This is a genomic window from Rhodococcus sp. H29-C3, from assembly GCF_030063405.1.
In the GTDB taxonomy this organism is placed as follows: domain Bacteria; phylum Actinomycetota; class Actinomycetes; order Mycobacteriales; family Mycobacteriaceae; genus Rhodococcoides.
Window position 1 is genome coordinate 402,689 of the sequence record NZ_JASITC010000001.1, and the last position, 56,800, is coordinate 459,488.

The 56,800-nt window shown below is 61.9% G+C and carries 60 protein-coding genes (2 of these 60 cut by a window edge); 26 read left to right on the forward strand and 34 right to left on the reverse strand.

All coding sequences use genetic code 11. From position 1 onward, the window contains the following. Positions 1–35: the 3' end of a prolyl oligopeptidase family serine peptidase gene (locus QMK32_RS01975; protein WP_283472644.1), read on the forward strand. The gene continues 1,996 nt to the left of window position 1, outside the view; the window shows 35 of its 2,031 coding nt (coding positions 1,997–2,031); the start codon falls outside the window, past its left edge; it ends in the stop codon at positions 33–35. 24 nt (positions 36–59) lie between these two features. Here QMK32_RS01975 and QMK32_RS01980 read toward each other — a convergent pair whose 3' ends face one another. Next, entirely contained in the window at positions 60–893 is an 834-nt protein-coding gene (locus QMK32_RS01980; protein ID WP_283472646.1) for an alpha/beta hydrolase family protein, read from the reverse strand. 876 nt (positions 894–1,769) lie between these two features. Here QMK32_RS01980 and QMK32_RS01985 point away from each other — a divergent pair. Then, complete coding sequence (locus tag QMK32_RS01985; protein WP_283472648.1) at positions 1,770–1,970, forward strand: PspC domain-containing protein; 201 nt, start codon at positions 1,770–1,772, stop codon at positions 1,968–1,970. 25 nt (positions 1,971–1,995) lie between these two features. Here QMK32_RS01985 and QMK32_RS01990 read toward each other — a convergent pair whose 3' ends face one another. The 8 genes from QMK32_RS01990 to QMK32_RS02025 form a co-directional block, all read right to left on the reverse strand. After that, entirely contained in the window at positions 1,996–2,745 is a 750-nt protein-coding gene (locus tag QMK32_RS01990) for a PIG-L deacetylase family protein (RefSeq protein WP_283472649.1), read from the reverse strand. Between the two features lie 91 nt (positions 2,746–2,836). Continuing rightward, on the reverse strand, positions 2,837–3,583 hold the full coding sequence (narI, locus tag QMK32_RS01995; protein ID WP_283472651.1) for a respiratory nitrate reductase subunit gamma: 747 nt from the start codon (positions 3,581–3,583) through the stop codon (positions 2,837–2,839). Further along, on the reverse strand, positions 3,580–4,236 hold the full coding sequence (gene narJ, locus QMK32_RS02000) for a nitrate reductase molybdenum cofactor assembly chaperone (RefSeq protein WP_283472652.1): 657 nt from the start codon (positions 4,234–4,236) through the stop codon (positions 3,580–3,582). Before narJ ends, narI begins: the two co-directional genes overlap by 4 nt. Next, positions 4,233–5,888 (reverse strand): nitrate reductase subunit beta, encoded by a 1,656-nt coding sequence (gene narH / locus QMK32_RS02005; RefSeq protein ID WP_283472653.1) that lies wholly within the window; start codon positions 5,886–5,888, stop codon positions 4,233–4,235. Before narH ends, narJ begins: the two co-directional genes overlap by 4 nt. Then, positions 5,888–9,592, reverse strand: coding sequence for a nitrate reductase subunit alpha (locus QMK32_RS02010; RefSeq protein ID WP_283472654.1), 3,705 nt, complete (start codon positions 9,590–9,592; stop codon positions 5,888–5,890). The genes narH and QMK32_RS02010 overlap by 1 nt, the downstream gene beginning before the upstream one ends. Before the next feature lie 49 nt (positions 9,593–9,641). Further along, the gene (locus QMK32_RS02015) at positions 9,642–10,700 is read right to left on the reverse strand and encodes a tellurite resistance/C4-dicarboxylate transporter family protein (protein WP_283472656.1); all 1,059 of its coding nucleotides are present in this window, start codon (positions 10,698–10,700) and stop codon (positions 9,642–9,644) included. A gap of 245 nt (positions 10,701–10,945) precedes the next feature. Then, entirely contained in the window at positions 10,946–11,230 is a 285-nt protein-coding gene (locus QMK32_RS02020) for a putative quinol monooxygenase (RefSeq protein ID WP_283472658.1), read from the reverse strand. A gap of 67 nt (positions 11,231–11,297) precedes the next feature. Then, positions 11,298–12,695 (reverse strand): glucose-6-phosphate dehydrogenase, encoded by a 1,398-nt coding sequence (locus QMK32_RS02025; RefSeq protein ID WP_283472660.1) that lies wholly within the window; start codon positions 12,693–12,695, stop codon positions 11,298–11,300. Between the two features lie 50 nt (positions 12,696–12,745). On the opposite strand from QMK32_RS02025, the gene QMK32_RS02030 reads away from it, so the two are divergent. Beyond that, the gene (locus QMK32_RS02030) at positions 12,746–13,348 is read left to right on the forward strand and encodes a hypothetical protein (protein ID WP_283472662.1); all 603 of its coding nucleotides are present in this window, start codon (positions 12,746–12,748) and stop codon (positions 13,346–13,348) included. Between the two features lie 10 nt (positions 13,349–13,358). Here the strand turns inward: QMK32_RS02030 and QMK32_RS02035 are convergent, their stop codons facing one another. After that, positions 13,359–13,931: an isochorismatase family protein gene (locus QMK32_RS02035; RefSeq protein ID WP_283472664.1), complete on the reverse strand. Its 573-nt coding sequence runs from the start codon at positions 13,929–13,931 to the stop codon at positions 13,359–13,361. Between the two features lie 80 nt (positions 13,932–14,011). Continuing rightward, positions 14,012–14,968 (reverse strand): ROK family protein, encoded by a 957-nt coding sequence (locus tag QMK32_RS02040; RefSeq protein ID WP_283472665.1) that lies wholly within the window; start codon positions 14,966–14,968, stop codon positions 14,012–14,014. 76 nt (positions 14,969–15,044) lie between these two features. Between QMK32_RS02040 and QMK32_RS02045 the strand changes: the two genes are divergently transcribed. Further along, the gene (locus QMK32_RS02045; protein ID WP_283472666.1) at positions 15,045–15,851 is read left to right on the forward strand and encodes an MOSC domain-containing protein; all 807 of its coding nucleotides are present in this window, start codon (positions 15,045–15,047) and stop codon (positions 15,849–15,851) included. Here QMK32_RS02045 and QMK32_RS02050 read toward each other — a convergent pair. The 5 genes from QMK32_RS02050 to QMK32_RS02070 all read right to left on the reverse strand — a co-directional run bounded on the left by QMK32_RS02050 (position 15,811) and on the right by QMK32_RS02070 (position 19,854). Continuing rightward, positions 15,811–16,470 (reverse strand): cytochrome b/b6 domain-containing protein, encoded by a 660-nt coding sequence (locus tag QMK32_RS02050; protein WP_283472667.1) that lies wholly within the window; start codon positions 16,468–16,470, stop codon positions 15,811–15,813. The two genes, QMK32_RS02045 and QMK32_RS02050, sit on opposite strands and share 41 nt — an antisense overlap. Continuing rightward, positions 16,454–17,179: a molybdopterin-dependent oxidoreductase gene (locus QMK32_RS02055; RefSeq protein ID WP_283472670.1), complete on the reverse strand. Its 726-nt coding sequence runs from the start codon at positions 17,177–17,179 to the stop codon at positions 16,454–16,456. Before QMK32_RS02055 ends, QMK32_RS02050 begins: the two co-directional genes overlap by 17 nt. 18 nt (positions 17,180–17,197) lie before the next feature. Then, positions 17,198–18,064: an asparaginase gene (locus QMK32_RS02060; protein ID WP_283472672.1), complete on the reverse strand. Its 867-nt coding sequence runs from the start codon at positions 18,062–18,064 to the stop codon at positions 17,198–17,200. A 55-nt stretch (positions 18,065–18,119) separates the two neighbouring features. Then, the gene (ligD, locus tag QMK32_RS02065) at positions 18,120–19,067 is read right to left on the reverse strand and encodes a non-homologous end-joining DNA ligase (RefSeq protein ID WP_283472674.1); all 948 of its coding nucleotides are present in this window, start codon (positions 19,065–19,067) and stop codon (positions 18,120–18,122) included. A gap of 151 nt (positions 19,068–19,218) precedes the next feature. Beyond that, complete coding sequence (locus QMK32_RS02070) at positions 19,219–19,854, reverse strand: TetR/AcrR family transcriptional regulator (protein ID WP_283472676.1); 636 nt, start codon at positions 19,852–19,854, stop codon at positions 19,219–19,221. Positions 19,855–19,966: 112 nt separating this feature from the next. Between QMK32_RS02070 and QMK32_RS02075 the strand changes: the two genes are divergently transcribed. The 4 genes from QMK32_RS02075 to QMK32_RS02090 all read left to right on the forward strand — a co-directional run bounded on the left by QMK32_RS02075 (position 19,967) and on the right by QMK32_RS02090 (position 24,308). Continuing rightward, on the forward strand, positions 19,967–21,487 hold the full coding sequence (locus tag QMK32_RS02075; protein ID WP_283472678.1) for a flavin-containing monooxygenase: 1,521 nt from the start codon (positions 19,967–19,969) through the stop codon (positions 21,485–21,487). Positions 21,488–21,499: 12 nt separating this feature from the next. Further along, positions 21,500–22,369, forward strand: coding sequence for an alpha/beta fold hydrolase (locus tag QMK32_RS02080; RefSeq protein WP_283472679.1), 870 nt, complete (start codon positions 21,500–21,502; stop codon positions 22,367–22,369). 10 nt (positions 22,370–22,379) lie between these two features. Continuing rightward, positions 22,380–23,333, forward strand: a complete 954-nt coding sequence (locus QMK32_RS02085; protein ID WP_283472681.1) for a 3-hydroxyacyl-CoA dehydrogenase — start codon at positions 22,380–22,382, stop codon at positions 23,331–23,333. 375 nt (positions 23,334–23,708) lie between these two features. Next, on the forward strand, positions 23,709–24,308 hold the full coding sequence (locus tag QMK32_RS02090) for a DUF4203 domain-containing protein (protein WP_283472683.1): 600 nt from the start codon (positions 23,709–23,711) through the stop codon (positions 24,306–24,308). Positions 24,309–24,412: 104 nt separating this feature from the next. On the opposite strand, the gene QMK32_RS02095 is transcribed toward QMK32_RS02090, so the two are convergent. From QMK32_RS02095 to groL, 3 genes are all read right to left on the reverse strand, one after another. Then, positions 24,413–24,553, reverse strand: a complete 141-nt coding sequence (locus tag QMK32_RS02095) for a hypothetical protein (protein WP_283472685.1) — start codon at positions 24,551–24,553, stop codon at positions 24,413–24,415. Then, positions 24,553–26,289 (reverse strand): SulP family inorganic anion transporter, encoded by a 1,737-nt coding sequence (locus tag QMK32_RS02100; protein ID WP_283472687.1) that lies wholly within the window; start codon positions 26,287–26,289, stop codon positions 24,553–24,555. Before QMK32_RS02100 ends, QMK32_RS02095 begins: the two co-directional genes overlap by 1 nt. A gap of 286 nt (positions 26,290–26,575) precedes the next feature. Further along, the gene (gene groL / locus QMK32_RS02105) at positions 26,576–28,201 is read right to left on the reverse strand and encodes a chaperonin GroEL (RefSeq protein WP_084346279.1); all 1,626 of its coding nucleotides are present in this window, start codon (positions 28,199–28,201) and stop codon (positions 26,576–26,578) included. A 372-nt stretch (positions 28,202–28,573) separates the two neighbouring features. On the opposite strand from groL, the gene QMK32_RS02110 reads away from it, so the two are divergent. Further along, on the forward strand, positions 28,574–28,921 hold the full coding sequence (locus QMK32_RS02110) for a DoxX family protein (RefSeq protein WP_283472688.1): 348 nt from the start codon (positions 28,574–28,576) through the stop codon (positions 28,919–28,921). 23 nt (positions 28,922–28,944) lie between these two features. Here QMK32_RS02110 and QMK32_RS02115 read toward each other — a convergent pair whose 3' ends face one another. Then, positions 28,945–29,619: a GOLPH3/VPS74 family protein gene (locus tag QMK32_RS02115; protein ID WP_283472689.1), complete on the reverse strand. Its 675-nt coding sequence runs from the start codon at positions 29,617–29,619 to the stop codon at positions 28,945–28,947. Positions 29,620–30,105: 486 nt separating this feature from the next. On the opposite strand from QMK32_RS02115, the gene QMK32_RS02120 reads away from it, so the two are divergent. The 7 genes from QMK32_RS02120 (at position 30,106) to QMK32_RS02150 (ending at position 36,517) form a co-directional block, all read left to right on the forward strand. Further along, the gene (locus QMK32_RS02120) at positions 30,106–30,915 is read left to right on the forward strand and encodes a DUF1206 domain-containing protein (protein WP_283472690.1); all 810 of its coding nucleotides are present in this window, start codon (positions 30,106–30,108) and stop codon (positions 30,913–30,915) included. 560 nt (positions 30,916–31,475) lie between these two features. Continuing rightward, positions 31,476–31,751 carry an endonuclease domain-containing protein gene (locus QMK32_RS02125; protein ID WP_283473148.1) on the forward strand — a complete coding sequence of 92 codons (276 nt, stop codon included), beginning with the start codon at positions 31,476–31,478 and terminating at the stop codon, positions 31,749–31,751. A gap of 144 nt (positions 31,752–31,895) precedes the next feature. Continuing rightward, on the forward strand, positions 31,896–32,351 hold the full coding sequence (locus QMK32_RS02130; protein WP_283472691.1) for an SRPBCC family protein: 456 nt from the start codon (positions 31,896–31,898) through the stop codon (positions 32,349–32,351). 75 nt (positions 32,352–32,426) lie between these two features. Beyond that, positions 32,427–32,696, forward strand: a complete 270-nt coding sequence (locus QMK32_RS02135; protein WP_136171049.1) for a GlsB/YeaQ/YmgE family stress response membrane protein — start codon at positions 32,427–32,429, stop codon at positions 32,694–32,696. A gap of 100 nt (positions 32,697–32,796) precedes the next feature. Continuing rightward, entirely contained in the window at positions 32,797–33,513 is a 717-nt protein-coding gene (locus QMK32_RS02140) for a phosphatidylserine decarboxylase (RefSeq protein ID WP_283472695.1), read from the forward strand. 11 nt (positions 33,514–33,524) lie between these two features. Beyond that, a complete protein-coding gene (pssA, locus tag QMK32_RS02145; RefSeq protein WP_283472696.1) occupies positions 33,525–34,382 on the forward strand; it encodes a CDP-diacylglycerol--serine O-phosphatidyltransferase in 858 nt (285 codons plus the stop codon). Further along, entirely contained in the window at positions 34,379–36,517 is a 2,139-nt protein-coding gene (locus QMK32_RS02150; protein WP_283472697.1) for an AAA family ATPase, read from the forward strand. The genes pssA and QMK32_RS02150 overlap by 4 nt, the downstream gene beginning before the upstream one ends. 35 nt (positions 36,518–36,552) lie before the next feature. Here the strand turns inward: QMK32_RS02150 and QMK32_RS02155 are convergent, their stop codons facing one another. The 4 genes from QMK32_RS02155 to QMK32_RS02170 form a co-directional block, all read right to left on the reverse strand. After that, positions 36,553–37,305, reverse strand: coding sequence for an isocitrate lyase/PEP mutase family protein (locus QMK32_RS02155; RefSeq protein ID WP_283472698.1), 753 nt, complete (start codon positions 37,303–37,305; stop codon positions 36,553–36,555). A gap of 70 nt (positions 37,306–37,375) precedes the next feature. Then, positions 37,376–37,789 carry an NUDIX hydrolase gene (locus QMK32_RS02160; RefSeq protein ID WP_283472699.1) on the reverse strand — a complete coding sequence of 138 codons (414 nt, stop codon included), beginning with the start codon at positions 37,787–37,789 and terminating at the stop codon, positions 37,376–37,378. Positions 37,790–37,792: 3 nt separating this feature from the next. Then, positions 37,793–38,269 (reverse strand): SRPBCC family protein, encoded by a 477-nt coding sequence (locus tag QMK32_RS02165; RefSeq protein WP_283472700.1) that lies wholly within the window; start codon positions 38,267–38,269, stop codon positions 37,793–37,795. Beyond that, positions 38,262–38,567: an ArsR/SmtB family transcription factor gene (locus tag QMK32_RS02170; RefSeq protein ID WP_084346409.1), complete on the reverse strand. Its 306-nt coding sequence runs from the start codon at positions 38,565–38,567 to the stop codon at positions 38,262–38,264. The genes QMK32_RS02165 and QMK32_RS02170 overlap by 8 nt, the downstream gene beginning before the upstream one ends. Positions 38,568–38,851: 284 nt before the next feature. On the opposite strand from QMK32_RS02170, the gene QMK32_RS02175 reads away from it, so the two are divergent. Genes QMK32_RS02175 through mnhG form a run of 6 tightly spaced genes read left to right on the forward strand, consistent with a single transcriptional unit; the run spans position 38,852 to position 45,188 of the window. Next, positions 38,852–41,695, forward strand: coding sequence for a Na+/H+ antiporter subunit A (locus tag QMK32_RS02175; protein ID WP_283472704.1), 2,844 nt, complete (start codon positions 38,852–38,854; stop codon positions 41,693–41,695). Continuing rightward, the gene (locus QMK32_RS02180; RefSeq protein WP_283472705.1) at positions 41,692–42,327 is read left to right on the forward strand and encodes a Na(+)/H(+) antiporter subunit C; all 636 of its coding nucleotides are present in this window, start codon (positions 41,692–41,694) and stop codon (positions 42,325–42,327) included. Before QMK32_RS02175 ends, QMK32_RS02180 begins: the two co-directional genes overlap by 4 nt. After that, positions 42,324–43,952 carry a Na+/H+ antiporter subunit D gene (locus QMK32_RS02185; protein WP_283472706.1) on the forward strand — a complete coding sequence of 543 codons (1,629 nt, stop codon included), beginning with the start codon at positions 42,324–42,326 and terminating at the stop codon, positions 43,950–43,952. The genes QMK32_RS02180 and QMK32_RS02185 overlap by 4 nt, the downstream gene beginning before the upstream one ends. 5 nt (positions 43,953–43,957) lie before the next feature. Further along, positions 43,958–44,593, forward strand: a complete 636-nt coding sequence (locus QMK32_RS02190) for a Na+/H+ antiporter subunit E (RefSeq protein WP_283473150.1) — start codon at positions 43,958–43,960, stop codon at positions 44,591–44,593. Beyond that, positions 44,590–44,847 (forward strand): monovalent cation/H+ antiporter complex subunit F, encoded by a 258-nt coding sequence (locus QMK32_RS02195; protein ID WP_269304631.1) that lies wholly within the window; start codon positions 44,590–44,592, stop codon positions 44,845–44,847. Before QMK32_RS02190 ends, QMK32_RS02195 begins: the two co-directional genes overlap by 4 nt. Further along, entirely contained in the window at positions 44,844–45,188 is a 345-nt protein-coding gene (gene mnhG, locus QMK32_RS02200) for a monovalent cation/H(+) antiporter subunit G (protein WP_186627709.1), read from the forward strand. The genes QMK32_RS02195 and mnhG overlap by 4 nt, the downstream gene beginning before the upstream one ends. On the opposite strand, the gene QMK32_RS02205 is transcribed toward mnhG, so the two are convergent. The 5 genes from QMK32_RS02205 to napA form a co-directional block, all read right to left on the reverse strand. Further along, positions 45,151–46,488 carry a phosphatase PAP2 family protein gene (locus QMK32_RS02205; RefSeq protein WP_283472707.1) on the reverse strand — a complete coding sequence of 446 codons (1,338 nt, stop codon included), beginning with the start codon at positions 46,486–46,488 and terminating at the stop codon, positions 45,151–45,153. The genes mnhG and QMK32_RS02205 overlap by 38 nt on opposite strands. Before the next feature lie 46 nt (positions 46,489–46,534). Further along, positions 46,535–47,653, reverse strand: a complete 1,119-nt coding sequence (locus QMK32_RS02210) for a glutamate--cysteine ligase (protein WP_283473151.1) — start codon at positions 47,651–47,653, stop codon at positions 46,535–46,537. 156 nt (positions 47,654–47,809) lie between these two features. Further along, on the reverse strand, positions 47,810–48,508 hold the full coding sequence (gene sodC, locus QMK32_RS02215; RefSeq protein ID WP_283472710.1) for a superoxide dismutase[Cu-Zn]: 699 nt from the start codon (positions 48,506–48,508) through the stop codon (positions 47,810–47,812). 84 nt (positions 48,509–48,592) lie between these two features. Further along, positions 48,593–49,126, reverse strand: a complete 534-nt coding sequence (locus QMK32_RS02220; protein WP_283472712.1) for a LytR C-terminal domain-containing protein — start codon at positions 49,124–49,126, stop codon at positions 48,593–48,595. Positions 49,127–49,159: 33 nt separating this feature from the next. Beyond that, the gene (napA, locus tag QMK32_RS02225; protein WP_269305347.1) at positions 49,160–49,489 is read right to left on the reverse strand and encodes a nucleoid-associated protein NapA; all 330 of its coding nucleotides are present in this window, start codon (positions 49,487–49,489) and stop codon (positions 49,160–49,162) included. Between the two features lie 276 nt (positions 49,490–49,765). On the opposite strand from napA, the gene QMK32_RS02230 reads away from it, so the two are divergent. From QMK32_RS02230 to QMK32_RS02240, 3 genes are read left to right on the forward strand one after another with little or no spacing between them, the layout of a single operon-like run. Then, positions 49,766–50,359: a peptide deformylase gene (locus QMK32_RS02230; RefSeq protein ID WP_283472713.1), complete on the forward strand. Its 594-nt coding sequence runs from the start codon at positions 49,766–49,768 to the stop codon at positions 50,357–50,359. A gap of 4 nt (positions 50,360–50,363) precedes the next feature. Then, entirely contained in the window at positions 50,364–51,293 is a 930-nt protein-coding gene (locus QMK32_RS02235) for an N-acetylglutamate synthase, CG3035 family (protein ID WP_502943505.1), read from the forward strand. Positions 51,294–51,344: 51 nt separating this feature from the next. After that, positions 51,345–52,145 carry an exodeoxyribonuclease III gene (locus tag QMK32_RS02240; protein WP_283472715.1) on the forward strand — a complete coding sequence of 267 codons (801 nt, stop codon included), beginning with the start codon at positions 51,345–51,347 and terminating at the stop codon, positions 52,143–52,145. Positions 52,146–52,176: 31 nt separating this feature from the next. Here QMK32_RS02240 and QMK32_RS02245 read toward each other — a convergent pair whose 3' ends face one another. Together QMK32_RS02245 and QMK32_RS02250 are read right to left on the reverse strand one after the other, a co-directional pair. Beyond that, positions 52,177–52,503 (reverse strand): GNAT family N-acetyltransferase, encoded by a 327-nt coding sequence (locus tag QMK32_RS02245; protein WP_283472717.1) that lies wholly within the window; start codon positions 52,501–52,503, stop codon positions 52,177–52,179. Positions 52,504–52,581: 78 nt separating this feature from the next. After that, entirely contained in the window at positions 52,582–52,908 is a 327-nt protein-coding gene (locus tag QMK32_RS02250) for a GNAT family N-acetyltransferase (protein ID WP_269304617.1), read from the reverse strand. A gap of 258 nt (positions 52,909–53,166) precedes the next feature. Between QMK32_RS02250 and thiD the strand changes: the two genes are divergently transcribed. Then, positions 53,167–54,021, forward strand: a complete 855-nt coding sequence (gene thiD / locus QMK32_RS02255) for a bifunctional hydroxymethylpyrimidine kinase/phosphomethylpyrimidine kinase (protein WP_283472719.1) — start codon at positions 53,167–53,169, stop codon at positions 54,019–54,021. Here the strand turns inward: thiD and QMK32_RS02260 are convergent. The 3 genes in view from QMK32_RS02260 to QMK32_RS02270 are tightly spaced (at most 32 nt apart) and all read right to left on the reverse strand, a layout consistent with a single transcriptional unit that may run on beyond the window. Continuing rightward, on the reverse strand, positions 53,983–54,789 hold the full coding sequence (locus tag QMK32_RS02260; protein ID WP_283472721.1) for an adenylate/guanylate cyclase domain-containing protein: 807 nt from the start codon (positions 54,787–54,789) through the stop codon (positions 53,983–53,985). The two genes, thiD and QMK32_RS02260, sit on opposite strands and share 39 nt — an antisense overlap. 32 nt (positions 54,790–54,821) lie before the next feature. Further along, the gene (locus tag QMK32_RS02265) at positions 54,822–56,300 is read right to left on the reverse strand and encodes a M28 family peptidase (protein WP_283472723.1); all 1,479 of its coding nucleotides are present in this window, start codon (positions 56,298–56,300) and stop codon (positions 54,822–54,824) included. A gap of 24 nt (positions 56,301–56,324) precedes the next feature. Continuing rightward, positions 56,325–56,800: the 3' portion of an ABC transporter permease gene (locus QMK32_RS02270; protein WP_283472725.1), read on the reverse strand. The gene runs 322 nt beyond the window's last position; only the last 476 of its 798 coding nucleotides appear in the window; the start codon falls outside the window, past its right edge — the gene reads right to left on this strand; it ends in the stop codon at positions 56,325–56,327.

Below are 56,800 nucleotides of genomic sequence, written 5' to 3' on the forward strand. Positions count from 1 at the left end.
CCTTCCGATTCCTGTGGAAGGCACTGCAGCCGTAGCGTCGACAAATCGACAAGAACTTGTCAGCGATGAATCCACGAGCTCACGAGGTCCGCGACGGCCGTCGGATTTCGAATCCAGCCGTTGTGGCCGAGTGACTCGGCGACGTGCTCGGCGGTGACGTCGGCGTTGCCGAGCTTGTCGACCAGATTCTTCATCGACCCCGGCGGTGCCACCTCGTCCCCTTCGATCGTGATCGTCAGGACCGGTAGCTTCAGTCGGCCCATCCGCTCCTCATAGTTCATGTCGGCGCCGGACGGCTCGATCAGTCCGGTCCGGGCGAATCTGGACCAGTCGTCGATCAGCACACGCGACTGCCGCCCGAAACCACCGACACCGACGCGATCCCCTGGCCAGAAGCCCGCAATGCTGCTCGTCAATGCCATGGCTGCGGCGCCGAACAACAGTGGGACACCGCGCACGGTTCCGAAGCCACGGTGGTACGGCGACCCCGAGGCAACCAAGATCAGCCCGGCCAGTCGACCTCGGATTCGAGCTGCATACATCGACCCGAGTTGGCCGCCCATGCTGTGCCCCAAAAGATAGGGAGTGGCAGCCGGAAACTCCTCGCGCACCACCTCGAAGATGGCAGGAAAGTCCACCGATACCAGTTCCTGATAACCGTATTTGCTGGCGGAACTGGGTTTGGGCACGCTGTCGCCTTGTCCGCGGAGATCACCGACAGCGGCATGGAAACCGCGGGCGACGAGGGCTTCGGCGAATAGGCGGTAGTAGCCGCCCGGAATTCCGAGCCCCGGCATGATCACTATTACCGGGGCATCGTCTGGCCCGTCGGCCGGAAACAGCGATACCGGCACTGTCGAGCCGTCGGGCATTTGAATAGGAACTGTGTGCACCGACCCAGACTAGGGCGTGCGTCCCTGGACAGACCGATGGCTGGCACCCATCAGTTGAGGGTGCCGGCCATCGGTCCAAGAGATTTAAGCGGGAGGAGTTGCTGAGCTACCTGATGCTGCTCCGAGAAGCTTGGCCAGCAAACCGAAAATTCCAGCAAGTTCGGCGGATCCCATATGAAACTCCTTCGGTCGAGGACAAAAACCCAGAGGTTCCGTGACGGTCGTCACAAAATGATCTCTGTGCGGATAGTTGTACCGCACTAGGTCACGTTTCGCACACGAACGAACAAACGTTTCTCCATCACGCTCGCGCAGGTCACAAAACGACTGCTGCACGCGTGCCACCGCAGCCGCCCCCGACTGCGACCACGGCATACACCGTTGAAAAAATCAGGCAGCGCTACCGGATGTCAGTACGCCCACGATCTGGTCCACGATCGACTCGACGAGCCCGTCGAGTACGCCCGAGAAGATGTCGGTGATGAACCCTGCTGCTGAACCCATGGAAACTCCTGTACTTGTCATTCGGAACAGCCGTAGAAAGTACGACCTGATTACGTTCATACCGCACTCGGCAAGGTGGCGCAGCATTCAGGCGTGAAGTCGAATTCTCACGCCCTCATCGGTACCCATGCAACGTTTCTTTTACTCGAGACAGCGCGAAAACCATTCGAAAGAAACGGCTTTGGACGTCGATTCGGTGAGGGGTTTGTTATCGCGCGGTGTCGCACATTCGCATAGCAGACGTCCGAATATCGTAAAAAAATGCGGCGCATGCGAGAGACTCCCGATCCGCACAATTGCATCCGACTTCAGGGTGAAGATGGGTGGACTTCCCGATGTACGAGGGGGCCACCACCCCGCAGACTTGTCGGCATGACTTCCACCAACCCACCCAAAGAATTCGTCCGATCCGACTCTCAGAAGATGGTCACAGGTGTATGCGGCGGCATCGGAGAGTACTTCGGCATCGACGCCAACCTCGTCCGAGTCCTGACGGTGCTCGGCACCGTCGTCTCGGGCGGAACCGTCGCGCTGATCTACCTCGCCGCGTGGATGCTCATGCCGAGCAGATGATCAGTCCTGACTGCCTGCGGGCAGCTCAGGTAACCGCAACCACCTGAAACGCCTCCGCGAGCCGACCTTCGGGCAGCCCTGCCTGAGACGCGGCGGCGCCCGCGAACCCACGCAGCAGTGCGTCGAGCTCGTGGATATGCTCGGTTTGACTGCGATGTGCCCGCAACGCAGCGACCTTACGATCGAACGTTGCCGTGATGTCTACGGCCGTGTTGTTGTGTGGTCCGCCCATGATCCACAGCTGGTGCGCCGACCATGCCTGCAGACCTTCGTCTGCGAGCAGCTCCGGGTGCGCGTACGGGTTTCTGGCATCGGGGTACACGGCGGCGAAGGCGGCCTCGCCTGCCGCCCGGTGATCCGGGTGCGAGGCACCCACTCTTCCCCAATCGAACTCCGGTGATTGGATCAGCACCCGCTGGGGGCGGACCCTCCGGATAGCCCGGCTGAACCGCTTACGCAGCTCCATCGTCGGGTACAACGCACCGTCGGCGAACCGGAGGAACTCCACGTCGTGCACACCGAGCGCAGCCGCGGCGGCCTGCTGCTCGGCCTCGCGCATCGCCGCCATCGCCTCGCGCGGGATGTCCTCGAATCCGCCGGCGTCACCCGAGGTGGCCAGAGAGTAACCAACCGCGATTCCGCGCTCGGTCCAGCGGGCGATCGTGCCGGCCGCACCGAAGTCGACATCGTCGGGATGGGCGGCCATCACCAGGACTCGCTCGATGTCACTGTCGGAGACGGTGTCTGTGCTGGCGGAAAGGGAATCGGGTGTCATCAGTTGGCCAGCATACGGCGCAGGACGTACGGCACATCCCTGTGTGCTGCAAGTACGCCGCTTCTGCGGATTCGCTTATCTACGGATTCGCTTATCTACGTCGAGGAATGGTGTCGACCTTGTCCCAGCCACGACGGCGTTCACGGGAACCTTCGTGCGCATCGCGGCTGCGGTAGATGATGTACGGCCGAAAGATGTATCCCAACGGGGCGGTGAATACGTGCACCAACCGGGTGAAAGGCCATACCGCGAAAAGACTGATGGCGGCGAGCGCATGGAATTGGAAACTGAACGGGGCATGCGCCATCAATTCGGGCTGCGGGTCGAAGAAGAAGATGCCACGGAACCAGACGGACACACCTTCGCGGTAGTTGTAGTCCCCGACGACGCCGGTCCCGGTGTTGACCAGGCCGCCCAGTATCACCAGGGTGAGCATGAGATACATCAGCTTGTCCATCCTGGTCGTCGCCCCCATAACGGCCTTGGTGAAGCGGCGACGATAGAGCAGACCTGTCAGGCCGACGAGGGTGAAGACACCGGCCACGATGCCCACCGTGACCGCCATGAAGTGGTAGATGTTTTCCGAGATTCCGACGGCCTCGGTCCAGCTTTCGGGAATGCCCAGGCCCATTACATGTCCGAGGAATACGGCCAGAATGCCGAAGTGGAACATCGGATTCGCCCAGCGCAGAATGCGGCTTTCGTACATCTGACTCGATCTGGAAGTCCAGCCGAACTTGTCGTAGCGATAGCGCCAGATGTGGCCGAGAACAAAAATGGTCAGGCAGATGTAAGGGAAGATCAACCACAGGAACACATCCCGGACATTGTCCATCATGTACCTCCAGGCATCGGTAACAAATCGGGCGAACCATAGGGATCGAGACCCACCTGCTCGTCTTCCGGCCCCTCGGCGATCAATCGTTCGACAGCTTCGTGATCCTTGCCTTTGAGCGGGGGCAAGGTGGCGCACACTGCCTCCATCGCCCCACTCCACGGCGATTCGATGTCGCGTAGATGCAGGCGGAGCAACTCGAGACCTGCGCGGTTGTCCAATATCATCTTCAGGCCGGCGCGCTGATCGGTCGTAGCCGCGAATTCCAATACGACACAGAGATGATCGGGTAGTTGATCCTCGGCCAGCGTCAGCCCCGCCTTGGTGTAGACCTGCTTGATACGCAGAAGCGCGAGCCCACGTTTTCGAGTCTCTCCGTTCGAGAAGTAGGTCAAGAACAGGCAACCGCGCCTGCGAGTGTCGAAGGTGTCGACGTAGTCGGTCTCGGACTCCGGTAGCGGCCGAGTGCGGAGGTGATCGATCGTTTCCTGCAGTCCCGTACCGAGTTTCGCGGGCAGGGTGGCAGCGACTCGGCCGAGAAGGTCGAGATGAGACATCAGGTGCGCGTCCGGGTAGTCCATCAGCATCGAGGCGGACTGCCAGGTGCGGGTGAGTTCGTCGGTGGAGTATCTGAGCTTGGGAACACGTGGGGTCATGGCCGGCGCTCCGTCTCCGCCGACTCGGACGATCCGCCAGCCTCGGGGAAAAGCCCATCGGGGGTGCCCTGCCCATTCCAGTCCATCAGGTTGATCCGCACACCCGCCGGGCGTCCCGGCCCGGTCGGTGTACCGACGCCTGGATCGGCACCCATGCCGGGGTCGCCACCGAAAGAACCGTCCATCCCGCCCATCCCGGGCCCACCCTCGACGTCGAGGGAACACTCGGTGGCGATGTTCTCGAGTTTGTGGGCGTCTTCGTAGTGGGCCGCCGGTACGACGTAGCGCTCGTCGTACTTTGCGATGGCGAGCAGACGGTACATGTCCATCATTTCTTGCCCGGTCATTCCGACGGACTCCGGGATGGATTCGTCTACCTCCCAACCCATATTGATATCGCGCATGAACGAACGCATCGCGGCAAGCTTGCGGAGCACCTTGTCCACCGGAGCGGTATCCCCTGCCGTGAACAACCCGGCGAGATACTCGATAGGGATCCGCAGTGAGTCGATGGCAGCGAACAGGTTTCCCTTGCGTTCGGCGTCTTCACCGGTCTCGCGGACTGCGTCCACAACCGGAGACAGCGGGGGTATGTACCAGACCATCGGCATCGTTCGAAATTCCGGATGCAACGGAAGTGCGACCTCGTAGTCGTTGATCAACGCCCAGATAGGTGACCGTTGCGCACTTTCGATCCAGTCGTCCGGGATGTCGGCACGCTGCGCCTGCCGAACAACTTCCGGATCGTTCGGATCGAGAAAGACGTTGCGTTGAGCTTGCAACAGGTCGTGTTCGTCGGTCACCGAGGCCGCGTCGAGTACCCGGTCGGCGTCGTACAACATCAGTCCGAGGTAGCGCAGCCGTCCCACACACGTTTCGGAACAGATTGTGGGCTGGCCGATCTCGATACGTGGATAACAGAACGTACACTTTTCGACTTTGCCGGTCTTGTGGTTGAAGTACATCTTCTTGTACGGGCAGCCACTGACGCATTGCCGCCAGCCACGGCAGCGATCCTGATCGACGAGGACGATGCCGTCCTCTACTCGCTTGTATATCGCCCCGGTGGGACACGACGCCACACAGGACGGATTCAGGCAGTGTTCACAAATACGTGGCAGGTAGAACATGAATGCCTGCTCGTACTCGAATTTGATCTTGTTGCCGATCTTCTCGAGTATCGGATCGTTGTGCCCGTGCTCGACCGACCCGGCAAGGTCGTCGTCCCAGTTCGAGGACCAGGTGACTTTCGTATTCTCGCCGGTGAGCAAGGATTTCGGTCTTGCCACAGGCATATGGTCCTGAGCCGGAGCGGTGGTGAGGTTCTCGTAGTCGTAGGTCCACGGCTCGTAATAGTCGTTGATGCCGGGCAGGTTGGGGTTGGCGAAGATGGTGGCGAGATTCTTCAGGCGACCGCCCGCCTTGAGCTTCAGCCGGCCACGCTTGTCGAGTGTCCAGCCACCTTTCCACTTCTCCTGATCTTCGTAGGTCCGCGGATATCCTTGACCGGGCCGCGTCTCCACATTGTTGAACCAGACGTGTTCGGCGCCGGAACGATTGGTCCACACCTGCTTGCACGTGACCGAGCACGTGTGGCACCCGATGCACTTGTCCAGATTCATGACCATCGCCATCTGAGCCATTACTCGCATCAGTACTTCACCTCCTGATTACGACGGCGGATCACGGTGACTTCGTCGCGTTGATTGCCGGTAGGTCCCATGTAGTTGAAGGCGTACGTCTGTTGGGCGTATCCGCCGATCATGTGCGTGGGTTTGATCATGAGCCTGGTGAGCGAGTTGTGATTACCGCCGCGCTGGCCGGTCGTCTCGGAAATCGGTGTGTCGATGAGGCGGTCCTGCGAGTGATACATGAAGACAGTGCCTTCTGGCATCCGATGCGAGATGATGGCACGCGCATCGACCACACCGTTGCGGTTGACCGCTTCGATCCACTCGTTGTCTCGCACACCGATCTTCTCCGCATCCTGCGGGCTCATCCAGATTCCTGGCCCGCCGCGGAACAGCGAGAGCATGAGCAAGTTGTCTTGATATTCGGAATGAATCGACCACTTGTTGTGCGGCGTCAAGTAGCGAACCGAGACGCCGTGATCAGGAGTTGCTCCGATCTCCGGTTCGTCGAAGAGCGCGGTCATGTTCAGCGGAGGCCGGAAGGTGGGCAGCCCTTCGCCCAGCTCGGTCATCCAGTCGTGATCGAGGTAGAAGTGCTGACGACCGGTCAGCGTGTGCCACGGCTTTTCCCGTTCGACATTGATCGTGAACGGCGAGTATCTACGGCCGCCGGTCTCGGATCCGGACCATTCGGGTGAGGTGATCACCGGAACCGGGCCGTGTTGGGTATCGGAGAACGTGATGCGCTTGCCCTCGTTTTCGGAGGCCAGGTCGTGCAGCATTCTGCCGGTACGCTTTTCGAGTGTCTTGAAGCCCTGAGTGGCGAGCCTTCCATTGGTGGTGCCGGACAGGGCCAGGATCATCTCGCAGGCCTGGATGTCACGGAGAATATCGGGACGGCCGTCGGCCGGACCACCGCGCACGACACCGTTCTTCTCTTTGAGATCAGCGATTTCTCGGCTCAGATCGAAGGTGACGCCCTTGGTGGTCGCACCCAATGTGTCCAGCAACGGCCCGACGGCGCGCATCTTGTCACCGATCGCCGTGTAGTCCCGCTCGACTTCGATAATTTTGGGCATCGTGACGCCGGGCTCCGGTTCACATTCTCCGTACTTCCAGTCGCGGACCTTGCCGTGCGGTGCTGCCATCGCATCCGGGGTGTCGTGGGTCAGGGGTGCGGCGACCACATCGGTTTGCGTACCGAGGTGTCGTACCGCGAGCTTGCTGAACACCTGGGAAATCTGTTGCCACGCATCCCAATCGGTACGCGACTGCCACGGCGGGGAGATCGCGGGATTGAACGAGTTGACGAACGGATGCATATCCGTCGTCGAGAGGTCGTGTTTTTCGTACCAGGTTGCGGCCGGCAGCACGATGTCCGACAGCAGCGTCGAACTCGTCATCCGGAAATCGAGGGTCGTCAGAAGGTCGAGCTTGCCGATGGGTGCCTCGTCGTGCCAGCGAACGTCCTGAGGTCGGAAGCGCTGCGCAGTCTCCTGGGCGCTGACGGTGTGGGACGTGCCGAGGAGGTGATTGAGAAAGTACTCGTTTCCTTTGGCCGAGGAACCGAACAGGTTCGACCGCCACAACGACAGAACCCGCGGAAAGTTCTCCGGCGCATCAGGATCCTCGGCTGCGAACTTCAGCCGTCCGGCCTTCAGCTCCTCGACGACATAGTCCTTGGCCGACTGCCCCTTCTGCTTGGCCTGCGCTCCGATCACCAAGGGATTTCGATCGAACGTGGGGTAGGACGGCATCCAGCCCAGACGCGCGGACTGTGCGATCACGTCGGCAGTCGTCTTGCCTGCAAGTTGGCCTTTGCCGGTCTGCGCAGTCAACGTGTCGGCACCGAATTGGTCGTAGCGGAACTGGTCGGTATGCAGGTACCAGTAGGCGGTCTGCACCATGTTTCGAGGCGGTCGTACCCAGTCCAGGGCATTGGCCAACTGGTTGTACCCGGTCAGCGGACGGACCTTTTCCTGGCCGACGTAATGCGCCCAGCCGCCACCGTTCACGCCCTGGCATCCCGTGATCGTCGTCATCGTCAGAAAGGTCCGATAGATGGTGTCGGAATGGAACCAATGATTGGTGCCCGCACCCATCAGAATCATCGACCGGCCCTTGGAGTCCTCGGCGTTCTGGGCGAACTCGCGGCCGATTCGTTCGGCAGCATCCGCCGAGACTCCGGTGATCGCGGCTTGCCATGCCGGAGTGTAGGGGGATTCTGCGTCGTCGTAGCCGCTGGGCCAGCTCCCGGGTAGTCCGGGTCTACCGACGCCGTACTGGGCGAGCATCAGGTCGAAGACAGTGGTGACGAGTCGCCCTGCGACGCGGCGTACCGGTACGCCGCGTCGAATCACGCCGACCTTGCCCTGGCCGGCATCGAAGCGCGGCATATCGATCGGGACGTACTGATCAGCACCGTCGATCAGCGACAGTGTCGGATCGATGTCGCCGAGATCGAGGTTCCACTTGCCCTCACCGGTTTCACCGTAGCGATGGCCCAGCGTGCCAGGAGGCACGACGAGTTGGTTGGTCCTGGCGTCGACCATGACCGTCTTGAACTCGGAGTTCTCCTGCTCACTCGCTATCTCGTCGGTGAGGTCCGATGCGGTCAAGAACTTTCCGGCGGTGTAGGTGACCTCGCCGTCCGGATCGTGTGTTTCGTCGAGAGTGACGAGAAACGGCAGATCCGTGAATTTCTTGACGTAACCGGTGAAATAGGGAGTCTGCCGGTCGACGTAGAACTCTTTGAGGATCACGTGACCCATGGCCATCGCCAGAGCACCATCGGTACCAGGCTCGGCAGGGAGCCACTCGTCGGCGAACTTGGTACTGTCGGCGAAGTCCGGTGAGACGACGATGACCTTCTGTCCGCGGTAGCGGGCTTCGATCATCCAGTGCGCGTCCGGCGTCCGGGTGACCGGCACATTGGTGCCCCAGATGATCAGGTAGCTCGAATCCCACCAGTCTCCGGATTCGGGGACGTCCGTTTGGTCCCCGAACATCTGGGGGGAAGCGACCGGCATGTCCGCGTACCAATCGTAGAAGCTCAGCATCGATCCCCCGATGAGATTCACGAAGCGGGCACCGGAAGCGTGCGAGACCATCGACATCGCGGGAATGGGCGAAAACCCTGCGACACGGTCGGGGCCCCATTTTCGGATCGTGTGCACGTGCGCCGCCGCCACTATCTCGATTGCCTCTTCCCAGGTGGCACGCACCAAGCCACCCTTGCCTCGTGCGCGCTTGTAGCGTGCGGCACGCTCAGGATCCTCGGTCACGTCGGCCCAGGCAAGTACTGGATCCTCCAACCGGGACTTCGCTTCCCGGTACATCTCGAGCAGCACCCCACGAATGTAGGGGTACCGGGTTCGCGTCGGCGAGTAGGTGTACCAGGAGAAGGAGGCACCGCGAGGACACCCGCGCGGCTCGTATTCGGGCTTGTCCGGCCCAGCAGTCGGATAGTCGACGGCCTGGGTCTCCCACGTGATGATGCCGTCTTTGACGTAGACGTTCCAGGAGCACGATCCGGTGCAATTCACCCCGTGGGTCGACCGGACAACTTTGTCGTGACTCCAACGATCCCGGTAGAAAGAATCGCCCGAACGTCCGCCGATCGCGAGCAGCGTCCGCCCATCGGCAGAAACAGGCTGGTTGCTCCGAAAGAATCGACGAGTCTTGATCAAAGCATCTGTCAATCCACTGTTCATGGTGGCACTCATAAAAAGTCCTCCCGAGATTGGAGTAGCTACGCAAGATGAGCCGAAATCGTCAGGGGTGAACCACCAATCGGTCGACGAGATGCCAGATCATCGCCACGAAGACGATCGTCCACGCACCCAACGCAACCCAGGACACGACATCGCCGACAACTTCCATCATGGGTAAGTCATCCGCCTGACCCAGGTAGTGCGAGGCGACGCCGTACATCCCGAGTGGGAAGATGATGCTCCACAGAGTCGCGTCGTAGACCAGCGGAACTCGATTCTTGACATGCCGCCACCACGCCGCGGCGAACAAAACTGGGATGAGCCAAGTTCCGAAGGACCAGAACATCACCGCAGTGCCACCGATTAGGCCGCGGGTGGCGTCGACCATCGGGGCATCGGCCATTTGCACGATGCGGGCGCCTGCGAGGACAGTGATCGCGGTTGCGCCCATCGCAACCCAGTAGACGGGGGTGAGGTCGACCGGGTTCAAGGGATAGAGCAGCAGCCTCGCCGCGACCAGAATCGCTACGCCCGCATAGAGGAAAGCGCCGACAGACCAGGAGAACACGGCCATCAGTGCGAGTTCGTCCCTGCCGGTTGTGACCACTGGCTCGAGGGCAGCAGCGAGCACGGCAACGGATTGGCAGGCGACCACCCAGATGAACCAGGTGCCGTTCGCGCCCGCGAGAGCCGGGCGACTCGACGGATTCAGTATCGCCGTCGAGGGCACCACGTATCCGAGCACGAACCAACTCAGCGCCCCGAGGGCCAGGATCCCCAGAGCCACGGTGTGCGCTCCCCCGGCCGCGAAGCGGGTGCCCAGGACGTCGGTGGCGGCGACGAAGGTGAAGAATCCGAATCCGCGCCGCGGGTCGGTGAAATCCGTGCGCAGCAGTGGCCCGAAGCGCAGCAACCGCCAGCAAGTCAGCACCACCAGGACGACCCAGGCAAGAACTCCGATCACGAACAGGGCCGCAGAGATGAGCGGCTGGTCGTTGTTCTTCATCGCGACGGAGATGATTCCGGTGGCCATGACCAACGCGAAATAACCCGGGTTGAGAGTCGAGACAGCGCCTCGAACGGCGGTTACAGTCCTCCCGCCGCCACTCCTCACCGTCACGACGTGTTACCGATTCGCCGGTCTATGACGCCACGAGCTACACAGGCTCTCCGCACGCGGGCGGAGCGACGTGGCGATCGCCTCGCCACCAGGAATACGTGCTCGCTGTGCCATTCGGAACCCTCACCTATGACATGCCGGCCAGTTCGCTGGCGTTGCACCGTGCACGCTACGCCGGATACACCTACATTCGGTGTGCAATGCCGACCGACCATGCGGGACTACACATCTGAAGCAAAGTTTTGTCAACCGCCAGCCCGCTCGGATGCGTCGAAGTCACGAACGTCGGCATCGAGGATCGCGGTCTGCTGTTCAGAATCAGGACCGGATCGACGGAAGGCATGCAGCTGCGCTTCACTGGTCCATCGCTCGTAGACGTTGACTCTCCGTGCGTCGAGCAGGTCCGCATCGATCGCGAAGTCCTCGCACCCTTCGGACTCTCGTGCGAGCCGAACCACCTCGACACAACTCTGCAGAAACCGATCTCGTTCGTTCGGATCCACAGTCAGATACCCGGCAACAATGATCATGGGCGTAAGACCTCGACGAAGCGCAAAACTCATCGCCCCGTCGAACCCGGCACGGCCGACTACTGAGTCAGTGCACCAACCACCCGCACGGCGCCGCGAGATCTGCAGATCCCTCCGGACCCATCGACCCCTCCGCGTACGGCTTCACTACGGGTGGATCGTTCAACAGCGGCGCCGCCACCTCCCAGACGTGCGCAAGCCCGTCGGGTCGGGTGAACAACGAACGATCACCGTTGAGCACGTCGAGAATCAGGCGTGAGTACGGCGACAGCGGGTCGGCGTCGGGAACGGACGGCAGAGGCAGAGACAGATGCCCGATGGACAGATCGAAGTCCGGTCCCGGCTCCTTCACCGTCATCGCCATGTCGATCGAGCCGCTGCCGGACAAGTCGAAGGACAGCACCGCCCCGTCGTCCGGGAGATCGGTCAGCGGGCTGTTCTCCGGCTTCCGGAACACCAGCGACACGCGCTGAGCACTGACCCCCAACATCTTTCCGGTTCGAAGCAAGAACGGCACGCCGCGCCATCGATCGGTGTCGACCCACAGCTTGGCGGCGACGAACGTGTCCACAGTCGAGTCGTCGGCGACACCCTCGACGTCGCGATAGCCGTCGTACTGACCGAGTACGACCTCGGCCGTGTCGATCGGCCGGAAGCATCCGATGACTGTTTCCCGTGCGGATTGCAGATCGTCGGCAGCCAACGACGCAGGTGGCTCCATCGCGATCTCGGCAGCGACCTGAAAGAGGTGAGTCACCAACATGTCGAGCACGGCCCCGGTGCTGTCGTAAAATTCGGCTCGATCATCGATGTTCAGTGTCTCGGGGACGTCGATCTGCACCTGAGCCACGTGTTCGGCGTTCCAGATGCCGTCGATCATTCCGTTCGCGAACCGCAGGACGTGCAGGTTCTGGGTCGCCTCCTTGCCGAGAAAATGGTCGATTCGGTAGACCTGCTTTTCGTCGAGAACCTCGTGCACGACCTTGTCGAGTTCCTCGAAAGCGTGCTGCGAGGTGCCGAACGGCTTCTCGTACACCACCCGTGCACCGTCGGCGAGATCGTGCGCACCAAGGGCCTTGGTGTAATCCTGAAACGTGCTCGGCGGCAGTGCAATGTAGTGCACCAACTGCGCGTCCTCGCCCATCTCTTCTTTGGCCGACGACACCACCTCCGGTAGCGCACCCGGGTCGTCGACGGTGAATCCCTTACCTGCGAATCGGACCCGCTTCGCGAATTCGTCCCAGTCCTTGCTGCCGAGTTCGGAGCCGTACTCCTTCAACGCTCCGTGGACGTGGTCGCGGAACTCGTCGTCAGGGGTGTCGTGTCGACCGTTGCCGATGAGCAACCACTTCTCGGGCAGCAGTCCCTCGACATGGAGTTGGTAGAACGAGGGCAGAACCATGCGCTTCGCGAGGTCACCGGTCGCACCGAACAGGACGAATATCGTAGGTTGCAGAGACGCCATGGATTCCATCATGCCCGCACCGATCGGTTGGTGTGGTTAAAGTCGATCTGGTGACACGATCGAGATTCCACGGCGAGATCTACGGGATGGGCACATCCTCGGGCACACGCATCGTCGTCGGCAACTGGACGAGCTCTCCGCTCGGCACCTTCACCGACGTCATGGTCGAGTTCGAGAACGGCCACCGCCTGCTACTGGCCCCTGACGACGCAGTACGTAAATTCGTTTCGGCCACATACACATTCGACGAAACTGTTCTCACGCCGGTAGCCTTCGAGCGTCTGCCGGACGGATCGAGGGAAGTGCAGGCCGGTCGGCTGGCCCTGCGAATTCACACCGGCCGAATGACACCGCTCGGCGTGCTGCTGAAGCTCGTTCCCACAGCCATCTCGACCGCCCCGTGGTTCTGCACGCTGACCGACCCCATCGCACGATTGGTGCTCCGCGGTGTACGGACCCGCGGCAGCGCCGGCGGCGGGCGACGCGAGTATTACGGGGCTCGCACCCAATACCGTGTCACCGCAGTCGAAGCGTGTTGGGAAGGAAAGAAACTCGGCTCACTGACCCGCGTCACGCCGCCGGTCCGATTCGGATTCGGTTCCACACCCCAGGCCCCGAGCGTCACTTACATCACCACCACTATCGACGACTGACTCGTTCGAATCAGACCAGGACCGCACCCGCGGCGACGAGTTCTGCCAGCGCCTTTTCCGAAGACTCGGGAGCGACACCAGCGATCAGATCGGTGAGAATACGTACCTTCAGCCCGAGCGCGATCGCGTCGAGAACCGAAGCTCGCACGCAGTAGTCGGTAGCCAGTCCGACGACATCGAGGTCGGTCACCTCGTTGGTTCGTAACACCTCGGGCAACGTGACACCCTCGTCGGTGATGCCTTGAAACGCCGAGTACGACGGCTTTCCCTGACCCTTGTAGACGTGCACATCCACCGATCCGGTGACGAACTCCCCGTGGTACTCCGATCCGACTGTGTCCGCGACACAGTGCATCGGCCAGGTGTCGACGAAGTTGGGCGCCCCATCGGTCGCGAAGTGACCGCCGTTGTCCCCGACAGCGTCGTGCCAGTCACGCGAGGACACGATGACGTCGTACTCGTCGCCCTTCTTCGCCAGCAACGCACTGACTTTGCGCGCTACTTCGCCGCCGCCCTCGATGCCCAGGGCGCCGCCTTCGGTGAAATCGTTCTGTACATCCACTACCAACAAAGCACGAGTCATGCGTCCAAACTAACCCGTCGCACCCCGCATGCTCCAGCCGCATTCTTCGGCGGTGAAGCGAAGGTCGACTCCAGTTTCGATCAGCCGGTGACAACGGCAGCTCGGGCGAGCACTGCGGCGCCTACGACCCCCGCATCATCTCCCAACTCGGACACGACGAACTGTAGGTCGGGGCTCGGTTGCAGCATCCATGGTCTGGTCGCCTTGTACAGCTTGTCGGCGAGATCCTGCCCGAGCTTTTCGGCCAGCCCACCACCTACGACGACCCGATCCAGATCGAGCAGGTTGATGGTGGAGCCGACCGCAACACCCAGGGTCTCGATCGCCGTGTCGAACAGGGTCGTTGCAAGTGTGTCTTCTTCCTCGAGGGCGCGGGCCCAGACTTTGGATGTCAACTTCGTCTTGCCCTCGTCGTCGCGGATCGTGAACAAAGATGTCTTCCTACCTGCATCGACCATCGTCGTTGCGACGCCACGCATCGATCGCCGTCCCGCATAGGCCTCGGCGCATCCCCTGCGCCCACACTTGCAGAGTGCACCACCGGCAGCGACGATGACGTGTCCGATTTCTCCGGCTGCTCCTCGCGTTCCGACGTAGGGCCGACCATCCAGGATGAGGCCGCCGCCGACCCCCGTTCCCATCCAGAGACCGAGGACATTCCGACCGCCTCGGGCTGCTCCTGCTGTCCATTCACCCAGCAGACCCACGTTGGCGTCGTTCCCCAAGGTGACCGGAACACCGAGTTCGTCCGAGAGTGGCCCGATCAGGTCGACATCTTCGGTCCAACCGACCAGGTTGGGCACGGTGAGAGCGCGTCCTTCGTGCACGACTCCTGGAATCCCGACTCCGACAGCGATGGGGTCGGAGTCGAGGGAACCGACGAGTTCGATGATGACCTTCAGGACATCTTCGGGTCCACCTTCCGGAGTGGCGGCTTTCGCCCGGCAAAGTACGTGATGACGTTCGTCGACGGCACCGACTTCGATGTTGGTTCCGCCTACATCGACTCCGACGACAACCGACGCTGTTTCGCTCATGTCCCGATCGTCCCACCGATCATCGGCGACGGGGCAGCTTTACCGGCAGTCGAACCCGTGGCAGTAGTCTTCGGTCGTGGATCGAAAGTCGCTGACAGACAACGGCAGTGTCGCCGACATAATCTGCTACCCGGTCAAGGGATGCGCGGGCGTGTCTCTCCGCACCGCGTCGATGACGTTCCGGGGACTCGAACACGATCGCGAGTTCATGATCGTGGGTGCAGACGGATCGTTCCGCAGTCAACGCAGCAATCCGGTCCTCGCCGTCGTCCACCCCTCGATCGTCGACGACGTCCTCACCCTGTCGCACGCCTCTTTCGGATCGATCGCCGTCGAGGTGAATCGGCATGCCCAGCTACGAGATGTCACGATGTTCGACGAACCGTTTCAGGGCATCGACCAAGGCGACGACGTTGCACGTTGGCTCGGTGAGATCCTCGGCGAAGAGTGTCGACTGGTCGGAATCACCTCGACTGCCCCGAGCTTCGCAGACAGCACCGCAGTCCACATCCTGTCCGATGCGTCGATGCGCGGCCTGAACGACCGGCTCGACGCACCGATTCCGTTCGGTCGGTTCCGGCCCAACATCGTCGTCACCGGTTGGGCGGATGCGCACCGGGAAGACCAGGTACGCCTGGCCTCCGTCGGCACCTGCGAACTTGCGTTCGACAAGATTGCCATCCGGTGCGCCGTCACGACCGTCGAGCAAACAACCGGCATTCGAACAGGCCCCGAACCACTGCGTACCCTCGCCGCCTACCGCCGCGGCCCCACCAAAGGCGTCGTCTTCGGCGCAAAGTTCTCGGTGAACACCGTCGGGCGAGTGTCGGTCGGGGACGAGTTCACCGTTCTCGAGGAGGAGTCTTCGGGTCTCGACCACTAGTTACCGGCCGCTCCGCTTCCTCGACTTCGCGAGCCCATTCCGGATGCTCGTTCTCGGCCCACGCACGCAGAACTGACCCGCCGCGCATACCGCGCATCGCTTCGGAATCCTTGAACGCGTAGAAGATGTGACCTACGACGAGAAGCCCGAAGGCGAGCGCGAACCAATCGTGTACGAACGTCGCCCCTGTCCGCCAGTTCAGCGGACTCCACTCCGGAAAGAACATCACCGTCCCCGTGAGCAGCAGTACCACGATCGATCCACCACTCAACGCACCGTTGAGCTTCTGGCCGGCATTGAACTTTCCGACGCCCACTGCTCGGAGCCGAAGAGCCTTGGACCGCAACCACTTCCAGTCCTCTGCGACGAACCGATCGAGACGCTGCAGATCCAGCCGATAGGCCCGCGAGAGAAGACCGAGAATCAGCGGTATCGGTATACCGAAACCTGAATAGACGTGCACCAATTCGACCAAGTGCCGATTGCCGACGAGGACTGCCAACGACCCGTTGTACAGAATCGCCGCCGTCGCAATGCATACGAGGGTCAGCACGCCGACAGACCAGTGCACCCAACGTTCGACTCGGTGGAAGCGCAGCAGTTCAGCTCGTGGCGTCATCGTCACGTCCATTCGACGCGCCGACCCAGCCGTCGATCGAGTATCCCCGCGGCTCCCAGTAACCGGGGACCACATCCGAAGTCAACTCGATTCCGCCGAGCCATTTCAGACTCTTGTAGCCGTACATCGGTGCAACGTAGAGCCGAACTGGACCGCCATGATCATGAGTGACCGGGCCGCCGAGCATGGCGAGGGCGACGATGACGTCGTCGCGACGTGCTTGCTCCAGCGTCAGGCTCTCGGTGTAGGTGCCGTCGAACGAAGTGAATCGGACTGCCGTCGCATCGGCAGTCGGCGAGGCTGCACTGAGGATCTCCGACAGGCGCACGCCGCTCCACGGAACCTGCGGAACACGCCATCCGGTCACGCATTGGAAGTCTCGTACCAGAGATGTCTGCGGCATCGCCCGCAAATCCTGTAGTCCCAGAGTGCGCGGTGTTGCGACCAACCCACCGACGGTCAATTCGTAACTGCTCTCGTCCTTGCGCGGTGCACCCGTGGTCACCGAATAGAATCGAAAGTTGTTGCCCAGCGGGATCAGGCCGACCAGTCCGGTGGGATCGTGGTTGCCGATCGGGCCCATCACGGTCGCGATCCCATTTTGAATGGCGGCGCCGCCCAGAATTCCCGCCGCACCGGCGACGACCAATCCGAGAAAGATGCGTCGACCGACCGGTGCACCGGGAATGTCGGGCTCGTTGCGACGCATCACTCCACTGTCCACGAATTACCTCTCGCGTGTCGCTATCTGCACGGCGAGCAGAATTCGCGCCTGACCCGCTCGCAGTGGTGAGAACACTGCGCCCGCGTCGACGAGGTCCGCACCGCCACCACCGCCGCCGTAGCTGGGTTCGACAGAGCCGAGCGGAACCCGCGTCGTAACGACGACAGGGATCCCTGCGGCCGTGGCACGCTTCACCGCCGCCACGACCATGCTGTTCGTGTTCCCCGAACCGAGTGCCTGCAGCACGAGCCCCTGACTTCCGCCGCCGAGGTACGCATCGATGGCGACCGAATCCGCACCTGGGTACAGCGCAACGATGTCGACTCTGGTGTCCGAAATTTTCCGACGGTCGAAGACGGAGCGTTCCTGCGCCGATCCGAAAAATGCGTCCAGGTCGGATGTATGCCATTTCATCAAGCCGCGCGCAGGCAACGTTCTGCCACCGAAGGAAACGAGGACTCCCCTTCCCCGACTACTCGGGTTCCGCACTGCTTCGATCGCTGCCGTGACGTTGTAGGGCCCATCGGGCTCGCTGTGATCCGATGTCCGCTGCGCACCGGTGAACACCACCGGCCTCGGATCATCGTGGAACAGGTCTACGAGAAGTGCCGTCTCCTCCATGGTGTCCGTACCGTGCAGAACCACGGCACCGACGCAGTCCGGATCGGTCAGCGCATTCGCGACAGCGTCGGCAACGGCGTCCATGTCGGCGAAGTCGAACGCCGAACTGTCCTTGGACAAGACCTCACGAACCTCGACGTCGGCGGCCAACGAGAACCCGAGCGGATCACTGCCCGGACGGCTGATGCCGTTCTCGTCACGGCTGCTGGCGATGGTTCCACCAGTGGTCAGCAGGGCGATGTGAGACACAGACGTTATACCTCTCGTGCGGGTGAAGTCGTGCGAGTCTTGGGTCGAGTCCGGGCTATTCCTCCGGTTCCTTCAATCCCTGCCGCTCGTCGCGTTCGGCCCATTCCAAGAGCGGGTCGATGGAGAACACGGCGTCGTCGATGCCCTCGTACAGGTCGCCCAGTTCGGCGAACCTCGCCGGGACGGTGAACATCGTGAATGCGTGTGGATCGACATCGACCACCTCGTCCCAGGAAATCGGTGTCGAGACAGTTGCTTCCGGGTTTCCTCGTACCGAGTAGGCGCTCGCGATCGTGTGGTCGCGGGCATTCTGGTTGTAATCGACGAAGAGTTTCTTCGGGTCACGGTCCTTACGCCACCAGGTGGTCGTAACCTCGTCAGGTGCCCGGCGCTCGACTTCGCGCGCGAAAGCCAGTGCGGCCCTTCGCACGTCCTTGAAACCCCAGTCCGGCTGAATCCGTACGTAGACGTGAAGGCCATGTCCACCAGAGGTTTTCGGCCAGCCGACGGCTCCGAGGTCTTCCAAAACCTCGCGCACGACGCCTGCCACGCGTCGAACTCGATCGAACGGGCAGTCCGGCATCGGGTCGAGGTCGATACGCCACTCGTCGGGACTCTCGACATCCGCCCGCCGCGAGTTCCACGGATGGAACTCGACCGTCGACATCTGGACTGCCCAGGCCACATGCGCCAATTCCGTTACGCACAGTTCGTCGGCCGTCCGGTTGTAGCGCGGAAACTTCACCTGCACCGTTTCGATCCAGGGTGGTGCTCCGTTCGGCACACGCTTCTGGTGAACTTTGTCGCCGGAGAGACCGGACGGAAATCTGTGCATCATGCAGGGACGTTCCCGCAGCGCGCGGACGATCCCGTCGCCGACGCTCAGGTAATAGTTCACCAAGTCGATCTTGGTCGCCCCGCTCTCGGGAAAGTACACCCGATCGGGGTTCGAGATGCGCACCGTGCGCTCGCCCACTTCGAGTTCGATTGCCGGTGCTGCCATGGCCAGATTCTAGCCCGCCGCTTTCACTACGGTAAGGCAAAGTTCGTGTGCCGAGAATCCAGAAATACACTCCACCGGTAATGATCGAACTTACCCGGGGTGGACAAACGGCAGTTCAAGCAGCCTTTATTGGTGAGCGAGTGGCTTCAACTCACGACTTGTAGATCGCGGCGATCCATATCGCGGCGAGCACATCGGCAACTCGATCTTCTGCGACACTTGATGGTTCGCCTGCGAATGATGCAAGTATCACGCGCTCGTTCATCTGCAGTAGCGCCGTGGCCAACTCCCCGGCCGGGAGTCCCTCCGGAGCTGCGCCCCGACGACGCTCGGCTTCGATATTGAAGACAACCTCGTTCGCCCAGTTGGAGATGAACAGCGACCATAGCCGCGCGGCTTCAGGTACTGATGATCTCGCTTCCGCCCATGCGAGAACAAGCGGCTTGTGGTCGTGGAAGGCCGAATAGAATCCATCGATCGCTTGACGCCAGGTGCCCAGAGCGTCTTCCTCTAGCCCTTCGAACGCCTTGATGTGATGCCCTTCGACCGATAGTCCATCGATCAGTGCGAGCAGGACCGCGTCCTTGGATTGGAAGTAAAAGTAGAAGGTCGGCCTCGAGATGCCCGCGCCGCGAGCGAGATCGTCAATCGAGACGTCACGAAACGGCCGGCCATTCAGGAGCAACTCCGCACTAGCCAAGATGGCCTGCTGGCGCTCGTCTCCGGTGATCCGCTTTTCCCGCCGCCCACGCGATGGCGTTTCAGTTCCAACGTTCTTACTGTTCACGGGCCTCAGCCTAGCTGCGCATCTCCAGTCAACACTCCGTTGACACTCTCGACACTGTGTTGATAACGTGTGATGACAGTCACCAATCGCGACTAATGCCACAGGGAGAATCATGAGCACGAAACACTTCGACACCCTGATCGTCGGGGCGGGCCTATCCGGAATCAACGCCGCGTATCGCCTACAGACACAGCGACCGGACAAGAGCTACGCCATCATCGAAGGCCGTGCGGCGATGGGTGGCACCTGGGATCTTTTCCGCTACCCCGGCGTGCGATCCGATTCCGACATGTTCACCCTGGGATACCCGTTCCATCCGTGGAAGGACGCCAAGGCAATCGCTGATGGGTCAGCCATCCGCGACTACATCCGCGACACGGCAAACACGCACGGCATCGACGACCATGTGCTGTACGAGCATCGCGTCACTGGAGCTTCATGGTCCTCGGACGACGGCCAGTGGACCGTTGAGATCGACGCGGCTGGTTCCCCTGAGACGTTCACGTGCAACTTCCTCTATTTGTGCACCGGCTACTACAGCTACGAAGGCGGGTTCGCCCCCACATTCCCCGGTCTCGACTCCTTTGCCGGGGAGGTTGTGCACCCGCAGGAGTGGCCGGAAGATTTGGACTACGAGGGTAAGCGCGTCGTGATCATCGGCAGCGGGGCAACCGCGATGACCTTGCTTCCCGCAATGGCTGACCGCGTCGAGCACATCACGATGTTGCAGCGCTCACCGTCGTACGTAATGTCGCTTCCGGCACACGACAAGATCGCAGACATTGTACGAAAGGTACTGCCCGAGAAGCTCGCCCACACTATCTTGAGGGCAAAGAACATTGTGGTGTTCCAGGCTGCCTACCAGTTGTGCCGACGGGCTCCCAAATTCGCTTCCCGCGTCCTACTCGCCGGTGTTCACAAGAAGGTCGGAGACCAGGTTCCGATCGATCCGCACTTCACACCGAGCTACAAGCCGTGGGATCAGCGGCTGTGCCTCGTGCCGGACGGCGACTTGTACGGTGCGCTCAATAGCGGCAAGGCCTCCGTCGTCACCGATCGGATCGCGACCTTCGACGAAAAGGGCATCACACTCGAGAGTGGAACGCACCTGGATGCCGACATCGTCGTCACTGCAACCGGTTTGAAAATTGTCGCTGCTGGAGAGATCCCACTGACCGTCGACGGCATTAGCGTTGAACCCGGCCAGTCGTTCACCTACAAGGGCCTGATGATGAGCGGGGTCCCAAACTTCGGGTGGTGTGTCGGGTACACCAACGCGTCGTGGACCCTACGCTCTGATCTCGCGGCAGAGTATGTGTGCCGGTTCCTCGACCATCTGGACAGCAATGGGCACGACTTCGGTACCCCGGTCAATGACGAGCAGCTCAATGGCCAGGAACGCCCCCTCATCGACCTGAATTCCGGCTACCTCCGGCGCGCGATGGAACACCTTCCCAAGCAGGGAAGCACCACACCCTGGCAGCTGCGGACAAACTACTTCCTCGACTCCGCGACGATGCGCCGTAGTGATGTGACAGAGCACATGAGGTTCGGAAAAAAGACCCCACCAAGATCGTCAATCGAAAAATCCCTACCTCGCGTGAACGCTGCGGCTACGGCAGCGACGAACTAGGAAGCTGCCCCAATGACAACCCTCAACTATGAACGCCGCGGCATCGGCACTCCGATAGTTCTCTTGCACGGCATCGGCTCGCACTGGCAAGTGTGGTCCCCCGTCATCGACCAGCTCGCGGCCGATCATGATGTCATCGCCGTCGACCTACCTGGTTATGGCGACTCGGTGCCGCTTCCTCCTGGCACACAGCCCGGCATCAATTCAATCGCCGACGCCCTGGAGCACTTCCTCGACGCGATAGATGTGCCCGCCGCTCATCTTGTCGGCAACTCGTTGGGCGGGTGGCTTGCCTTGGAACTGGCCAAACGGGACCGCGCGCTGAGTGTGACAGCCTTGTCTCCGGGCGGCTTCGCCGACGCCCGCGAGGCGGCATACGTACGGCAATCATTGAAGCTTTCGGTGCGGCTGGTCCGTGGCCTCGGCGTATTCGGTGACCGCATCGTTGCCACAGGTGTGGGCCGAACTCTGTTGCTCTCTCAACTTGTGGCAAAGCCGCGCAAGATGCCGGCGACCGCTGCTGCATCCTCGCTGCGCGCGCTAGCCAGCGCCCCCAGTTTTGACAATGACCTGGCCAGTATCAGCCACGATCGGTTCTCCGGCGGAGAGCAGATACTAGCGCCGGTCACCATCGCATGGGGGCAGCGTGATCGCCTTCTGTTTCCCCGTCAGGGGCGCCGGGCCGTACAGGAAATTCCGGGAGCCACAGGAGTAACTCTTCGGGGGTGTGGGCATGTCCCCACCTTCGACGATCCCAAGCAGGTCACGTCGGTGATCCTCTCGACGATCGCCTCCAGCACAGGAGAACAACTACCACGTGCGCACACCAAAGAAGACCCAGAACTGCAGCCGTGCGATAACCACGGCTTCCACACGAATTGAGGAGTACAGCATGTCAGAACTACATCACGTCACAGTCCTCGGAGCCGGCGTGCTGGGCGGGCAGATCGCCTGGCACAGCGCATTCAAAGGTAAAACTGTGGTGGTCTACGACATCGCGCAGGAACCGCTGGACCAGTGCAACGCCATGCACGAGCAATATGCCTCGATCTATCTCTCCGACGTCGGTGCAAGCGATGAGGATGTAGCCCAAACCCGCGCGCGACTGACCTTCACAACCGATCTCATCGCCGCGGTAGCGCACGCCGACCTCGTCATCGAAGCCGTGCCCGAGATCCCCGACGTCAAGACCAAAGTCTATGAGGAGATGGCTGGGCACCTTCCCGAACATGCCCTGATCGCGACGAACTCGTCGACTTTGCTCCCCCGGGATTTCGCGGACGCGACCGGCCGACCGGATAAGTACTGCGCACTGCATTTCGCCAATCTGATCTGGATGATGAACGTAGTCGAGATCATGGCTCACCCGGGCACCACCGAAAACACGCTTACGGAGATCGTCGAGTTCGCACTCGAAATCGGGATGCTGCCCATTGCAGTGCAGAAGGAACAGAACGGGTATGTACTCAACACCTGGTTCGTAGCGCTCCTCAACGCCTCCATGAGCTTGGTTGCCAACGAAATCTCGACCCCGGAAGATGTGGATCGCACCTATATGGTGTCCAACCGCGGCTGTGCCATGGGACCGATGGGACTGATCGACGTGGTCGGAATGAAGACTGCGTACGACGTCTTCTCGCACTGGGGGCACGTGAACGATGACGCGCAGATGCGGCAGAACGCGGACTATCTGAAGACGAACTTCATCGACCACGGCAAGACTGGCATGCAGTGCGGACGAGGGTTCTACACGTATCCGGATCCCGCCTATCAGCATGCGGACTTCCTTGCTGTTCCTGACATTTCATGTGTCTCGGAACTGGTAGCACGCATCAAAATCACGTAGCCGGCTCACCTCCCACCAGCCCGGATAGAACAGGGCCGTCCGCTGATACGGACGGGTCGTGGCCAGTGGCGGCACTCGGGCACGCGAACGGCGGACAAAACAGCAAATCTGGTCTCTCTCCGCGAGACGCGGGGACCGGTTTTCGCCGAAACGAATTAGTAGACGCCATAGGAACGGAGGCGACGAAGCACAGGGGCATAGGCACTTCGAGGGCTACAGTCGAATTCTATGGTCTGCGTCCGTGCCGGGGGTTGAAGGAGACATCATGCGGGGTAGAGGTGGATTGCAGGGCACGCTCGCTCTTGCCGCGGTGATCACGCAGCTCGATGAGTTCACCGCGATGCAGGATTCGCGAACCCTCACCGAGGAGTTCACATGAGCGGAATCGCGGTCCTACTGCTAGGCGCCTTGTTGTGCTTCTATGGAATCCGGTCCGTCCATCTGGCGGTACTGGCCGGGGGATTCGGACTCGGCTGGCTAGTTGCGAACATATTCACCGCGACCTTGACGACGTTGTTCCTATTCGCGCTCATCGGCGCAGTCACGGCGTGGATCGTGACAACCCTGATCTTCAAATTTTCCACCTACCTCATTGGTGGCCTCACCGGCGCGATGATGGGGGCGCGAACCGCCGACCTGCTCCAACATGGGGATAAAAGCTGGGCGCTGAGCGCGATCGTAGTGCTGAGTTTCGCGGTCGCATCAGCGTTCATCGCTGACAAGTACCGCGCGCGGGCACTGTTGTGGCTCACCTCGATCGGAGGCGCGAGCATGATCCTGAGCGGCCTGAGTACGACTACGGACGCGCTCGAGTTCCTCCGCACCCCGGACACCTCTGGGCAGCAGGTTCTGTCGGCCGTCGCATGGATCGCGCTCAGCGTGGCCGGATGGATCGTCCAGCGCCACTTGTTCGCAGACAAGCTCGGTATCGAGACAGTCGCGTCGCGGCGTGAAACCGGGCCCGTCAAGAACTAGATGCGGTCTGAGGCGGCATCACCGACAATCGAACTCGTCGCATATTTTCGACTGGTCCGGATGTGAACGACAGTCTCGAAACTGTCTTGGGTGAATCGAGCCGGTCACAAGCCCATCTGGTCGCTCGGCCACGATCCCCAGTCAGGGTCCTTGCCTCGGGCTGCGATGCCGGTTGTCCTGCGTATCATCCACCATCCGGTGAGGACGACGATTGCGGCGAGGGCAACCCAATGGATCCAGCTCATCAGGGGTCCTGTTCGTCGGGCGGAAGCTCAGCACGGTCTTCACGAAAGTCGTTGCGCTGGGCTGCCTGCTGCCGGACCCAGTCCTGGGCCTCGGAGTGCGCACGCCGAAGGGCTTCACCGATGTTCGCCGTGCCGCGGTAGACATTGTCTGCGCCAAGAACGTCCAGGATTCCTCCTAGGCGGAGTTGTTCGATCAATTGTTCGTTGTCGGTGACTACGACGAGCTTATTGCCAGCTTCATTCAAAGAAAGGGCATATTTTTTAAGGACGTCGAGCAACGTCGCCCCTGCCTCATCGGCGCCGCGGATCCGGAGAATCACCACCGATCCATGCGATTCGGGACCGACCTGAGGCATCCGGTCGAAAAGCGCGGCCGCAGTGGCGAAGAAGATTGCGCCGTACGGCTGCACGATCACCACTTCACTGCGCGGCAGGGTATTCGGCGGGCTGGTCTCCACGGCTGTGCCGTCTTCACGAATCAGTATCCGGCGGGTCACCAGCCGCGAGGACTGCATGATGACGAAAAGGATGACGGAGATCCCGACCCCGACAAGCACTGCGTACTGAAGCGGCACGATGATCGTCAACACGAAGGTGATGATCATGACGACCAACGGAACAGTGCCGGTTCGCGCGACCGCAAGGAGCTTCGATGGCCGAACGGTGCCCACGCCCACCACGATGAGCAAGCCTGCGAGGGCGGGCATCGCGACACGTTCGACAACTGGAGCGAGGAAGACGATTACCAGCGCCATCACGCCGCAGGCGTAGAGCAGGGAAGCACGACTTCGGGCGCCGGCCTGAACGACAAGCGACGTTCCCGACATCGACCCACCCACCGGCATGCCCTGGAACAGTCCGGCCACCACATTGCCGGCGCCCTGCCCGACAAAATCCTGCGAGGCATGCGTTCGTTCACCCTCACGGTTCGGGAAACCCGCCGATACCCCTGCACCTTGGACCAGCCCGACAAAGGCCAATGACAATGCGGGCACGATCAGCGTGGGGATATCACCGAGGACCGGCAGCACAGGTAGTGGGAGGGAACTTGGAACGTCCGCGACATCGCCGACCACAGCGACGTCATACCCCAGCTTCCCCGCGACAGCAGCGACTGCGGAGCCGACGACGATCGCGACGACGAGACCGAGCGCATCGAGTTTGGTCTTCTGAAGCAGCAGTATCAATCCCACCGTCACGACTCCCACAACGAGAGTCGCCAGTTGTATGCCGCCAGGGTGGATCAACAAGTCGAACGCACGGACGAGCCGATTCGGGCCGTCGGGCTTGTATCCAGTGAAGTTGTCGAGTTGGCCGAGCACGATGTTGACACCGACTGCGCCGACGAAACCGGTCATCACCGAGTTGGACACAAAACGAAGAGCGCTGCCCAGACGAAGCAAACCCACGACGATCATCACCACCCCGGTCAGAATTGCCAGGGTGAACAGTGACCGTGCGGGATCGTTCTTCGACGCCAAATCCACATCTGCGACGATGATCGACATTGCGCCGGTTCCCTGGACCGCCATGAACGTGGTGCTGGTGAAGAGTGTGGCCCCTGCCATCCCGTACAGGTAGGCGTACAACCCAGCAAGAGGATTGACACCGGCAAGCAGGCCGTTTGCGAGGCCGTCGGGCACGCTCTCGACGCCGAGGACGAGGCCGGCCATGGCGTCATCTTTGAACGTTCCCCGTCGAAAAATCGACCGCGGCGACATGATCGGAAATTTCATGTCAGCTCCGGCCGCGGTACTGTGCCCGCTGCGTTGTTCTGGCGTTTTGTCGGTATGCCGCGTATGTAGTGGCCAAGACGATCCCCCAGGTACAAGAGCACTGGCCTTCAACATCGCCACCAATGGCCAACGATCGACGTCAGCTTCGACGATAGGGCAACGGAATGACCTCCGCATCCCCTTTGCGAGTTCAGTGAAGGTAGTCAACCTGTGGAGTGCCGAACGAAAAAGCCCGACTCCACGAGGGAGTCGGGCTTTTTCAGCGGTAAAGCGGGGGGGAACGGACTCAGAAGTCCATGCCGCCCATGCCACCGGTCGGATCGCCGGCAGGCGCTCCGGCCTTTTCGGGCTTGTCGGCTACGACGGCCTCGGTGGTGAGGAACAGAGCCGCGATGGACGCTGCGTTCTGCAGTGCCGAGCGGGTGACCTTGACCGGGTCGTTGATGCCTGCAGCGAGCAGGTCCTCGTACTCGTTGGTCGCGGCGTTGAGGCCGTGACCTGCGGGCAAGTTGCGGACCTTCTCAGCGACGACGCCAGGCTCGAGGCCTGCGTTGAACGCGATCTGCTTCAGCGGTGCTTCGAGGGCGACGCGAACGATGTTCACGCCGGTTGCCTCGTCGCCGTCCAGCTTGAGGGAGTCGAGTGCCGGGGACGCCTGCAGCAGCGCGACGCCACCGCCGGCAACGATGCCCTCTTCGACAGCAGCCTTGGCGTTACGCACAGCATCTTCGATGCGGTGCTTGCGCTCCTTGAGCTCGACCTCGGTCGCTGCTCCGGCCTTGATGACTGCAACGCCGCCGGCCAGCTTGGCCAGACGTTCCTGCAGCTTCTCGCGGTCGTAGTCGGAATCGGAGTTCTCGATCTCGGCACGGATCTGGCTGACGCGACCGGCGATAGCGTCGGAATCGCCCGAGCCCTCGACGATGGTGGTCTCGTCCTTGGTGATGACGACCTTGCGTGCCTGGCCGAGCAGTTCGAGTCCAGCGGTCTCCAAGGAGAGGCCGACCTCTTCGCTGATGACCTCGCCACCGGTGAGGATGGCAATGTCGGCGAGCTGTGCCTTACGACGGTCACCGAATCCGGGAGCCTTGACGGCGACGGACTTGAAGGTGCCACGAATCTTGTTCACCACGAGAGTGGAGAGAGCTTCGCCCTCGACGTCCTCGGCGATGATGACGAGCGGCTTGCCGGACTGGATAACCTTCTCCAGCAGGGGCAGCAGGTCCTTGACGGTGCTGATCTTGGAGCTGACGAGCAAGATGTACGCGTCTTCGAGGACGGCTTCCTGACGCTCTGCATCAGTGGCGAAGTACGCCGAGATGTAGCCCTTGTCGAAGCGCATGCCCTCGGTGAGCTCGAGCTGCAGGCCGAAGGTGTTGGACTCCTCGACCGTGATGACGCCTTCTTTGCCGACCTTGTCCATTGCCTCGGCGATGAGCTCGCCGATGGCTGGGTCGCCCGCGGAGATACCAGCGGTAGCAGCGATCTGCTCCTTGGTGTCGATCTCCTTGGCGGAAGCGAGCAGCGACTCGGTGACGGCTGCAACAGCCTTCTCGATGCCGCGCTTGAGGCCGAGCGGGTTGGCGCCGGCTGCGACGTTACGCAGGCCTTCGCGGACCAGAGCCTGGGCGAGAACGGTGGCGGTGGTGGTGCCGTCGCCAGCGACGTCGTCAGTCTTCTTGGCGACCTCCTTGACGAGCTCGGCACCGATCTTCTCGTAGGGATCTTCGAGCTCGATCTCCTTGGCGATGGAGACACCATCGTTGGTGATCGTGGGAGCTCCCCACTTCTTTTCGAGCACGACGTTGCGACCCTTGGGTCCCAACGTCACCTTTACTGTGTCAGCGAGGGCGTTGAGGCCTCGCTCGAGGCCACGGCGTGCCTCTTCGTCGAACGCGATGATCTTGGCCATTACGAAGTGATCCTCCGGATTGGGGGTGACACATTTCTGGCCGAGTTGGGTGCCCGCGACGGACGACCAGGGGTGTCCTTGATCCCCAGCCTCACCGTGTCCCGACCTGGCACTCACGTATCGAGAGTGCCAACTGCATTTCTAGCACTCGACCATGGCGAGTGCAAGGTCGACGGGCACGACCGGGTCGATCAGCTGGCCCGACTTGCCCCGCGTTCGCTCAGGGCGCAGCCGACGCACACCCGCCCAGCGCCGACGCGAGACAGAATTCCATGCTCATAACTCTCCCCCGAACGCCGCCGTCGACCCTATTCTTGTTCTCGACAACGGACGCCCGGTGAGAGCTCGGGCGACACAATAGATTGGGCACCGATGTTCATTGCGACAGTCGCAGTATCGATTTTTCTCGCTGTATCGCTGACCTTCTCGGCGGTCGGAAAGTTGACCAAGAATCCGAAGGTCATCCCCATCATGGAACAGGTCGGCGTGCCTGCCGACAAGATCCCATGGCTTGCCTACCTAGAAATTCTCGGCGCGATCGGCCTGATCGTCGGACTGTTCGTCTTGCCTATCGGGGTCGCCGCCGCAGTCGGAGTGATCTTGTACTTCGTGGGCGCGGTCATCGCTCACCTCCGAGTGAAGGACAGTGGTTTCGGTCCCGCTGCATTCCTCGCCGCTGTCGCCATTGCCGCGCTGGTTCTACGCCTACTGTCCGCGTGAGTAGTCGATGGCCGGCAGGTCCGCTAGGAGCCGGTCGAAACGATGATGGGGACCATGACGGCGGCCATGACCGCGACATTGACATCCTCCACGGCCTTTCGGACCGCTGAACTGGCCCAATCGCCCTCGGCAATCTCCTTTGCGCGCTTTTTTGCTGCCTTCTTGTCCACTCCTGGCAACACCTTCGATACGGCGTCGATGGCGGACACCAGCGAAATCAACGCCGAAATCTCGGGGGCCGGTGTCGTGCCGTCGACGATCGCGCTACCGATCCCCTGACGCGCCCAGCTCTTGCGAGTCACCTCGCGCGCCGGCCAGGACACCGTAGGGAAGAGCCCGAGTACTTTGTCGTGACGTTCGAGAACCAGGCCCTGCTGGGCGAGCCTGGACCCTACTTCCTTGTTCAAGTTCCTCTGGAGTTTCTCGATCACCCGCTGCGGCTTCAGCCGACCGTTTCGAGCGCCGATCAAGGCATGCGCACGCGCAAGCAGGGGATCGGAGGGCGCAGGGCCACTCACCAAGAGCCGTCCTGCCTTGAAGGACTCGCCTTTCGAGGTGATGCGCACACAACCCTCGACGGCCAATTCCAGAACGACCGCACCGGCCAGCACGCGGGGAAATTTGGTGCTGTCGACGATCGGCTTACCGGTGACGTCGTCTACCAGCAGCAGGAACAGGTCCTCGGCGATCAATGTCATACGCCGAGGTTACCGACGTACGAACCGGTAGGTCCTGCCTTGCTCTCGGCAGCAACTTCGGTTCGGCAACTGTTGCCGGTTCAACGGCACCAGACCCACCGGAGCGGGCACGTCAGGCAAGTGGGCTCTCGGGCAAGTCGGTGCGCAGGACTTCTGGCCAGAGATCAGATCTGGCCGCGTCTTATCAAGTCGATTTCTCGTGGTGTCAGCAGCCGTTCCAACTGCTCACTCGGCCACTTGCGGGGGCGCCCACTCATCCGGGCAGACTCGAGCAGTGGCACATCCGCGCTGGTACGTCGCAACATCGAATGAAGGTTCACGATCGATCACTCCGTCGAACTGATTTGGCTGATTCCTCGTTTGTTCTATCGCCAGTGTTCGCCCCTTGTTACCCGTTGTGTGTGAGGCGCGCTGAGGCGTTTCGGATCCGTCGACCATGGGTAAGGTCCAGACGAACGGGAAGCCACAATCGATCGGGGCCATAAGTTGAGTAAGACCGGGGATTCATCTGCATCCGACGTCGTCGAGTCGGTGCAGAACAACGGCGCATTCGAGAAGGCCGCACGCGCCGGCCATTTCGTCAGCGGCGTGCTCCATATTCTCATCGGCTACATCGCCATCAGGTTGGCGTTCGGGCAAGGTGGAAACGCTGACCAATCCGGCGCGCTCGCCGAGCTCGGCAGCAAGCCCGGCGGAGCCATCGCTCTGTGGGTTGCCTTCGTCGCTTTCGTGGCTCTGGCTCTGTGGCGTGTCGTCGAAGCCATCGTCGGTAAGAAGTCCGACGACGATTCCGGCAGCGTGTTGGACCGACTGAAGGCCGGATCGCTTGCCGTCGTCTACATCGTCTTCGCGTGGACGACCTTCGGGTTCGCCAGCGGATCCGGCAAGTCGAGTGGCAAGCAGAACGCATCCATGACGTCGGACTTGATGGGTAACGGATTCGGCAAGTTCGTTCTCGTCATCGTCGGACTGGTCATCATCGGCGTCGGCGGCTACCACGTCTACAAGGGCGTATCCAAGAATTTCCTCGACGACCTCGAGGGCTACACCGGCAAAACCGTCGAGCGCCTCGGGATCGTGGGTTACTGCGCCAAAGGCATCGCCCTGATCGGTGTAGGAGCGCTCGTCATAGCTGCTGTCTTCACCTCGGATCCGAGCAAGGCGACGGGCATGGATGGCGCGCTGAAGACCCTCGGCCAACAGCCGTTCGGTCAGGTGTTGTTGATCGTGGCGGGCGTGGGCATCGGACTGTACGGGCTGTACTCCTTCGTGCTCGCCCGGTACGCACGGATGTAGTAACTCGGCTGTCGATATGGGCATGGCGTTCCAGTTGCACCTCTACCAGGCGGGATGCCGTCTCGTTCGAGCGCGACCGGCACACCATGCCCACCGTTGTCCACAATCCTGACCTCCATCCACAGGGTTTCTGTTGCCCCAGCTCGCCTGGATCGAACGCGTTCAGAACTCGGCGATGCTCACCGCCGTGCATCCCCACGGAATCGCATGGACGAGCATTCGATGATCGAAGCGACGCTGCCAGCGACATCCAAGGCTCGAACTCGATGCTGGCTCAGGATGTATCGTCGAGACCTGCCCGCATCCGACACCAGCGAGGTCGCGCGACTCCCAGTCGTCGCCCGCGAATGGACACTGATCGATTGCATCGCCGTGATGACACCGGAGGCCGTCGCTCGAATCGTCGACGAGCGCCTCGCGACAGACATCGATGCGCAAGATATAGCCTCGGAAATCCGAAGTACCCCAGACGTCGAGGCAACTCCCGCGCATCCGGTCAGCTTCGCAGTGCCGCGTAGGGATTTGCCTCGGAGCCCGAACGGGTACTGGATCGCGCGCTCATCGCGTGCGGTCTCCGGATCGCGACCAACCATTGGGTTGGCAATTACGTGTGCGACTTCGTCGACGAGCTCGCACAGGTCGTTGTCGAGCTGGACGGCCGTGAGTTCCACAGCGCGCCCGAGGTGTTCAGCAAAGATCGGCGTCGGCAGAACGATCTGGTCCTCGGCGGTTGGCTCGTGCTGAGATTTTCGGCATTCGATGTGATGGCAAACCCGGAGAAGACTGCGCGACAGATTGCCGGGGTGGTGCGCCGGCGCCGGCGTGCACGGAATTGATGGGCATGGCGTTCCAGTTCCGCCTTGACCGAACGAAATCCCGCCTCGCGAGTGCACAATCGGAACAGCATGCCCACACCCCGGTATACGATCCTGCCCAACTGCGTGTAACGCCCGGTTGCACTCATCATCACGGAGGTACATGTGAGCAAGACTCTCGAAGCCCAGATCGACGTCGACGCCAACCCTGAGCAGGTATGGAAAATAGTCTCCGACCTCCAGCGGATGGGCGAGTGGAGTCCGCAGTGCAAGCTCATGAAGGTCTTCGGCGGCAATGTTCGACGCGGCACCACCACTCTCAACATCAACCGCAAAGGACTTCTCGTCTGGCCGACCAGGTCCAAGGTGATCGAGTTCGAACCGAACAAGAAGATCGCCTTCCGCGTCTTGGACAACAAGACGATCTGGTCGTATTCGCTGACCCCGAACGGGACCGGCACCTCGGTCGTCGAAAAGCGCGAGGCGCCTAGCGGCACCACCGCGATTTCGTCGTTCCTGGTCAAGCACGTGCTCGGCGGTAGCGAGGAATTCGACATCGAATTGGTCGACGGCATGAACAAGACCCTCCAGCGTATCAAAGCGGAAACCGAAAAGGGCTGACATGTTTGATTGGTGATTCGCCTGGGAATGCTGGATGAGCAATATCCACGGCTAATTATCAAGAGGGGGCACCAAATGTTGGGCCTAGGAATAATCGGCTGGATCATCATCGGCGGTCTTGCTGGATGGATCGGCAGCAAGCTTATGAAGACCGACGCCTCGATGGGCATCATTCTCAACATCGTCGTCGGAATCATCGGCGGACTTCTCGGTGGCTGGCTGCTGAAGGTATTCGGAGTCGACGTCGAAGGCGGCGGACTCATCTTCAGCTTCATCACCTGTCTGCTCGGCGCGGTGATTCTCTTGTTCCTCGTCAAGTTGGTCATGGGCCGCAGCAAGGTCTGATCGACTCACACTTACCGACTGCCGGGGCTTCCACGTACTGTGTGAGGCCCCGGCAGTCCTCGTGCCGAGGTCTTGTATATCAACAGTCATAAGGAGCGAAGTGGCACGCCGTCCAACCCCGATCGGTCAACCGCCCCGAACTGGGGTCGCGCACGTCGTCGACCTGGTCCGAGAGACAGTTCCGCCTCTGCACCCGGCAGGCCTTCCGTTCGTCGCAGGCCCCCTAGCAGTGGCCGTCATCGGCCGTAGGTACAAGTGGGTGCGGCTGGCCGGCCTCACCGCAGCAGGAGCATGCGCCACGTTCTTCCGGCATCCGAGCCGCGTTCCGCCGAACCGCCCCGGCGTCGTAGTCGCTCCTGCGGACGGGCTGGTGACTCTTGTCGATACGGCAGTGCCGCCGACCGAGCTCAGCCTCGGTAGCGATCCGGTACCGCGCGTCAGCATCTTCCTGTCCGTCCTGGACGTGCACGTGCAGCGGGTTCCTGTCGGTGGCGAGGTGCTCGAGGTCGTGCACCGCAGCGGTCAGTTCAAGTCCGCCGATCTGGCCGAAGCAAGCGAGGTCAACGAGCGAAACAGCATGCACATCCGCACCCCTGCAGGTCAGGACATCGGCGTCGTGCAAATCGCCGGACTCATCGCAAGACGCATCATCAACAACGCCAAGATCGGCGACAATCTCACCATCGGCGACACCTACGGTTTGATCCGATTCGGCTCGCGCGTGGACACCTATTTCCCATTGGGAACCAAGCTGCTCGTCGAGCGTGGCCAACGCGCAGTCGGCGCCGAAACTGTGCTCGCCGAGCTTTCCCAGTAAGGGTCCGGGCGATGATCACCAGACGCTCACGACCACCTGCGGCCGTCCGACTTCTGCCGTCGGTCGTGACCATTCTCGCGCTGTGTGCAGGTCTGTCCGCAGTCAAATTCGCGCTGAGCGATCAGCTGGGCGTTGCCATGGCGATGATCGGAGCGGCAGCAGTCCTCGATGCGCTGGACGGACGCATCGCTCGTCTCCTCGACGCGACGAGCAAAATCGGTGCCGAACTGGACTCGCTGGCCGACGCGATCTCGTTCGGTGTTGCACCCGCGCTCGTGTTGTACGTGACACTGCTCGACGGCAGTAGCTTCGGCTGGATCGTGGCACTGACCTATGCAGTGGCCATGGTTCTGCGGCTCGCACGTTTCAATACCCTGCTGGACAACGACACCCCGACCTACGCCGCGGAGTACTTCACCGGTGTCCCGGCTCCGGCGGGGGCGCTCATCGTGCTGGTGCCGATTGCGGCATTCGAAGAGTGGGGTGACGGCTGGTGGGCGTCGTTCTACGTAGTCATCGGATGGACACTGTTCACTGCGACGCTGGCTGTGAGCCGGATTCCCACGCTCGCGCTCAAGACCGTGTCGGTGCCTCCGCGGATGGCCGCGGCACTCCTGATCTTGGTGGCGCTGACCGCTGCTGCACTGATCACCTATCCGTTGATCCTGCTGATGGTGCTCGTGTTGGTCTACCTCGCGCACATCCCGTTCGCCATTCGCTCCCAAAGATGGGTTGCCGCGCGGCCGTACACGTGGGACGCCAAGCCGTCCGAGCGCCGGGCAGAGCGCCGGGCGATTCGTCGCGCTCCGAACACCGCGCGTAGGTCCTCCGCCCGCCTGGGCCTTCGGCGGCCGCGGAGCCCGAGGTGAGTGCCCCCGAACTCGTCCTGACCGCCCGCCTGAACACCTCGGCAGCCGATGCCCGTCGCGGCGTGGTGCGACTGCACCCCGAGGTACTCGCGGCACTCGGTATTCGGGAGTGGGACGCAGTAGCACTCATAGGTTCTCGTCGGACCGCAGCGGTTGCAGGACGAGCACCGGAGGGCACCCCGCAGGGCACGGCACTACTCGACGACGTCACGCTGTCCAACACCGGAATCAAAGAAGACGGTTCGGTAGCAATTGCCCCGGTGACCGTCTACGGGGCGAAGTCCGTTCGACTCTCCGGGTCGGTACTCGCCACGGGGTCGATCTCCGACACGACCCTCCGCCAAGCACTGCTAGGCAAGATTGCGACCGTCGGCGACACGGTGTCACTGCTCCCCCGCGATCTAGGACCGGGAACCAGTTCCAGTGCTGCCGCGCAAGCACTCTCGCGCACTTTCGGTGTTGCATGGACTACCGAACTGCTGACGGTCTCCGCCGTCGAACCATCAGGAGGGCCGGTGAGCGTTCAACCCAACTCCGCCGTCGGATGGGGGCAGGGCCGACCACCGACGGTCCCCGACGTGATCCCGGCGATTCCGCCCGCCGAACTCGTGGGCGTGTCGGTCCAACAGGCGAAGTTGCACGAATGGCTTCGCCTCGCTCTCGACGAGTCCGAATTGCTCGCCAAGCTGGGTGCGTCGCCGCACCTCGGCGTTCTCGTGACCGGTCCGGCAGGAGTCGGGAAGGCGACGCTGGCGCGCGCCGTACTTTCCGGACGTACTGTCGCCGAACTCGACGGCCCTTCGATCGGAGCACTGGAAGCATCCGACCGAGTGGATGCGGTCGCTGCTGCCATCGACGGCCTGGCAGGCAACGGGGTACTGCTGGTCACCGATATAGACGCTCTCCTGCCCTCGCTCGCCGAGCCTGCGTCGACGCTGATCCTCGATCATCTGCGACGGGCCGTCGCCACCGAGGGGATCGCGTTTGTCGCCACTACTGCTCATCCCGAGAGCACGGACAGTCGAGTGCGCGCCCAGGATGTGTGCGATCGCCAGTTGACTCTGACCCTTCCCGACAGCGCGGGCCGCAAGGCGCTGCTGGAGCATCTACTCCGCAAAGTCCCGACAGACACCCTCGAACTGAATGAAATAGCTTCAAGGACACCAGGTTTCGTCGTCGGCGATCTAGCAGCACTGGTACGCGAAGCTGCGCTGCGTGCAGCATCTCGGGCCAGCGACAACAAGACCGATCCCGTCATCATGCAATCCGACCTGCTCGCCGCACTCGAGGTGATCAGACCGCTGTCACGCTCGGGCACAGAGGAACTGGCAATCGGCACCATCACCCTGGACGACGTCGGGGACATGGTGGAGACCAAACAGGCGCTGACCGAAGCGGTGCTGTGGCCATTGCAGCATCCCGATTCTTTTGCGCGGCTGGGCATCGATCCCCCACGTGGAGTATTGCTCTACGGGCCACCCGGGTGCGGCAAGACTTTCCTCGTGCGCGCACTGGCCAGCTCCGGTCAACTCAGCGTCCACGCAGTCAAGGGCGCCGAGCTGATGGACAAGTGGGTCGGATCCTCGGAAAAGGCTGTGCGCGAGCTGTTTCAGCGCGCCCGAGACTCCGCCCCTTCGCTGATCTTCTTGGACGAGGTGGACGCGTTGGCGCCTCGACGCGGTCAGGGTTCGGACTCGGGCGTCGGCGATCGCGTCGTGGCGGCATTGCTGACCGAGCTGGACGGCGTCGAGCCGCTGCGAGATGTGGTGGTGCTGGGTGCAACAAACCGGCCCGATCTGATCGATCCGGCGCTGCTTCGTCCAGGACGCCTCGAGCGCCTGGTCTTCGTGCCGCCGCCGGATGCCGATGCCCGCAAGGACATCCTGAAGGCGTCAGGAAAGTCGGTTCCGCTGGCTGCCGACGTCGATCTCGACGCGCTGGCGGAGGGGCTCGACGGTTATTCCGCTGCCGATTGCGCGGCACTCCTGCGCGAAGCAGCGCTGACCGCGATGCGTCGGTCGATGGATGCCGCCGACGTCACTGCCGCCGACGTCGAGGCTGCTCGAAAGACGGTGCGCCCCTCACTCGATGCAGCACAAGTTGCGCATTTGAAGGCCTACAGCGCTACGCGCTAGCGGGATGGCCACGTCCATCCCGCCGGCGAGGAGCCTTACCTCCAGCGCGCGAGGATGCCTTCTGCATGCTTGCCGAGCGAGGCTTGGAACAGTGGCCCGAAGCTGATGCGGCCGACACCTAGTTCGGCGAAGTGCGCCAGGTCGCCGTCCACCGGGTGTGCGATCGCATTGATCGGGAGCGGCAGTTCGGATGCGAGACGCTTGTAATCGGCGTCGTTGTGGAATCCGACGGGGTAGAGCGAGTCGGCCCCTGCGGCTGCAGCGAGCTTCAGGCGTGCGATGGCCCGGTCGACGCGGTCATTTTCGTCACCGACCTGCTTGACGAACAGGTCGGTGCGGGCATTGATCACCACGTGCACTTCGGTTGCGTCCGATGCCGCTCGTAGCGCGCCGACGAAATCGGCATGCTCCTGTGCTTCACGGAGTCGCCCACCTTCACTGTGGACGGTGTCTTCGACGTTGAGGCCGACGGCGCCTGCCGAGATGAGACCGTCGATGAGCCGCTTGGGCTCCTGCCCGTAGCCCGCTTCGATGTCGACGGACAGCGGCGCGTCCACTGCAGAAGTGATCTGCGAAACACGGGTGAGTAGTTCTTCGAAGGTTATTCCTTCGTTGTCCGGCTTGCCGAGCGAGTCGGACACGGGATGACTACCGACGGTGAGCGCGGTGAACCCGGCCGAGACGGCAAGGTTCGCAGACCACGCATCCCACACGGTCGGGAGTACGACGGGATTGCCTGGCTTGTGGAGCTCGAGGAGTGTGGTGGCCTTCTGAGACAGGTTCGTCATGGGTGTGGCTCCTATACCGATCGGGAGAACGTACGTTCTCACCCCAACGTACCCGAAGGGTGCACTCCCCTCAGTCGATCAGATCGAGTTCACGCATTCGGTCGAAGACCAGCATCGACCCGGGTGCGACATCGGGCATCGCCGCATACTCGTCGCGGGTGAAGTACCGGATCTCCGCAATCTCACTGGTCGCGACCGGTTCCGATGCCAACTCGGCCAGAAAGCAATTCATCCGCAAGCCGGTGCCCTGTGGGTGCCCCCAGGCGGCACACTCGAAGACTCCGAGCAACTCCAGCGAACCGTCGAGGACGGCTGCATCGAGTTCCTCACGAACCTCCCGATGCAGTGCGTCCTCGGCACTCTCACCCGGATCGATCTTTCCACCGGCCATGTAGAACACCGACTTCCCTGCCGACCTGGCCTGAATCATCCGACGATCCCGCACGAACGCCAGCGCAGCAGTCCTGATCACACCTTCACTCACGCTTCACAGACCAGCCAGGATCTCGTCGAGACGTTCGTAACCCTCTTCGACGCCTTGTGCCATCCCACTTTCGACCATTCCGTCGCGCCCTTCCTGCGATGGGTGCACACTGTGCACTTCGATGCGCGTTCGACCGTTTCCGAGGTCGACGAAGGTGATCGATTCGATGCTCACGATGTCGGGGTAGCCCTCGAATTCGAAGGTCTGGATGGCGAACTCGTTCTCCCGCACCACATGAAAGACACCGTTGAAGGTGTACTTCTCACCTTGCGGGTCGGTGTGTGTATATCGGTAGCGGCCGCCGGACTCGAATTCGTACTTCTCTATCTGCATGTCGTAGCCGTGCGGTCCGAGCCACTGCCTGATCAGCTCCGGTTCCTTGTGGGCACGAAAGACCGATGCGACGGGCGCGTCGAACTCGCGGGTGATGTCGATGAACGGGACGCCCTCGCGGACGGAGATGGTGACGGGATTACTCATCGGGTTCCTCCTTCATGTTTGCCAGCAGCGAATCGAGCCGCCGGAATTGTTGTTCATGAATGGTTCGGTACCTGTCGATCCACGCGGTCATTTCCTCCAGGTGCGCAGCATCGAGATGGACCGGCCTGCGCTGAGCATCTCGGGAACGAGTGACCAACCCTGCTGACTCCAGTACCGCGATGTGCTTCGAGACGGCCTGCTTGCTGATGTCGAACGGCTCGGCAAGATCGTTGACGGTCCGCGGGCCGCCACTGAGCCGAGCGACGATTGCGCGCCGAACTGGATCGGCAAGGGCCATGAAAGCTTTGTCCAACCGATCGTCGTCACCGTCCTTAATAATCAACCATCTCCTTTATCAATGAATCTGTTGATTACAGTACCCGGATTGTTCGAACCGTCAAGACCCCTTCCGCACCGGGTAACGGCGTTGCGCCCGTGCAAAGTAAGATCGAACCAATCCATCTCGTCGGCCGCGAACACGGCTCACGAGTGTTCTCGATAATTGCTCGACTACTCGACGCCGCCCCACGACCACCGTGTCTCCCTCTCAGGCGACACGACCCGAGACGACGGAGTAATTTTTTGCTCGCTATCTTGTTGGCGCACACGGTCGCTGCCGTGTTTGCGCCGCTTGCGGTCCGGTATTGGGGCCGCAACGCTTTCTTCCCGCTCGCACTGGTTCCATTGGCGAGCCTCATCTGGGTCTTCGCGAATTGGAATACCGAGCAGACGCTGAGCATCCAATGGGTTCCCGGACTGTCGATGAACTTCGACATGCGGTTCGACTCGCTTGCCGCGATCATGTCGCTACTGGTCCTCGGCATCGGGGCGCTGATTCTGCTCTACTGTGCGCGCTACTTCGAGGACGACGAACCTCGCCTCGGCATCTTCGCTGCGGAGATGGTCGCCTTCTCCGGCGCGATGTTCGGACTCATCACAAGCGACAACATGTTGGTGCTGTACGTCTTTTGGGAAATCACGACAGTTCTGTCGTTCTTGCTCGTCGGCCACTATGCCGAGCGGGCCTCGTCTCGACGTGCGGCGACTCAGGCTTTGCTCGTCACCACCGCAGGCGGCCTTGCGATGCTCGTCGGCATCATCATCCTGGGTCAGGTCGCCGGAAGCTACAGCCTCTCCACCATCATCGCCGACGCGCCCGGCGGGTGGCTTGCGGGTGTGGCCGTCGTACTGATTCTCATTGGCGCGCTCAGCAAATCGGCCATCGTTCCGATGCACTTCTGGCTGCCAGGGGCAATGGCAGCACCGACTCCGGTCAGTGGCTATTTGCACGCCGCGGCCATGGTGAAGGCCGGTATCTATCTCGTAGCTCGCATGGCACCGGGTTTCGCAGACTCAGGGCCCTGGCGGGCGACGGTCATCTCACTCGGTCTGGTGTCGATGATCCTGGCGGGCTGGCGTGCGCTACGTGCCTTCGACCTCAAGCTCATCCTCGCATTCGGTACGGTCAGCCAACTCGGATTCCTGATGGTCCTCGTCGGGATCGGCACCGAACAGGCGATGCTCGCAGGCCTGGCCATGGTCCTGGCTCACGCCATGTTCAAAGCGACGCTCTTCATGGTCGTCGGCGCCATCGACCACACCACCGGAACACGCGATATCCGCAAGCTCGCGCACCTCGGTAAGAAGGTGCCGATACTGGCAGGCATCGCCGCACTCGCCGCAGCCAGCATGGCCGGACTGCCGCCGTTCCTGGGCTTCGTCGGCAAAGAAGCGGCCCTGTCGGCAGTGATCGGCACCCCTGTTCTCGATCCGACCGTCAGCATTCTCGTCGTCACCGCAATGGTGATCGGGTCGATGCTGACGGTGACGTACAGCATCCGCTTCGTGTGGGGCGCATTCGGCCGCAAGCAGCTCAAGCGCCCGAGCCCGGCGGTGAAGAAGATGCATCAACCAGCCGCTCTCTTCCTGGCCGCTCCCGCATTCCTAGCGGTCCTCGGACTCCTCGCAGGCATCTTCTCCCCGGTCGTCGACGCCATCGTGAGCCCCTACGCTCGTACGACGCCGTCCTACGGGCAGGCGTCGTACCACCTTTCTCTGTGGCACGGATTCAATCTGCCGCTCGGACTGACGGTGATCGTCGTGAGCGGAGGCGTGGCCCTGTTCATCGCCCATCGAGTTCTGAACCGGCTCAAGTTCGAGCATCCACCGCTCGGCAACGCCGACCGCGTCTACGACGCCGTACTCAAGGGGATGGACACGCTGTCTATCCGATTGACCGGTTCCACCCAGCGCGGGTCCCTGCCGGTCACACAGGCAACCATCCTTCTCACCCTCGTTCTGCTGCCGATGATCGTGCTGGCCGTCGGCGACGTGCCGGGCCTGAACTTCAAGCTTTTCGACACCCCGCTGCAGATGGTGGTGGCACTGATCATGATCGCCGGGGCACTCGGCGCGACGGTCATGCGTAACCGTCTCGCCAGCGTGCTCCTCGTCGGAGTCACCGGATACGGGTGCGGCATCATCTTCGCCATCCACGGCGCTCCCGATCTAGCCCTGACACAGTTCCTCGTCGAGACACTGACCCTCGTCGTCTTCGTTCTGGTACTACGCAAACTGCCTGCCGAGGTCGACGACCGCGGATCTGCCGGTTGGCGCATCCCACGTGCGCTGCTGGCAATTGCCGTCGGCGCCACGGTGACGATCCTGGGCGCGTTCGCGATGAACGCCCGCAGCACCGAGCCGCTGTACCTGCAACTCCCCGACGCCGCCTACCTACTCGGCGACGGTAAGAACATCGTCAATGTTCTCCTGGTCGATATTCGCGCCTGGGACACCCTCGGCGAGATTTCGGTATTGCTGGTCGCAGCCACCGGCGTCGCGAGTCTGGTGTTCCGAAACCGGCGGTTCGGCACCGCTCCACGCGTGTCCGACGCCCCTGCCAGCAGTTCCGAAAGCGGAGTCGGCTCGGATACGACCTGGTTGCTCGGGGGCGATCTGATCGACCCGCGGCATCGTTCACTGATTCTCGAAGTCACCACTCGCCTGGTCTTCCCGACGATCATGGTGATGTCGGTGTACTTCTTCTTCGCCGGCCACAACGCGCCGGGTGGAGGTTTCGCGGGCGGTCTGACGGCCGGTCTGGCGCTCGTACTCAGATACCTTGCCGGTGGGCGATACGAACTGGGTGAAGCGGTGCCGATCGACGCAGGCAAGATCCTCGGTCTCGGCCTCATCTTCGCCGCGGGCACTGCCTTGACTTCGTTGTTCCTCGGTGCCCCCGCATTGTCCTCCGCCACCTTGGAATTGACCCTGCCGATCCTCGGTGACATCAAAATTGTCACTGCCTTGTTCTTCGATCTCGGTGTCTACCTCATCGTCGTCGGTCTCGTACTGGACATACTGCGTAGTCTCGGCGCTCGTCTCGACGCTCAGGTGGAAACCAAGAAGCAGGTGAACGCGCGATGACCGCAAATCTCGGAATGCTGATCATCGTCGGAGTACTCGTCTCGTGCGGGGTGTATCTACTCCTCGAGCGTTCGATCACCAAGATGCTGCTCGGGCTGCTTCTGTTCGGCAACGGAGTCAACATCCTGATCCTCACCGTCGGCGGCCCCCCAGACAATCCACCGATCGTGGGGCGCGGCACGGCCATTCACGAGCAGATGGCAGATCCGTTGGCACAGGCGATGATTCTGACGGCGATCGTCATCACGATGGGCATTGCCGCGTTCGTGTTGGCGTTGGCGTACCGCTCGTTCACGCTCAATACCAAGGACGACGTCGAGAACGACCCAGAGGACACCAAGGTCTCCAAGCGTCGATCGGTCGCCGACGCACCGGACCGCGACCGCTCCGACGACCCCGTCACCGGCGAGCCGAGTTTCGGCGGCGACGCCTTCGACTCACAGGGAAACCCGATACCCATCGACGAATTGAAGAATATCGAAGATCTGGAATGTTACGAGGACCTGCACGAAGGCGATTTCGACGATGATGACGACGAACCCGAGGTGCAAGGTCTGGACGGGATCGACAGTGCCGTCAAAGATACGACCCCAGTAGAGAAAAGGACGAAGAAGAAGGGGAATGCAACATGACCCTTCCCGCGGGCACAACCGATGTTCTCACCCCTCTCCCCGTCCTCATCCCGATGATTGCTGCGGCCTTGACGCTCGTGCTCGGCCGTCGTCCACGGGCCCAGCGTTTCATTACCGTCGTCGCATTGACCGCGGTCGTCCTGGTTTCCGGTGCACTTCTCTATCTAGCCGATCGAGACGGAGCCACCGCGCTGCAGGTCGGTGGCTGGGATTCGCCCATCGGAATATCGCTGGTGGTCGATCGATTGGCCGCGATGATGCTGGTGGTCAGCTCGATCGTGTTGCTCGCCGTGATGGTGTACTCGATCGGTCAGGGTATTCGTGACGGCAGCGACAACCAGCCGGTGTCGATCTTTCTGCCCACCTACCTGGCGTTGACAGCAGGGATCTGCAACGCTTTCCTCGCGGGCGACCTGTTCAATCTGTATGTCGGATTCGAGGTTCTGCTCGCCGCCTCGTTCGTGCTGTTGACCCTCGGTGCCAGCGCGGACCGCGTCCGCGCCGGCGTCTCGTACGTCATGGTCTCGATGGTGTCTTCGTTGATCTTCCTGGTCGGAATCGGGCTCGTCTACGCCGCCACCGGCACGCTCAATCTTGCTCACATGGCGACTCGTCTCGAAGACATCCCCACCGGAACCAGAACTGCGATCTTCGCCGTCCTCCTCGTTGCCTTCGGGATCAAGGCCGCGGTATTCCCACTCTCGACATGGCTTCCCGATTCGTACCCGACCGCTCCGGCCCCGGTCACCGCGGTCTTCGCCGGATTGCTTACCAAAGTCGGTGTGTACGCGATCATCCGCGCGCATACTCTGCTGTTTCCCGACGGCAGTCTCGACAATGTGCTCATGGTGTGTGGTCTGCTCACGATGCTGGTCGGCATTTTGGGCTCGATTGCCCAAAGCGACATCAAACGTCTGCTCTCGTTCACGCTCGTCAGCCACATCGGATACATGATCTTCGGTGTCGCACTGTCGACTCAGTCAGGCCTGTCCGGCTCGATCTACTATGTAGCGCACCACATTATCGTGCAGACGACGCTGTTCCTCGTAGTCGGGCTCATCGAGCGTCAGGCCGGATCCTCGTCGCTACGACGGCTCGGCGGACTGGCTGCGGCGAGCCCCGTGCTGGCCATCGTCTTCTTGGTCCCGGCATTGAATCTTGGTGGCATTCCACCGTTCTCGGGCTTCATCGGCAAGGTCGCATTGCTGCAGGCAGGTAGCGCAGACGGCAGTGTTCTCGCCTGGATACTTGTCGCGGGTGGCACGGTCACCAGTTTGCTGACGCTTTACGTCATCGCTCGTGTCTGGACGAAAGCATTCTGGCGAGCGCGGGCCGACGCACCCGAAGGTGACCTGGCCGATCACAGCCCTTCGGCGCTACTGGACGACTCGACGGATATCGCTTTCGGTGACCGCGAGGATGTCGGCCGCATGCCGGCGTTCATGCTCATCCCGACGATCGGTTTGGTCATCGTCGGTTTGGCACTGACAGTGTTCGCGGGTCGGATCATCGACATCAGCGATCGTGCGGCAGCGGATCTACGAGACAGGTCGGTGTACATCGACGCGGTACTCGGAGCAGAATTCGTGGGCGATCGCGCTGCCGAAGCAGCGGAGGGCAAATGAAGTACATGAATCGCTTTCTGCTCCTGCGACTCTGGACACTCGCCTGGCTGACCTCGGTGTGGGTCCTGCTGTGGGGCAGCCTCTCTCCAGCAAATGTGCTCGGCGGAATCGTCGTCGGACTCGGCATCATGCTGCTCTTGCCGCTCCCCAAGGTTCCCGTCGAGGGCCGCGTTCACGTCCTGTCGGTGTTCAAGCTCATTTGCGTATTCTTCTATTACGCAATCGCATCGAGCTTCAGTGTCGCGTGGCTGGCAATTCGACCGCAGGCCCCGCCCATCACCGGCGTCCTACGGGTCCGCATCGCAATCAAGTCGGATCTGGTGCTGACACTGTGTGTGGACGCACTCAATCTCATTCCCGGAACGATGGTTCTCGAGATCGACCAGACGCGCAGGCTCGTCTACGTCCACGTCCTCGACATGGGTAGCCAAAAGGCAATCGACGCCTTCTACCGGTCCGTTCGACTACTCGAAAAGTTGTTTATCGCTGCATTCGAGCGCGATTCCGATTGGAAGCCGAGCCCCTTGCATTTTCAGGAGTACCAGCGGTATCACGGTGTTCTCGGCGATGACGTCGCTACGCCGGTGGAAGTTCGGGACGACAAGCGGATCGATGACGAGAGAAAGGGCGACTGGTCATGAACGTGGTTCTCGTGATCGCGGGCGTGCTGCTGATCTCTGCAGCCGTCATCACCACCTATCGACTTCTCGACGGCCCCGGCACTCTTGATCGCCTCGTAGCGATGGACTCGATTCTTGCGGTGTCGATGTGTGGGCTGGCCCTGTGGTCGGTCCACAGCCTCGACACCACGATCGTGCCGGCCATCGTCGCGCTGTCTCTGGTGAGTTTCATCGGGTCGGTCAGCGTCGCGCGATTCCGAGTGAGGGACGAATGAACGCATTCTTCGAAGTAATTTCGGCTGTTCTGATCTTGATCGGATCCACGCTGGCGTTCACCGCAGCGATTGGGATCGTTCGGTTTCCGGATACTCTCTCGCGCATGCATGCTGCGACCAAGCCGCAAGTCGTCGGACTGATTCTCGTACTGACCGGCGCTGTCATCCAACTGCGCGGCAATGTCGACATCTGGATGCTCGTTCTGGTCGGCGTGTTCACCTTGGCGACCGCTCCGGTCATTGCACACATCGTCGGTCGTGTTGCCTATCGCGAGCAGCGAGGCCGCGACGGTCTGCTGGTCGTCAACGAGATGGAGCCCGACGAATCGGATCCTCGCTAGTGCTGCGTCCACCCCAGTTGGCCATCGCAGTACCGGGCGCTGCGAAGAACGTCGCGTAGAACATCACGACGACCGAGCCCATCAGCAGCAGGACCAGGGGACCGAACACCTCGGGATACGTCGCGAACGGGACGGCCAGGTAGCGGTAGCTCGACAAGAGCACCAGCAAGGTCACCGTCCCGTACGAGACCAGCCGGATACGGCCCCCGTCCCAGCCTCGTTCGGGGTCACGCAGGATCGTTTCGAGAGTCAGACACAGAACGACACCTGCGACGAGGTCGACTCCGTAGTGGTAGCCGAATCCGAGCGTCGCGGCCAGGGTGCCCACCAACCACGTCGTGCCGCCGAGTCGAAGCCACCACGGGCCTCTGCGTGAATGAATGAACAAGCTCAATGCCCAGGCAGTGTGGAGGCTCGGCATGCAGTTGCGCGGTGTCGAGGAGTCGAACGGGATCTCGGACGGCGAGGTGTCCATCGGAACTATCGTGGGCCAGAAGTCCCCGATCTCGAAGCCCTGCCCGGCCGAACCGTAAGCGAACATCGGTCCCACCACAGGGAACACGATGTAGATGATCGGCCCGACAAGGCCGATCAGCAGAAACGTGCGAACCAGATTGTGCCTCGGCCATGGGCGTCCCGTCGCAACACCACGTAGTTGATAGATCGCGATGGCGATCGCGGCGACCGGGAGTTGGATATAGATCCAATGGAGGACCGCATACGCGGGTGGGCCGAGTGCTGTGAGGGCAGTACCGACGACCCACGACGGGTTTCCGAGCGCGTGATCTGCCAGCTGGGCGTACTCGTCGAGTACGTTCGGCCGGACGAGAGTGGTGATCTGTAGCCAAGCGTCTCCGGCCTTCGAGGCGAGGATCAGCAAGCCGCCGAGGCACACGGATTTGATTCCGTGACTGTCCCGGGTCCACACCGTGTAGACCGCGAGGCCGACCAGGATTATCACCGCGCCGTTGCCGACGGAGAGTGGAAGCCCGGATTCGGCCCTGCCGACAGCGAAGACGATGTCGATAGCGACCGCGAGCGCCAACGACCATAATCGGACCCGATTGTTCACACCGACGAGTCCGAGGATCAGACCGGCCCACGGTAGTGACATCGACTTGGGCGTACCGGCGACATCGTTCCAGATACTCGCGAACGGGCCGGGGAATCCGTTGTGGGTTGCAGCGAGCTGCAGAAATCCGAGGAACGCAGCTACCGCCGCCGCACCGACACCATAGAACCGTAAGGAATTCGGTACCGCCCCGTGGGTGGAGCCGTCCCCCTCTTCACCCGCACGCACGCCGCTAATAGTAAACGGTGAATGAACAACTATTTACAGTGAGCTGTCACGCTCGAAGATCGGCGACCAACGACGCCACGACGGCTCTGAGATCTCCACCGGATTCTGCGGCGATCCGGCGTTGCCGTTGATATGACGCTCCCAGACGTGGAATGTCGGCGACAGCGGCCAATTCGTCGGCGCATCCGAGACGCACCGCGGTCGGGGTCAACTTCTCGAGCAAATCGTACAGATCGTCGGTGACCAGTCGCTCGTTGCTGTCCGCATCGAGAATGATTTCGGCGTCGAGGCCGTACCTCGCTGCCCGCCACTTGTTCTCCTGTACGTGCCACGGCGGCATCGTCGGGAGCGTCTCGCCGGCTTCGAGACGTTCGTCGAGGTTCACGATCAGACAGTGCGTCAGCGCTACCAGTGCCGCGAGTTCACGTTTGGTGGCCGTCCCGTCGCACACCCGTACCTCGATGGTTCCCCACTTGGGGGCCGGTCGGATGTCCCAGTGCATTCCACCGAGCTGCTCGATGACGCCGGTTTTCATCTGATCACGGACGAAGCCCTCGAATTGCCCCCAGTCCTCGAACTGGAATGGCAGTCCTGCCGTCGGAAGCTGTTGGAACATCAGTGCCCTGTTGCTTGCATAGCCGGTGTCCGAACCGGCCCAGATCGGTGACGACGCCGATAGTGCCAACAAATGTGGATATTGCAGGAGCAGCGAGTTCAGGATCGGAAACACTTTGTCGGGCGAGGACACTCCGACGTGAACGTGCACTCCCCAGATCAACATCTGACGGCCCCACCACTGGGTCCGGGCGATCAGTTCGTCGTAGCTGGGTGAGCGAGTGAGCACCTGTGTCGACCACTCTGCGAACGGGTGCGTGCCTGCGGAGAACAGATCTATGCCGAGTGGGTCCGCCGCCCGGCGAACGAGATCGAGGGATTCACCGAGATCGTCCATGGCCTCACCGACGTTCTCGCACACTCCGGTGACGAGCTCGACGGTATTGCGCAGCAACTCCTTGGTGACGCGTGGCGTCCGATCACCCGACAGCTCCGTGACACCGTCCATAACCTCCTCGGCCGAGTTGACCAGGTCGAGAGACTCCTTGTCCACGAGCGCGATTTCCCATTCGACGCCGAGCGTGGGTCGTGGGGAACTCTCGAAGTGGATGGCAGGAGCGGAGCCTGCGGAGCGACCGGAGACTGCAGGAGCGGAGCCTGCGGAGCGACCGGAGACTGCAGGAGCGGAGCCTGCGGAGCGACCGGAGACTGCAGGAGCGGAGCCTGCGGAGCGACCGGAGAGGTTGGGTGTCTTCGGAGAAGTCACCTAGTCGATGACCGCGCAGGCCACACGACCGCCGGCGTCACCGGTCATCAGTGTGCTGGTATCGGGCACCGCAGCGCCGTCGGGCAGGGTGTATCGCGATGGAATGTTGGCGAAGTTGTCTGCCCCGGCGTGGATGACGACTGCGCGGCCGCCGTCTGCCTGCAGATCTTCGAGTGTGACGGCGTCGGTGGTGGTGACCAATTCGGCGGTGCCGTCTTCGCGGACCTGCAGTGAGGTCAAGTCACCGCTGGAAGGGTGCTCGGTGCGGCCGTCGACCTGGAGGTGTCCACCTGCGGAGAGGAAGTTACCGGGTTCGCCGCCGGTCGGCGCCACGGAGTTCGCCTCGCATTTGCCGACGGTGTGAATGTGCAGACCGTGAAATCCTGGTGTCAGGCCTTCTGCGTCGACGGTGATGCGGAGGTGGCTTCCCTCTTCGACGATCGAGACGGTGCCGACATCTGCGCCGGACGCGTCCTTCAGCGATGCCTCGATATCCCCCGACCCGACGGGCGCATCTGCTGGGACGGCCTTGGCGTTCGGATCCTCTTTGCCGGTCCACACGGCGGGCGTCGTGCCGGGGACGTCGGAGGCAGTCTCGGGAGCACCGCATGCAACCAAGCCGAAGGCCGCGAGGGCTACAACTGGGGTCGCGAGGCGCCAGGTTCGGCTCACTGGCCGAGCGATACGAATCGGTGCCATGAAATTGCTCCTTCGAAGGGCAGGCTGGGCGGTTGTGTCGATCATAACTATGGCCGGTAGTACTACCGGCCCAAGGGTTGACACTTACTCGGTCACGACGACGATGACACCTTCACCGAAACTCGACAATGTCGTCGGTCGGGGGAATGCAGCGACGCCGAGTTCAGTCGATATCTGTTGGGCAGCGGCCTGCGCACCCGGCGATTTGTCGTAGTAGACCGTGGTTTGTGCAATCTGCGCCTCGGAGAAATTGCCGGTCTCCGCGATATTCCAGCCTTCAGCGGTGAGTGTGGCAGCTGTTCCGGCGGCGAGACCGGATACGTTGCTGTTGTTGAGAACGCGAACTTCGACGTCGGTCGGTTCGCCGGTGGGAGTCGGCGCGGAGGTGCGCGTGGCCGAAGCTGGGGCCTGCGCTGCGGCGGGAGGCTGCGCTGCGGCGGAGCTGGCCGGAGCCTGCTGCGCGGCGCTGGTCGTCGCCTGTGCCGCTGGTTCCTCGGTCTCGTCCGAACCGGTCAACGACAGTGCCCCGATTGCTGCGAAGAGAATCGCCAGCGAAATCAACACCATTGCCAGAGCGCGGAGCGGAGGGCCGGACGATTCCGGATTGGGACTGCTCACACTCGAAGACACTAGTTGATCGCGGCTCGGCCTCTAGACTTCGAAGCCCAGTCTGCGTGCCGCGCGAGCCTTCTGCCTGCTCGCGCGCAGACGCCGCAGCCTCTTGACCAGCATGGGGTCGGCTGCGAGGGATTCAGGACGGTCTACAAGTGCGTTGAGGACTTGGTAGTACCGGGTGGCGGACATGGAGAAGAGTTCCTTGATCGCCTCTTCTTTGGCGCCGGCGTACTTCCACCACTGGCGTTCGAAGGACAATATGTCGTGCTCGCGACGAGTCAGTCCGTCTGCTCCGACCTCGTTCAGATCTTCGGAGCTTTCGGATTGCGGAGCCTGGTCCGAGTCACGCGCTGCTGCGCCGTCCATCTCACTCCTCGACTTCATCTTTTACCCGCATCGGCTGCGGATCCACGTTCGGTGCCGCATTGCCTGCCAAGACTCAACGGGCTCGCCCGACTTAGCGTCACCCATCTGGCCTGACAGACGGAGGCCCAGCGAATTACACACGTGTAGTTCGGTACTGATTCAACCATGGTAGGCGTGCCACACGCCGTGTACGGTGTCTGCGGCGAGTCGCGTGGGTGGCCGTTCCGGCTCACCTTGTGTCGGCGACTCTGCACGGGGACACTATTCTTCTCGACCATGGCAATTCTTCCCATCCGGATCGTCGGAGATCCGGTTCTACACAACCCGACGGACGCTGTCACGCAGACACCTGCCGAGCTCGCAGACCTTATCGCGGATATGTACGAAACGCTCGACATCGCAAACGGTGTCGGCCTAGCTGCCAATCAGGTCGGCATCCCGCTACGCCTATTCGTGTACGACTGCCCTGACGAGGGGGCCGACGGCAAGCTCGTCCGCCGAAAGGGCGAGGTGATCAACCCCGTGCTCGAGACTTCGGCCATCCCCGAGACCATGCCCGATCCCGAGGACGACGACGAAGGCTGCCTGTCGGTACCCGGCGAGCAGTACCCCACCGGGCGTGCCGACTGGGCTCGGGTCACCGGCACCGACGCGAACGGCGAACCAGTCGACATCGAAGGAACCGGTTTCTTCGCGCGCATGCTTCAGCACGAGGTCGGTCATCTGGATGGGTTTCTCTACGTCGACGTGCTGGTGGGCCGCAACGCTCGCGCAGCCAAGAAGGCCATCAAGCGCGCAGGCTGGGGCAAGCCGGGCCTGAGTTGGATACCGGGAACAGTCGAAGATCCGTTCGGCCACGAGGACGACTGAGCTCGTGGCCGTCACGCCCGGCACCCGCATCATGCTGCGGTATCGGCTCCCCCCGGGTTACAGCCATCCGATGACCGACGTCATCGGTGAACTGGTCGAGGCAGACGACACCGTCGTAGCCGTTCGGGCCGGGGACGGTCGCGTCATACGAGTGGCCCGTGATCGCGTCGTGGCGATAAAGGCCCTCGGTCCGCGACCGATCAGAACCTCGGAGATCAGAGCACTCGAACGTGCTGCTTCCGATGGGTGGCCGGGCCTGGAGCAGGCATGGATCGGTGGATGGCTGCTGCGGTACGGCCGCGGGTTCACCGGCCGAGCAAACTCTGCAGTTCCGCTCGAACCGCACGCCGACGAGTCCTCACTCGGTGAGATCGCCGCATGGTTCCGCTACCGCGGACAGTTGCCGAAGTTGTTGTTGCCCGATCGTCTCGGCGCAGTTCCCGCAGGTTGGACAACGGGCTACGAGGTCATGGTGATGGCCGCGGACATCACCACCCTCGTGGTGCCGTCCGACTCGTTATCAGTCATCACCGCCGCTCCCGACGAGGACTGGCGGAAGTTTTATCACTACCGCGGACGGCCCGTACCCGAGGATGCAATGGACGTCGTGTCGGCCGTCCGCGACGGGGTTGTCGGTTTTGCGCGGATCGGCGGTTCCGCGACGGAGATGCTGGCCATCGGACGTGCAGCCGTCACCACGGCCCCCGACCAGCGACGCTGGGTCGGATTGACGGCGATCGAGGTCTCCGAGGCTCATCGACGACGCGGGGTCGGGACGCGCATCTGCGGTGAACTCCTCGCATGGGGAGTGCGTCAGCGAGCAACTCACGCCTACCTGCAGGTGTCGACCGACAACCTCGGCGCCCTCGCGATGTACCGGGAGCTCGGATTCGTCGAACATCACCGATATCGATACGCCGAGCCACCTCGATGACCCCTGGCACACCGCTGGGCCGAGGATCGGCGCTCGGTTAGGGTGTGTGCCGTGCGACTGGCTACTTGGAATGTGAACTCTGTCCGCTCTCGGCAGGACCGAATCGTCGATTGGCTCCAACGATCCGATATCGATGTCCTGGCTATGCAGGAAACCAAATGCAAGGACGAGCAGTTTCCGTACGAGCGGTTCCGTGAAATCGGGTACGAGGTCGCTCACGACGGCCTGAGCCAGTGGAACGGCGTCGCGTTGCTCTCCCGCGTCGGCTTGGAAGATGTGCAGATCGGTTTCGAGGATCAGCCCGGTTTCAGCAAGGATCCAGAGATCGAAGCGGTGCGAGAAGCTCGCGCAATCGGGGCAACGTGCGACGGCGTCCGGGTGTGGAGCCTCTACGTTCCCAATGGCCGGGATCTTGCCGATCCGCATTACACGTACAAGCTGGAGTGGCTGGCCAAACTACAGGCCGATGCGCAGGCATGGTTGTCCGCGGATCCGAAGGCTCAGATCGCGTTGGTCGGAGACTGGAACATCGCCCCCACCGACGCAGACGTGTGGGATCCGGAATTGTTCGAGGGCAAGACTCACACGTCGCAGCCCGAGCGCGATGCATTCGAGGCGTTCATCCAAGCCGGATTCGCCGAGGTCACACGGCAATTCACATCCGAGCCACGAACCTTCACCTACTGGGATTACACGCAGCTGAGGTTCCCGAAAAAGCAGGGACTGCGAATCGACATGGCGCTGACCTCCCCCGCGCTCGCATCTCGCGTCTCCGGCGCATCCATCGATCGCGAAGAGCGCAAGGGCAAGGGCGCCAGCGATCACGCGCCCGTCATCCTCGACATCTCCTGACCCAGGGCTAGTCGACCAACCTGATCCAGAGCTAGGCGACCAGGTCGAGAAACTCGGGATTTCGCGCGAGGTATCGCCTCACGTACGTGCAGATCGGGACTATCCGCCATTGGCGGTCGCGTGCGGTGTTGAGAGCCCCACGGACAAGCACAGCTGCCCACCCTCGGTCACTGAAGTCTTCTTTGACCACGGTGTGCATGAAGGCGACGGCGCCTTCGTCCGCGTCTCGATACCCGAGGATTCCGACGAGTTCTTCGCCGACGAACAGGTCGAACCGATTGTGCGCTGTGTTGTCTTCGATGCGCACCGCCGCGGTGACGGCGGCCGCAGAAGTCAGGTCGATGCGACTGTGATTCATATCACCATGAGAACAGTAGTCGTGCCGATTGGGGACGGAACAGAGCAATTCGACTCAGGCAAGGTGAAACCGTTACCGCTACAGCGGAACGACGACGTCGGAGTAGTCGGGGTTGGCGGTGACGAATCTTTGTACATAAGTACAGACCGGCTTGACCTTCCAGCCGTACGACCGAGCGCTGTCGAGTGCCCTGCGAACGAGAACCGCTGCGAGGCCTTGATGTCCGAAGTCTTCAGTGACCACGGTGTGCATGAACGATACGACGCGAGTGCGAGAACCACGTTTGAACGAACCCTCGACTTCGTAGTAGCCGATAATCCCCACCAAGTCGCCATTCAGCCTCAATTCGAATCGATTCTGGTCCGTATTGATGGACACCTCTGCACTGGGTGAGCTGGCGAGCATAGGTCACCTCCTTTGCTGTGTAAGACGTGAATGAAAAGTTCGAGTTGTTACTAAGATGTGACCTGCACCACTATTAAACATGCACACACGAAGCTTGTCACCCATTTGCGCGAACAGACCTTCGGTTACGTAGGTATACAACGCCCCGCTGGTAACCGTCATAGAGTCGGCCACTATTTCATTGTGAATCAACAACATTCACTTCGATGGGCATATCTGCGAAGACCACGTGGACCGTTGCCGGTACTGTCACCTCTTGTGAAGCTCCTACCGCTGACGCCCGACGGCTCCACCCCCGTCCGAGCGCTGACGATCGCCGGCACCGATTCAGGCGGCGGGGCGGGTATCCAAGCCGACAGTCGGACGATGGCGCTGTGCGGCGTCCACGCCTGTGTAGCCGTGGCCGCGGTCACCGTTCAGAACACCGTCGGCGTATCCGGCTTTCACGAGATCCCACCGCGTGTCGTCGCGGATCAAGTTCGCGTGGTGGTCGGCGACATCGGAGTCAGCGCGGCGAAGACAGGAATGCTCGCCTCCACGGCCATCATCGAGGCCGTCACCGCTGTCTGTACAGAGGTAGGAATCGGCCGCGATCAGCCGGTGCCATTGCTGGTCGACCCGGTCTGCGCATCGATGCACGGTGATCCGTTGCTGCACGAGGAAGCCCTCGACGCAATCCGCACGACACTCTTCCCCATTGCCACGATCGTCACTCCCAATCTCGATGAAATCAGGTTGATCACCGGCATCGTCGTGGTCGACGACGACTCCGCACGTCGCGCAGCCGAGGCTCTGCACCAACTGGGCGCCCAGTGGGCCCTCGTCAAGGGTGGCCATCTCCGCACCTCGGACAAAAGCACGGACATCTTGTACGACGGCGACACATTTCTCGAATTTTCCGGCCCTCGCATCGACACCGGAAACGACCACGGTGGGGGCGACACACTCGGAGCGGCCATCACCTGCGCATTGGCGCACGGGTACTCCGTGCCCGATGCCGTCGCGTTCGGCAAGGAATGGGTCACTCGGTGCCTCGAGGCGTCCTACGACCTCGGCGCGGGTCACGGCCCGGTGTCACCGCTGTGGCGACTGCACCACACGGAGAATGCGTAGATCTTCGGGGACACCGCTGAGCTTGGGCGCGAAGAAGCCGCGGCGATAAGGCCGAGTAGCCAGTCCCAGTCGCTCCAGCGTCTCGGGGGGCATCGCATCGACCGACGGTTGCGAGATCATCAGATTCCCGTCTCCGCCGGTTTGCATCACGCGAGCGGCAACTGTGACGTCGACACCGAGCCAGTCGGATCCGATCTGCCGCGGGCTACCGGTATGAATACCGACGCGCATCGTCGGGGTGTATCCGTCTACGTCCACCTCGGCGAGGGCTGCACGTGCCGCTATCGCAGCTTCCAGCGCCCTCTCGGGCCGTGAGAACACTGCCATGACGCCGTCGCCCAACCGCTTGACGACGTGCCCACCGGCGATCTCGATGGCGGGTTCGATTGCCTTGGACACCTTGCGCAGTAGCGTCAGAGTGCCGGTATCGCCCGCCACCAGCGACCACGTCGAAAACCCGACGAGGTCGGTGAAGAGGATGGTCATCTTGCGCTCGCCACGGCCGTGGCCGGTTCGTTCGAGCACTGCCTGCCACAGTTGAAGTGCACCCAAGCCGACCTCGCGGGATGCTCCCGGTTCGTCGTCGAGAAACTTGTCTGCGACGCGCGCCACTGCCAGCGCAGATCCGGGCCCCGCGATCGACAGCGGATCGCCGAAGGACGGATCACCGGGAAGTAATCGCCGTACTCTGCGCACCACGTCGACCACAGCGGGGCGTCGGTTGACGCCCCGGATCCACTCGGCGGTCGACGCCACGTACGGATTCACAGGAGCGACTGTAACCGAAGGTTACACATATCTCATTCCCCCGACCGCGCCTCGGTACGTGCCGCACCCGAGGGAACACCGTTCGGGCCGTCGATCTCCTGCGCGAAAGTTCCGATACCGAACGCGACCGCCGATGCATTCGAATCCAAAGCAGCTCGGTCGATATTGGCGAGGGTGTCTTCGGCGGTGTGGTAATTCTGGTCGAACGTTTCCTCGGCCGTCCCACCCCACTTGGCCGCCTGCTCGGCAGACTTCGTCTCGTCCGCACCGCTGAACACTCCCCCGGACGGAATGCCGACGTCGATGAACGGGCCGTAATCGGAGCGGCCGTCGAAGTCGGTCCCGTCGGCGGCGATGCCTTCTTGCTGCAGACGCTCGAGGAATACCCGCTCGATCCCTTCCGATCCCGGCGGTCCCGCCGGAGCGCCGACCTTGTCCGAGTCGTCGCCGTCGTAGGCGAGGTAGCCGGCGTTGTGCGAGGCGATCATGTCGAAATTCAGATACAGCGCGATTGCTGCTTCGTCCTCCTCGCTCAGCCCCTCGACGTATTTGGTCGACCCCACGAGCCCCGGCTCCTCGGCCCCCCAGAACGTGAAACGCACGGCGTTGGTGATGTCCGGTTCGCTTCCCATCTTCAGGGCCGTCTCGAGAACCGCAGCGGTGCCACTGCCGTTGTCGTTGATGCCCGGCCCCTCGGGGACACTGTCGAGGTGAGCGCCCGCGACGACGACGTTCTCGGTGCTGCCCGTCTTGGTTTGCGCAATGACGTTGCGACTCTTGGTGGTTGTAGTTTCGGTGTCGAGAGTGAGCGTCAATTCCGGCGCCGACGCCACGATCGGTCCGTCTTCGGCGCTGACGCCACCGGCAGGAATCTTCGCGATGTCGGCGCTACCGAGCGTGCCGCCGTCGAGCGGCCCTGGCTCGTTGTTCACCACGATGATCGCGACAGCACCCAGCTCTGCTGCGACGGTCTGTTTCGCGCCGAACGGACACACGCCCCGGTCGACGACGACGATGGCACCGGACACCTCGAGACCGTCGTAATCTGTTGCTTCGCAACCAGGTGAACCGTCGGCCGGGGCGAGAACCACCCGTGCGGTGATGCCGTCGGATGGAGACGACGGTGAATAGGTCAGAGCGCTGACCGAGAGCTGCTGATCGCCTGCAGAGAGCCGTTGGGTGTCGGCGGTGAATTGATCGAACTCGAATTCGGGTGTCTCCACCGCGAATCCGGCGGACTCGAGCTGATCGACGACGTAGTCGACACTTGCGTCGTATCCAGGAGTACCCGCTGCGCGATTCCCGTTGTTGTCGGTGGCAATTCGCTCGAGTTGTTCGAGGTGAGCGATGACGCCCTCCTCGGTGACTGCGTCGGCAAGCCCCCGGCCGTCTGCTGTCGCAACCGGGGTAGGAGCAGCGATGGCCGGTTGTTCCTCATCCGAAGACGAGGAACAACCGGCCATCACGAGCATGCCTGCTGCGAAACTTGCCAGAAGGGTTGTCCGTCGCATGCATGCACCTTAACTGCACAAAGGTCAGGCGTCTCGGCGATTCGTCACCAACACTGCAGCACCGAAGACGACCGCGGTGAACACGATGAAGTAGATCAGACTACCGATGGGCCCCCAGTGGAAGTCGATGCCGCCGTCCTGACCGAGGAAGTTGCTGGTGTTCGCCCACGGCAGGAACGGTTGAACCGCACGACCGAACGAGCCGAACAATCCGAACAGATTCTCGATGACCAACGGCCACAGCAGCAGTAGTGCGATAGCGCCCGCCGACTGCCGAAGCAGCGCACCGACGCCGACCGCGATGATGACCTGAAGGAACGCCAGAATGGCCGTGCCGTAGATGACGCGCCAGGTGCCGTCGGTGTCGAAGCTCAGCAGTCGCCCGGCGTCGGAACCTGCGGTCGCCTTGGCCAGGTAGAACGCGCCGAGGCCGAGAACCAAGCTGAGCAAGAAGCCGAACACCCCGATCAGCAGGGCCTTCGAGGTCAGTACTGCGGCTC

Bases quoted from the DNA above. Each gene is read 5' to 3' on its own strand.
- groL (WP_084346279.1), bottom strand. From the start codon at position 28,201: ATGGCCAAGATCATCGCGTTCGACGAAGAGGCACGCCGTGGCCTCGAG.
- ligD (WP_283472674.1), bottom strand. From the start codon at position 19,067: ATGGCAGCACCGGCAATCGAACTCGAAGTGGGCGAGCGCACGGTGCGC.
- QMK32_RS02190 (WP_283473150.1), top strand. From the start codon at position 43,958: ATGAATCGCTTTCTGCTCCTGCGACTCTGGACACTCGCCTGGCTGACC.
- QMK32_RS02135 (WP_136171049.1), top strand. From the start codon at position 32,427: ATGTTGGGCCTAGGAATAATCGGCTGGATCATCATCGGCGGTCTTGCT.
- QMK32_RS01990 (WP_283472649.1), bottom strand. From the start codon at position 2,745: ATGACACCCGATTCCCTTTCCGCCAGCACAGACACCGTCTCCGACAGT.
- QMK32_RS02170 (WP_084346409.1), bottom strand. From the start codon at position 38,567: ATGGCCCTTGCCGATCCAGTTCGGCGCGCAATCGTCGCTCGGCTCAGT.
- QMK32_RS02080 (WP_283472679.1), top strand. From the start codon at position 21,500: ATGACAACCCTCAACTATGAACGCCGCGGCATCGGCACTCCGATAGTT.
- napA (WP_269305347.1), bottom strand. From the start codon at position 49,489: ATGGACGGCGCAGCAGCGCGTGACTCGGACCAGGCTCCGCAATCCGAA.
- mnhG (WP_186627709.1), top strand. From the start codon at position 44,844: ATGAACGCATTCTTCGAAGTAATTTCGGCTGTTCTGATCTTGATCGGA.
- QMK32_RS02115 (WP_283472689.1), bottom strand. From the start codon at position 29,619: ATGACATTGATCGCCGAGGACCTGTTCCTGCTGCTGGTAGACGACGTC.
- QMK32_RS02100 (WP_283472687.1), bottom strand. From the start codon at position 26,289: ATGAAATTTCCGATCATGTCGCCGCGGTCGATTTTTCGACGGGGAACG.
- QMK32_RS02185 (WP_283472706.1), top strand. From the start codon at position 42,324: ATGACCCTTCCCGCGGGCACAACCGATGTTCTCACCCCTCTCCCCGTC.
- QMK32_RS02090 (WP_283472683.1), top strand. From the start codon at position 23,709: ATGAGCGGAATCGCGGTCCTACTGCTAGGCGCCTTGTTGTGCTTCTAT.
- QMK32_RS02110 (WP_283472688.1), top strand. From the start codon at position 28,574: ATGTTCATTGCGACAGTCGCAGTATCGATTTTTCTCGCTGTATCGCTG.
- QMK32_RS01985 (WP_283472648.1), top strand. From the start codon at position 1,770: ATGACTTCCACCAACCCACCCAAAGAATTCGTCCGATCCGACTCTCAG.
- narI (WP_283472651.1), bottom strand. From the start codon at position 3,583: ATGATGGACAATGTCCGGGATGTGTTCCTGTGGTTGATCTTCCCTTAC.
- sodC (WP_283472710.1), bottom strand. From the start codon at position 48,508: ATGGCACCGATTCGTATCGCTCGGCCAGTGAGCCGAACCTGGCGCCTC.
- QMK32_RS02055 (WP_283472670.1), bottom strand. From the start codon at position 17,179: ATGCGTCGCAACGAGCCCGACATTCCCGGTGCACCGGTCGGTCGACGC.
- narJ (WP_283472652.1), bottom strand. From the start codon at position 4,236: ATGACCCCACGTGTTCCCAAGCTCAGATACTCCACCGACGAACTCACC.
- QMK32_RS02050 (WP_283472667.1), bottom strand. From the start codon at position 16,470: ATGACGCCACGAGCTGAACTGCTGCGCTTCCACCGAGTCGAACGTTGG.
- QMK32_RS02010 (WP_283472654.1), bottom strand. From the start codon at position 9,592: ATGAGTGCCACCATGAACAGTGGATTGACAGATGCTTTGATCAAGACT.
- QMK32_RS02085 (WP_283472681.1), top strand. From the start codon at position 22,380: ATGTCAGAACTACATCACGTCACAGTCCTCGGAGCCGGCGTGCTGGGC.
- QMK32_RS02245 (WP_283472717.1), bottom strand. From the start codon at position 52,503: ATGAATCACAGTCGCATCGACCTGACTTCTGCGGCCGCCGTCACCGCG.
- QMK32_RS02040 (WP_283472665.1), bottom strand. From the start codon at position 14,968: ATGAGCGAAACAGCGTCGGTTGTCGTCGGAGTCGATGTAGGCGGAACC.
- QMK32_RS02035 (WP_283472664.1), bottom strand. From the start codon at position 13,931: ATGACTCGTGCTTTGTTGGTAGTGGATGTACAGAACGATTTCACCGAA.
- QMK32_RS02250 (WP_269304617.1), bottom strand. From the start codon at position 52,908: ATGCTCGCCAGCTCACCCAGTGCAGAGGTGTCCATCAATACGGACCAG.
- QMK32_RS02075 (WP_283472678.1), top strand. From the start codon at position 19,967: ATGAGCACGAAACACTTCGACACCCTGATCGTCGGGGCGGGCCTATCC.
- narH (WP_283472653.1), bottom strand. From the start codon at position 5,888: ATGCGAGTAATGGCTCAGATGGCGATGGTCATGAATCTGGACAAGTGC.
- pssA (WP_283472696.1), top strand. From the start codon at position 33,525: ATGATCACCAGACGCTCACGACCACCTGCGGCCGTCCGACTTCTGCCG.
- QMK32_RS02095 (WP_283472685.1), bottom strand. From the start codon at position 24,553: ATGAGCTGGATCCATTGGGTTGCCCTCGCCGCAATCGTCGTCCTCACC.
- QMK32_RS02165 (WP_283472700.1), bottom strand. From the start codon at position 38,269: ATGAGTAATCCCGTCACCATCTCCGTCCGCGAGGGCGTCCCGTTCATC.
- QMK32_RS02265 (WP_283472723.1), bottom strand. From the start codon at position 56,300: ATGCGACGGACAACCCTTCTGGCAAGTTTCGCAGCAGGCATGCTCGTG.
- QMK32_RS02025 (WP_283472660.1), bottom strand. From the start codon at position 12,695: ATGGCGTCTCTGCAACCTACGATATTCGTCCTGTTCGGTGCGACCGGT.
- QMK32_RS02195 (WP_269304631.1), top strand. From the start codon at position 44,590: ATGAACGTGGTTCTCGTGATCGCGGGCGTGCTGCTGATCTCTGCAGCC.
- QMK32_RS02180 (WP_283472705.1), top strand. From the start codon at position 41,692: ATGACCGCAAATCTCGGAATGCTGATCATCGTCGGAGTACTCGTCTCG.
- QMK32_RS02230 (WP_283472713.1), top strand. From the start codon at position 49,766: ATGGCAATTCTTCCCATCCGGATCGTCGGAGATCCGGTTCTACACAAC.
- QMK32_RS02155 (WP_283472698.1), bottom strand. From the start codon at position 37,305: ATGACGAACCTGTCTCAGAAGGCCACCACACTCCTCGAGCTCCACAAG.
- QMK32_RS02020 (WP_283472658.1), bottom strand. From the start codon at position 11,230: ATGATCATTGTTGCCGGGTATCTGACTGTGGATCCGAACGAACGAGAT.